Annotated in this window: 43 protein-coding genes and 1 riboswitch (2 of these 44 cut by a window edge); of the genes, 14 read left to right on the plus strand and 29 right to left on the minus strand. The window is 70.1% G+C overall.

Annotated features, from left to right (window positions below; genetic code table 11):
• From AC07Q9_RS14430 to AC07Q9_RS14445, 4 genes are all read right to left on the minus strand, one after another.
• On the minus strand, positions 1-580 hold the 5' portion of the coding sequence (locus AC07Q9_RS14430) for an energy-coupling factor ABC transporter permease (RefSeq protein ID WP_495310264.1). It extends 98 nt beyond the left edge of the window; the window shows 580 of its 678 coding nt (coding positions 1-580); the start codon lies at positions 578-580; the stop codon falls past the left edge of the window.
• A 73-nt stretch (positions 581-653) separates the two neighbouring features.
• The gene (locus AC07Q9_RS14435; protein WP_495310266.1) at positions 654-2192 is read right to left on the minus strand and encodes a PepSY domain-containing protein; all 1539 of its coding nucleotides are present in this window, start codon (positions 2190-2192) and stop codon (positions 654-656) included.
• 13 nt (positions 2193-2205) lie between these two features.
• Entirely contained in the window at positions 2206-4389 is a 2184-nt protein-coding gene (locus tag AC07Q9_RS14440) for a TonB-dependent receptor (protein ID WP_495310269.1), read from the minus strand.
• Between the two features lie 131 nt (positions 4390-4520).
• Positions 4521-4803: riboswitch (cobalamin riboswitch) on the minus strand.
• 81 nt (positions 4804-4884) lie between these two features.
• The gene (locus AC07Q9_RS14445; RefSeq protein ID WP_489058505.1) at positions 4885-5106 is read right to left on the minus strand and encodes a hypothetical protein; all 222 of its coding nucleotides are present in this window, start codon (positions 5104-5106) and stop codon (positions 4885-4887) included.
• Between the two features lie 149 nt (positions 5107-5255).
• On the opposite strand from AC07Q9_RS14445, the gene AC07Q9_RS14450 reads away from it, so the two are divergent.
• Positions 5256-5663, plus strand: coding sequence for a hypothetical protein (locus tag AC07Q9_RS14450; protein ID WP_489058506.1), 408 nt, complete (start codon positions 5256-5258; stop codon positions 5661-5663).
• On the opposite strand, the gene AC07Q9_RS14455 is transcribed toward AC07Q9_RS14450, so the two are convergent.
• A complete protein-coding gene (locus AC07Q9_RS14455) occupies positions 5633-5968 on the minus strand; it encodes an EI24 domain-containing protein (RefSeq protein ID WP_495310271.1) in 336 nt (111 codons plus the stop codon). The two genes, AC07Q9_RS14450 and AC07Q9_RS14455, sit on opposite strands and share 31 nt — an antisense overlap.
• A 637-nt stretch (positions 5969-6605) precedes the next feature.
• Positions 6606-8309: a cation:proton antiporter domain-containing protein gene (locus tag AC07Q9_RS14460; RefSeq protein ID WP_495310273.1), complete on the minus strand. Its 1704-nt coding sequence runs from the start codon at positions 8307-8309 to the stop codon at positions 6606-6608.
• Between the two features lie 183 nt (positions 8310-8492).
• Here AC07Q9_RS14460 and katG point away from each other — a divergent pair, with 183 nt between their 5' ends.
• A complete protein-coding gene (gene katG, locus AC07Q9_RS14465; protein ID WP_495310276.1) occupies positions 8493-10751 on the plus strand; it encodes a catalase/peroxidase HPI in 2259 nt (752 codons plus the stop codon).
• A 116-nt stretch (positions 10752-10867) separates the two neighbouring features.
• The gene (locus AC07Q9_RS14470) at positions 10868-11476 is read left to right on the plus strand and encodes a tetratricopeptide repeat protein (protein WP_495310278.1); all 609 of its coding nucleotides are present in this window, start codon (positions 10868-10870) and stop codon (positions 11474-11476) included.
• Positions 11477-11543: 67 nt separating this feature from the next.
• Here the strand turns inward: AC07Q9_RS14470 and AC07Q9_RS14475 are convergent, their stop codons facing one another.
• Both AC07Q9_RS14475 and phbB read right to left on the minus strand, forming a co-directional pair.
• A complete protein-coding gene (locus AC07Q9_RS14475; RefSeq protein ID WP_492740856.1) occupies positions 11544-12887 on the minus strand; it encodes a dicarboxylate/amino acid:cation symporter in 1344 nt (447 codons plus the stop codon).
• 157 nt (positions 12888-13044) lie between these two features.
• Positions 13045-13782, minus strand: coding sequence for an acetoacetyl-CoA reductase (gene phbB / locus AC07Q9_RS14480; protein ID WP_489058512.1), 738 nt, complete (start codon positions 13780-13782; stop codon positions 13045-13047).
• A 216-nt stretch (positions 13783-13998) separates the two neighbouring features.
• Between phbB and AC07Q9_RS14485 the strand changes: the two genes are divergently transcribed.
• The 3 genes from AC07Q9_RS14485 to AC07Q9_RS14495 all read left to right on the plus strand — a co-directional run bounded on the left by AC07Q9_RS14485 (position 13999) and on the right by AC07Q9_RS14495 (position 15674).
• Positions 13999-14646 carry a DJ-1/PfpI family protein gene (locus AC07Q9_RS14485; protein WP_495310282.1) on the plus strand — a complete coding sequence of 216 codons (648 nt, stop codon included), beginning with the start codon at positions 13999-14001 and terminating at the stop codon, positions 14644-14646.
• Between the two features lie 72 nt (positions 14647-14718).
• The gene (locus tag AC07Q9_RS14490) at positions 14719-15231 is read left to right on the plus strand and encodes a CinA family protein (RefSeq protein ID WP_495310285.1); all 513 of its coding nucleotides are present in this window, start codon (positions 14719-14721) and stop codon (positions 15229-15231) included.
• Positions 15228-15674 carry a GNAT family N-acetyltransferase gene (locus tag AC07Q9_RS14495; protein WP_495310287.1) on the plus strand — a complete coding sequence of 149 codons (447 nt, stop codon included), beginning with the start codon at positions 15228-15230 and terminating at the stop codon, positions 15672-15674. Before AC07Q9_RS14490 ends, AC07Q9_RS14495 begins: the two co-directional genes overlap by 4 nt.
• A gap of 27 nt (positions 15675-15701) precedes the next feature.
• Here the strand turns inward: AC07Q9_RS14495 and AC07Q9_RS14500 are convergent, their stop codons facing one another.
• From AC07Q9_RS14500 to AC07Q9_RS14520, 5 genes are read right to left on the minus strand one after another with little or no spacing between them, the layout of a single operon-like run.
• A complete protein-coding gene (locus tag AC07Q9_RS14500) occupies positions 15702-16706 on the minus strand; it encodes a tripartite tricarboxylate transporter substrate binding protein BugD (protein WP_139703091.1) in 1005 nt (334 codons plus the stop codon).
• 30 nt (positions 16707-16736) lie between these two features.
• Positions 16737-17627, minus strand: coding sequence for an HpcH/HpaI aldolase/citrate lyase family protein (locus AC07Q9_RS14505; protein WP_495310292.1), 891 nt, complete (start codon positions 17625-17627; stop codon positions 16737-16739).
• Positions 17624-18805 (minus strand): CaiB/BaiF CoA transferase family protein, encoded by a 1182-nt coding sequence (locus AC07Q9_RS14510; protein ID WP_495310294.1) that lies wholly within the window; start codon positions 18803-18805, stop codon positions 17624-17626. The genes AC07Q9_RS14505 and AC07Q9_RS14510 overlap by 4 nt, the downstream gene beginning before the upstream one ends.
• A 17-nt stretch (positions 18806-18822) precedes the next feature.
• Positions 18823-19713 carry an HTD2 family dehydratase gene (locus AC07Q9_RS14515; RefSeq protein ID WP_495310296.1) on the minus strand — a complete coding sequence of 297 codons (891 nt, stop codon included), beginning with the start codon at positions 19711-19713 and terminating at the stop codon, positions 18823-18825.
• A 35-nt stretch (positions 19714-19748) separates the two neighbouring features.
• The gene (locus tag AC07Q9_RS14520; protein WP_495310298.1) at positions 19749-20759 is read right to left on the minus strand and encodes a tripartite tricarboxylate transporter substrate binding protein; all 1011 of its coding nucleotides are present in this window, start codon (positions 20757-20759) and stop codon (positions 19749-19751) included.
• 92 nt (positions 20760-20851) lie between these two features.
• Between AC07Q9_RS14520 and AC07Q9_RS14525 the strand changes: the two genes are divergently transcribed.
• The 3 genes from AC07Q9_RS14525 to AC07Q9_RS14535 all read left to right on the plus strand — a co-directional run bounded on the left by AC07Q9_RS14525 (position 20852) and on the right by AC07Q9_RS14535 (position 23009).
• On the plus strand, positions 20852-21763 hold the full coding sequence (locus AC07Q9_RS14525) for a LysR family transcriptional regulator (protein ID WP_495310301.1): 912 nt from the start codon (positions 20852-20854) through the stop codon (positions 21761-21763).
• 595 nt (positions 21764-22358) lie between these two features.
• On the plus strand, positions 22359-22787 hold the full coding sequence (locus tag AC07Q9_RS14530; protein WP_495310302.1) for a hypothetical protein: 429 nt from the start codon (positions 22359-22361) through the stop codon (positions 22785-22787).
• A gap of 36 nt (positions 22788-22823) precedes the next feature.
• A complete protein-coding gene (locus AC07Q9_RS14535) occupies positions 22824-23009 on the plus strand; it encodes a hypothetical protein (RefSeq protein ID WP_095745804.1) in 186 nt (61 codons plus the stop codon).
• A gap of 112 nt (positions 23010-23121) precedes the next feature.
• Here AC07Q9_RS14535 and AC07Q9_RS14540 read toward each other — a convergent pair whose 3' ends face one another.
• Positions 23122-24300 carry an acetyl-CoA C-acetyltransferase gene (locus AC07Q9_RS14540; protein WP_062480264.1) on the minus strand — a complete coding sequence of 393 codons (1179 nt, stop codon included), beginning with the start codon at positions 24298-24300 and terminating at the stop codon, positions 23122-23124.
• A gap of 61 nt (positions 24301-24361) precedes the next feature.
• Positions 24362-26134, minus strand: a complete 1773-nt coding sequence (phaC, locus tag AC07Q9_RS14545; RefSeq protein ID WP_495310303.1) for a class I poly(R)-hydroxyalkanoic acid synthase — start codon at positions 26132-26134, stop codon at positions 24362-24364.
• A 126-nt stretch (positions 26135-26260) separates the two neighbouring features.
• Here phaC and AC07Q9_RS14550 point away from each other — a divergent pair, with 126 nt between their 5' ends.
• Positions 26261-26569: a hypothetical protein gene (locus tag AC07Q9_RS14550; RefSeq protein WP_495310305.1), complete on the plus strand. Its 309-nt coding sequence runs from the start codon at positions 26261-26263 to the stop codon at positions 26567-26569.
• Here AC07Q9_RS14550 and pgeF read toward each other — a convergent pair.
• The 3 genes from pgeF to AC07Q9_RS14565 are packed head-to-tail and all read right to left on the minus strand — an operon-like array spanning position 26501 to position 28855.
• Positions 26501-27253 carry a peptidoglycan editing factor PgeF gene (gene pgeF, locus AC07Q9_RS14555; RefSeq protein WP_495310308.1) on the minus strand — a complete coding sequence of 251 codons (753 nt, stop codon included), beginning with the start codon at positions 27251-27253 and terminating at the stop codon, positions 26501-26503. The two genes, AC07Q9_RS14550 and pgeF, sit on opposite strands and share 69 nt — an antisense overlap.
• 14 nt (positions 27254-27267) lie before the next feature.
• A complete protein-coding gene (gene maiA / locus AC07Q9_RS14560) occupies positions 27268-27906 on the minus strand; it encodes a maleylacetoacetate isomerase (protein ID WP_095745808.1) in 639 nt (212 codons plus the stop codon).
• A gap of 34 nt (positions 27907-27940) precedes the next feature.
• On the minus strand, positions 27941-28855 hold the full coding sequence (locus AC07Q9_RS14565; RefSeq protein WP_495310310.1) for a tetratricopeptide repeat protein: 915 nt from the start codon (positions 28853-28855) through the stop codon (positions 27941-27943).
• 154 nt (positions 28856-29009) lie between these two features.
• Here AC07Q9_RS14565 and AC07Q9_RS14570 point away from each other — a divergent pair, with 154 nt between their 5' ends.
• The 4 genes from AC07Q9_RS14570 to AC07Q9_RS14585 all read left to right on the plus strand — a co-directional run bounded on the left by AC07Q9_RS14570 (position 29010) and on the right by AC07Q9_RS14585 (position 31402).
• Positions 29010-29711 carry a fumarylacetoacetate hydrolase family protein gene (locus AC07Q9_RS14570; protein WP_489058527.1) on the plus strand — a complete coding sequence of 234 codons (702 nt, stop codon included), beginning with the start codon at positions 29010-29012 and terminating at the stop codon, positions 29709-29711.
• A gap of 19 nt (positions 29712-29730) precedes the next feature.
• A complete protein-coding gene (locus AC07Q9_RS14575; protein WP_489058528.1) occupies positions 29731-30282 on the plus strand; it encodes an NUDIX hydrolase in 552 nt (183 codons plus the stop codon).
• Positions 30283-30293: 11 nt separating this feature from the next.
• The gene (locus AC07Q9_RS14580; RefSeq protein ID WP_495310313.1) at positions 30294-30782 is read left to right on the plus strand and encodes a CreA family protein; all 489 of its coding nucleotides are present in this window, start codon (positions 30294-30296) and stop codon (positions 30780-30782) included.
• A gap of 113 nt (positions 30783-30895) precedes the next feature.
• Positions 30896-31402 (plus strand): murein hydrolase activator EnvC family protein, encoded by a 507-nt coding sequence (locus AC07Q9_RS14585; protein ID WP_495310315.1) that lies wholly within the window; start codon positions 30896-30898, stop codon positions 31400-31402.
• 12 nt (positions 31403-31414) lie between these two features.
• Here AC07Q9_RS14585 and AC07Q9_RS14590 read toward each other — a convergent pair whose 3' ends face one another.
• The 11 genes from AC07Q9_RS14590 to AC07Q9_RS14640 form a co-directional block, all read right to left on the minus strand.
• The gene (locus AC07Q9_RS14590) at positions 31415-33040 is read right to left on the minus strand and encodes a phospholipase D family protein (protein ID WP_489058531.1); all 1626 of its coding nucleotides are present in this window, start codon (positions 33038-33040) and stop codon (positions 31415-31417) included.
• A gap of 146 nt (positions 33041-33186) precedes the next feature.
• Positions 33187-33417 carry a hypothetical protein gene (locus tag AC07Q9_RS14595; protein WP_139703102.1) on the minus strand — a complete coding sequence of 77 codons (231 nt, stop codon included), beginning with the start codon at positions 33415-33417 and terminating at the stop codon, positions 33187-33189.
• Between the two features lie 60 nt (positions 33418-33477).
• On the minus strand, positions 33478-34035 hold the full coding sequence (locus AC07Q9_RS14600; protein WP_495310316.1) for a sigma-70 family RNA polymerase sigma factor: 558 nt from the start codon (positions 34033-34035) through the stop codon (positions 33478-33480).
• Between the two features lie 13 nt (positions 34036-34048).
• Positions 34049-46660, minus strand: coding sequence for a filamentous hemagglutinin family protein (locus AC07Q9_RS14605; protein ID WP_495310317.1), 12612 nt, complete (start codon positions 46658-46660; stop codon positions 34049-34051).
• 139 nt (positions 46661-46799) lie between these two features.
• Positions 46800-47765 (minus strand): FecR family protein, encoded by a 966-nt coding sequence (locus AC07Q9_RS14610; RefSeq protein WP_495310319.1) that lies wholly within the window; start codon positions 47763-47765, stop codon positions 46800-46802.
• A gap of 73 nt (positions 47766-47838) precedes the next feature.
• Complete coding sequence (locus AC07Q9_RS14615) at positions 47839-48384, minus strand: RNA polymerase sigma factor (RefSeq protein WP_307585164.1); 546 nt, start codon at positions 48382-48384, stop codon at positions 47839-47841.
• Positions 48385-48394: 10 nt separating this feature from the next.
• Positions 48395-49117: a TonB C-terminal domain-containing protein gene (locus AC07Q9_RS14620; RefSeq protein ID WP_495310321.1), complete on the minus strand. Its 723-nt coding sequence runs from the start codon at positions 49115-49117 to the stop codon at positions 48395-48397.
• Between the two features lie 108 nt (positions 49118-49225).
• A complete protein-coding gene (locus AC07Q9_RS14625; protein WP_495310322.1) occupies positions 49226-50512 on the minus strand; it encodes a trypsin-like peptidase domain-containing protein in 1287 nt (428 codons plus the stop codon).
• Between the two features lie 64 nt (positions 50513-50576).
• Positions 50577-51041 carry a YbaB/EbfC family DNA-binding protein gene (locus AC07Q9_RS14630; protein ID WP_495310324.1) on the minus strand — a complete coding sequence of 155 codons (465 nt, stop codon included), beginning with the start codon at positions 51039-51041 and terminating at the stop codon, positions 50577-50579.
• A 32-nt stretch (positions 51042-51073) separates the two neighbouring features.
• Entirely contained in the window at positions 51074-51817 is a 744-nt protein-coding gene (locus tag AC07Q9_RS14635) for a S1 family peptidase (RefSeq protein ID WP_495310326.1), read from the minus strand.
• 103 nt (positions 51818-51920) lie between these two features.
• Positions 51921-57506: the 3' end of a filamentous hemagglutinin family protein gene (locus AC07Q9_RS14640; protein ID WP_495310328.1), read on the minus strand. The gene runs 6924 nt beyond the window's last position; the window shows 5586 of its 12510 coding nt (coding positions 6925-12510); its start codon lies beyond the right edge, outside the window; the stop codon is at positions 51921-51923.

Consider the following 57506-nt stretch of genomic DNA (forward strand, 5'->3'; position numbering starts at 1 on the left):
CGACCAGCACGACCGTCATGTAGGCCGCGCCGAAGCTGGCGATCTGGCTGAGGTTCTCGAGGCCCGTACCACGGCCGTAGAGGGCCCAGAAGCCCACCCACACCACGATGCCGCCCTGGTAGGCCACCGACAGCTTGAAGGCCTGCTGGTAGCCGATGTCCACGTAGGCCATGTTCGCGGGAATGATGCGGCGTGCCAGCGCGGCGGTCGCGAACAGCGGCACGAGCAAGGTGGTGACGTTCATGCCGTACTGCGGCAGGTCGGGCGGTGCGAAGAACAGGCTCTGGATGAGCAAGCCACCCGCCAGCCCGATGGCCGCGGGCGCGAGCCCGAAGAGCAGCATCAGCGTGGTGCCCAAAATCAGGTGCACCTCGGACACGCCCACCGGATGGTGCGGGAACACCTCGAAGAAGCAGAACACGAGCATCACGGTGAAGACCGAGCGCAGCAACAGGCCCACGGGGCCGTCCTTCAGCAAGGTGTCGAAAGCGACTTTGCCTGTGTAGGCCAGCGCAGCCGCCCCTGTGGCATAGCTGAGGAAGATCTTGGATCCGTCGACGAGTCCGGGTTCGATGTGCATCGCGCACCTCCTGAAATGCACCGAAGTGCGAAAGTTGATTGTTGGGGGATGGACCGGCTTGCGCAAGTCCCCGTCATGAAACCCGGGAGCCTTGTAGCCCCCGTTGAACAGGCGAAGGCCCTGGCTTGCGCCGCAGCCGCCGCCAGCCGATCACCACGCCGCTCGCCGAAGCGACGACGCCGATGATCGACAGGAACCACACCACCAGGTCCCAGGCCGGCCGGTACTGGATGAGCCAGGGAAAGTCGAGGCTGTGCGCGGCGTTGAAGAGCCAGCGGCGCAGCCGCGCGTTGCGGTCGTTGCTGCCGGCCACCTGGCCGCTCGTTGGGTCGATGTAGAGCCAGCTGCGCGCGGCGTCGTCGAACTCGAGCCGCCACACGGGCAGCACGCGCGTGCGGTGGTGGCCGTACCAGTGGAAGTCTTCGTGTGTCTGCAAGGTGGCCTGCGTGATCGCGGCGCCGGGGCGCAGGCGGGCGGCGGCGCGCACGATGTCGTCGCGGGCGATGGCAGCCGGTGCACCGGTCGTGGCATCGACCACCTGCACGCGGGCCTGCGCGTCACGCAGTTGCAGCAGCGGCTTCCCGTCGAACCACATCAGCAGCGCCTCATGCGGTGCGCCAGCGCGCTCGCCTGCCGGCACCACGGCCGGCGGCCAGGGAAACGGCGACGCGCCGGCGCCTGTGTAGCGCGCCATCGCGGCCGCATCGCCGGGCCCGCGCTGGAACCAGCCATTGGGGTTCATCGACAGCCAGCCGCTCACGATCCAGGTCAGCACGAAGAAGCCACCGATGAGCCCGGCGATGTGGTGCCAGGCCATCCAGCCGGTGTACGGCGTGACCGCGCCGCTGCGAAAGCGCCGCCGCAGCCGAAGGCGCAGGATGCCGATGACGATGCCCGTCACGGCCGAGACGATGCAGGCGGCCGACAGCCACACGACCACGTCGTGCCACAGCGGCGGGTCGGCGCGCAGCGGCGTGAAGTAGATCCAGTGCGGCACGGCGCCCAGCCAGTTCCAGAAGCGCTCGGTGCGCGTGGTGTCGCGCACCACCTCGCCGGTGCGCGAGGACACGTACAGCTCGGTGCCCGCCGCGTCGCCGACTTCGACGCGGTGCAGCGGACGCAACGGATTCAGGCCCTGCGGCACCGTCCACTGGTCGCGCTCCAGCGTCTCGGCCCAGCGTGCGCCAGGCTGCGCGGAGAACTCACGGGCGATGGCTTCGGCCTGCGCCGCATCGACCGGGCCGAGCACACGGGCGTCGCGCGCGGACACGGCATGCCGCCCGCCGCGCGCATCGACGATGCGCCACACGGGCTGCGCGTCGGTGCCGGCCTGCATCTCCAGCGCCATGCGCCGGGGCGGCTGCGTGCGCACCGCTTGCGGCAAGGCATCGAGCGCGGCAGCCGGCGTGACCACCGCCTGTTCGAAACGCACCGGGCCGAGCCCCGCGAGCCGCTCTTCGTCCGTGAGGTTCGGGTACCCCACGTACATCATGACCACGCCCGAGACGAACCACATGACGAACAGCAGGCAGCCGCCGATGCCCAGCCATCGGTGCGTCCAGTACAGCGCCCGCCGCAGCGGGGGCCATGTGCGTTGCCAGGGGGTACTCATGGGCCGTGCGCGTTCAGAAGGTCACGAACGCCGACAGCTCGAACGAGCGCGGCCGGCCCAGCAGCCACTGGTTGCCGCCGTTCGAGAACGAGACCGGGTACTTGCGGTCGGCCAGGTTGAAGGCGCGCAGCGCGAGCTTGAGCGACGGGTTCGCCTGCCAGCTCACGCCCGCGTCGGCCACGGTGTAGGAGCCGATGCGGCGCGTGTTGGCCGCGTCGACCTGCCGCGCGCCGACGTGGCGCACGCCGAACTCGGCCTCCCATTGCGGCAGGAAGCGCCAGTGCAGCCACAGGTTGGCCGCCACCTGGGGCACGCCCGCCGGCGTGTTGCCCGCGCGCGAGACCAGCGACTTGCCGACCGCTTCATTGAAGTCGTCGTAGCGCGCGCGCAGCCGTGCGGCGTTGGCTTCGAGGCGCAGCGTGGAGGTCAGCGCCAGGTCGAGCGTGGCCTCGATGCCTTCGGACGACTGCTTGCCGATCTGCTGCACGACGGTCGGGTCGTTCGCGTCGCGCGACAGCAGCTTGGTCTTCTCGATGCGGTAGGCCGCCACGCTCCAGGCGCCGCGGCCTTCGGCCAGCTGGCGCTTGTAGCCCACCTCGACCTGCTTGCCGACGCTGAGCTCGAACGGCACCTGCGTGGCGGACGTGCTGATGAGCCCGGTGAGCGGATCGGCCGCGCGCGCCACCTGCGCATAGAACGACTGCGCGGCGTCGGGCGCGTAGACCACGCCCAGGCGGCCGGTGGCGTACTCGAAGGTCTTGTCCAGGCGCGGGGCGCGGTTCTGCGGATCGGTGCGCACGATCTTCGCGTGGTCCCAGCGCAGGCTGCCGACCACCGACCAGTGTTCGTTGAAGGCCAGCTTGTCTTCGGCGAAGAAGGCGTAGGTGCTGGTCTTGGTCTTGTAGCGCGGCAGGTAGGGCGTGGGCGAAGCGTAGTAGCCGGGGTTGAACACGAAGGCATCGACCACCGAGCGCCCGCCGTAGGGCGTGTCGCTCGAATTCAGGAAGTCGATGCGGTTGGCGTCGAAGCCCACCAGCACCTGGTTCTTCAGGCCGAACAGCGCGTGCTTGAAGGTGGCGTCGGTGCGGTTGCCGATCTGCTCCTGGTCGTGGCCGATCTCCAGGTAGTCGCCGCGCGTCACGCGGTTCGTGGTGGCGCTGTAGGTGTAGGTTTCGCTGTCGCGCCAGTGGCGCTTGCTGTCCAGGCGATAGAGCTGGTTGCGCACGGTGACGGCGTCGTTGGGCGTCCACTGCGCATCGAGGCGGGTCCAGCGGTCGCGGTACTTGACCTCGGCGTCGTCGAGGTTGTAGTTCTGTTCGCGGTTCAGGCTGCTCAGGCGGCCGTTGACGAGCGGCACGCCAAAGTAGCGCTGCGGCGTCTGGCGGCCCTCGTCGTGCGAGAGCGTGAACTGCAGCCGCGGCGATACGTCGAGCCGCACGGCGCCGCCCACGGCCAGGCTCTCGGCCTCGCCGCGCCGCATGAAGCCGTCGGTCTTGCGGTGGCTGATGTCGAAGCGGTACGAGAGCATGTCGTTGATCGCCCCGCCGCTGCCGAAGGCAACCTGGCGCGTGGCGTCGGAGCCGACGGTCACGAGTGCTTCGTTCTGGATCGGGCCGCGCGTGGGCTTCTTGGGCACCACGTTGATCGCGCCGCCGATGGCGCCTTCGCCGAACATCACCGAGGCGGCGCCGCGCAGCACCTCGATGCGGTCGGTCGACCAGGTGTCGAACGGGAAGGTGACGGTGCCCGCGCCCACGTACAGGCGCGTGCCGTCGTACAGCTGCATCACCGAGCCATGGCCGTTGAAGCCACGTGCCGACAGCGCCGAGCCGCCGTTGCCCGGCGCGGGCGAACCTGTGATGCCAGTGGCGCGGCTCGCGGCCTCGACCACCGACACGTCGCCGCGTGCGCGGATCGCGTCGCCGGTGAGCACCTCGATGCTGGCGGGCGTTTCGAGCGGCGTGAGGCCCAGGCGGCTGCCGGTCTGCGTGGGTTCGTCCAGGGCCAGCGGCGTGTGGCGGCTGGCTTCGATCTGCACGGGCGTGAGGCTGGGGCGGCCGGCCGGGTCGCCCGACTGGGCGAGCGCTGGCCCGCATACGAGGCCGAGCCCCAATGAAATGCCGGAAAGACCCGAAAGGCGCGCCCGTTGCAGGGGCGGGCCCGGGCGATCGCGCAAGGGCAGCGATGCCTGATTCATCCGATTTCTCCTCCGGCCCGCGTCCCCGCAGGCTCCTGACCGATCGAGGACGCCGAGGGAGAAGAGACTGGGGGCGGTGCCGTTTCGCGCGAGGGAAAAGCGGCAGGCCCGGACACGCACTCCCGCAGCATCCGAAGGCGGTTGCGAAGGCCGGTATCCGGGCTCGCGGAGTGCGTCGGGGTGCAATGCATGCACCTCGGCGCCGAAGCCCTCGCCTTCCCACGCCGAAGCGCAGTGGCTGCCCCAGCGAAAGATCGCCGGGGCCTGAGGGTGTCGATGTCCGCTGACCGTTGCGGGGGCAGCGCAGGAATGGAAGGGTCGTTCGAAAAAACGACGCCTCGCACCTGCTTCCCGTTTAACCCCGCCGCCAATCCTGTGACTGGTCGTGCAGGGCACCTTCGAACCGTGGGGTGTTGGACGACACCGGTGTGAACCAATGTTTCCAACCGCCGGGATTATAGGGAGCGCCCTGCGGCGACGCCCCTGCGGGCCCCGTCAGGCGGGCTTGCCGTCGGGCCCGAACAGCCGCCGCAGCACCGCCACGCCGGCCACCAGCGCGTTCGAATAGGTGGCGTAGGGCGTGTGGGCGGCTTCGAGCGGCGCGTACTCATGGGTGATGTCGCCGGGCGAGCCGTCCACAGCCTCCATCAGCACCCAGTAGAACTCCCCTTCTTCCAGTTCGTGGACGGTGAGTGCGATGTCTCTGGGCGAAGGCATGACGGTCAGAAATGAAACAGGGAATGAACCCGCCTTTGAACGGGCTGGGGGCTGGCGCGGTTGTCAGTACTAGGGCTTCTCCTACAGTGCATGGACGCCGCGCGGCCTAATGTTAGGGGTGGGGAGCTGTATCAGAACAAGGAGTCAGCATGAAACATTTCACGCTTGAACCCAACATGCGCGCCAGTTTCGGCGGCGCGTTCTACCCGACCGGCTTCTCCCTGGTGATGTTCCCGAGCATCGAAGACGCCAGCCGCATCGGCCACGGGCTGATCGAGAAAGGCATCGTGAGCGGCGACGAGGTCTACCTGATACCGGCCGAAACCGTCCTGGCGGAAATCGCGCCGACCGTGCATGCCTCGCACAGCCCCCTGCCCTCCGCCGGCACCGACGGCGCCACGGTGCGCGCCTTCATCGAGCTGGCCCAGGAAGGCCACACGGGCCTCTTGATCCGCACCAAGGACGGCGCCATCACGGAGCGCGTGATGGAACTGGTGCGTACCGTGCCCTACTCGATCGCCGAGCGCTACCGCACGCTGGTGATCGAGGACCTTTGAACGCCGGCTGAAGCGCCGGTGTCAGCCCGGCGCTCTGCCTCCATCCCTCGGTAGCCGAGGTGGCAGGCGCCTGCGCCCAGCAACGCCGGCAGCAGCAGATTCACCACCGGCACCAGCGCCAGCAGCAGGATCAGCACACCGAACACCACCATCGCACCGCGCTGGCGGCGCACGACCCGCATGCGCTCCTCGCCGTTCGCAACGCCGGCCAGCGCGGGCCCCAGCAGAAAGCGCACATTGAGGTAGGCGAGCAGCAGGAACAGCAACACGCCGTTGACCACCGGCACCAGCAGGCACAGCAGCATCCCCAGGGCTCGCGCCCAGCCACGGCCCCAGCCACCCGCGCACGCCGGCCAGCCAGCCCGAGGGCCCGGGCCGTGGCTGCGCCAGCAGCGCCGGGTAACGCGCATGCACGCGCGCGCGCACCGAGCCCAGCAGCACCCAGCGCAACGCCAGGCGGATGGTGGCGACGATGACACCGGCGTACATCACCACCAGCACCGCGGCCGTGAGCACCGCCGCATAGACCAGCAGCATCGCCAGCGCAGGCGCGATGCCCGCCATGCCCGCGACGCTCCCTCCGGTGCCTCCCGTGCCGGGCAGCAGGCCGAGCACCGCACCGCCCATCACGACGAAGACCGACACCACGCCGGCCGCCATTCCGATCGGCTGGAAGTGACGGTAGAACACCCAGCTCCACACGGCGAAGACCAGCAGGCACAGGCCCGCGGAACGCAGCACGATGCCCGGACGCAGGCTGGAGCGAAAGGCCAGCGCGAGGCAGACCAGGGACTCGCGCACCGCGCCGAGCAACGAATGCCATCGGGCTTTCAGTGACATGGGATGGGAAAAAAGAGATCAGTGAAAAGCGCGGATGCATGCCGTGGCCGGGGAGATGACCCCCGACCGGCGCGACCCGCGACGAGCGCAGGCAGCCGGCTTTCAGGCCGGCACCGCCATCGCGGCGGCGCGCTGCACCACATCGCGGGCCATGGCCTGGGCGAGTTCCTGTTCGCCCAGAAACACCTTCGCATCGGTTTCGGCGGCCAGCAGGCGGGCTTCCTGCTCGTTGTGGCTGCGCACCACGGTCTGGATGCTGGGATTCAGCGTACGCGCGGTTTCGATCATCTGGCGCACGTTCATGGCGTCGGGTGTGGCCACCACGAGCACGCGGGCGCGCGCCACGTGCGCCTGGATCAGCACCGCCGGGTCGGCCGCGTCGCCCCACACGGCGGGGATGCCGGCCTCGCGCAGCTTCTCGACCAGCTCGCGGTTCTGCTCGGCCACCACGTAAGGGATGTCGTTGGTCTCGAGTTCGGCGGCGATGCGCCGGCCCACCCGGCCGTAGCCGACCAGCACCACCTGGCGCGACAGGTACTTGGCCTCGGTGGTCATGGGCAGCTCGGCCAGCGGGTCGCTGCGCGCGTCCAGCTCGCGTGCGAACTTCGAATGCGCGTGCAGCCATTTCTGCAGCGGCGCGATCAGGCTGAACCACAGCGGGTTGGTGGCGATGGAGATCAGCGCGCCCGCCAGCACCAGGCTTTGCCCTTCCACCGGCAGCAGGCCGAGCGACACGCCCAGCCCGGCCAGGATGAACGAGAACTCGCCGATCTGCGCCAGGCTCGCGCTCACCGTGAGCGCGGTGGCCAGCGGGTAGCGGAACACCAGCACCAGCGCACAGGCCGCGAGCGACTTGCCCAGCACGATGACCAGCACCACGGCCAGCACCTGCAGCGGGCGCTCCAGCAGCACCGACGGGTCGAACAGCATGCCGACCGACACGAAGAACAGCACGGCGAACGCGTCGCGCAGCGGCAGCGATTCCTGCGCCGCGCGGTGGCTGAACTGCGACTCGCGCATCACCATGCCGGCGAAGAAGGCGCCCAGCGCGAACGACACGCCGAACAGCGCCGCCGAGGCGAACGCGATGCTCACGGCCGCCGCCACCACGCACAGCGTGAACAGCTCGCGCGAACCGGTGCGCGTGACCTGCCAGAGAATCCACGGGAACACGCGCCGCCCCACCACCAGCATCAGCAGCACGAAACCGCCAACCTGCAGCAGCGTGAGGCCCAGCGTCTGCCAGACCGGCGCGCCGTGGGTGTCGGCATTGGTGCCGCCCAGCGCGCCCGCCAGCGGCGGCAACAGCACGAGCACCAGCACCATCGCGAGGTCTTCGACCACCAGCCAGCCGATGGCGATGCGGCCGGTGAAGGAATCGAGGATGCCCAGGCTCTCGAGCGCGCGCAGCAGCACCACCGTGCTCGCCACCGACAGCGCGAGCCCGAACACCAGCGCCGCGCCCCAGCTCCAGCCCCACCACACGGCCAGGCCGCCGCCGAGCAGCGTGGCGACGACGATCTGCGCGATGGCGCCGGGCAGCGCGATCTTGCGCACCGCGAGCAGGTCAGCCAGCGAAAAATGCAGGCCCACGCCGAACATCAGCAGCATCACGCCGATCTCGGCCAGCTGCGCGGCAATGCCGGCGTCGGCCACGAAGCCGGGCGTGAACGGGCCGATGATCACGCCCGCCAGCAGGTACCCCACCAGCGCCGGCAATCGCAGCCGCGCCGCGAGAAAGCCGAACACCAGCGCCAACCCCAGGCCGGCGGCAATCGTATTGATGAGGGAGACGCTGTGGGGCATCGGTCCATTTTGCAGGAACGGCCCCCAACCTTTGAAGCCCGCAGGCTTCTACGGGCCTGCGTCTACACCCCTACGGAAGCGACGCGAACTATCGTAGGCATAAAGCACTTCTATTCGCATCGACACCTTTCTCATCCAGAATTTGAGCGGTCCCCCCGTCCCCCCAACAACAGGAGCCTCCCCATGAGCAACGAGAAAACCGAAGCGAAGTGCCCGTTCAGCCAGGCCACCGGCGCCGGCACCACGAACCGCGACTGGTGGCCCGAGCAGCTGCGCCTGGACCTGCTGCACCAGCACTCCTCCAAATCCGATCCCCTGGGCACCGGTTTCGACTACGCCAAGGCCTTCCAGAGCCTGGACCTCGCCGCGGTGAAGAAAGACCTCGCCGCGCTGATGACCGACTCGCAAGACTGGTGGCCGGCCGACTTCGGCCACTACGGCCCGCTCTTCATCCGCATGGCCTGGCACAGCGCCGGCACCTACCGCATCGGCGACGGCCGCGGCGGCGCCGGCCGCGGGCAGCAGCGCTTCGCGCCGCTCAACAGCTGGCCCGACAACGTGAGCCTGGACAAGGCGCGCCGCCTGCTGTGGCCGATCAAGCAGAAGTACGGCCAGAAGATTTCCTGGGCCGACCTGTTGATCCTCACCGGCAACGTCGCGCTCGAAACCATGGGCTTCAAGACCTTCGGCTTCGCCGGTGGCCGCCCCGACGTGTGGGAACCCGACCAGGACGTGTACTGGGGCCGCGAGAAGACCTGGCTCGGCGGCGACGTGCGCTACGCACAAGGCTCGCCGGGCGTCGAAAAAGACCGCGGCGTGCTCGTGAAGGACGACGACAGCAAGGTGCCGCACACGCGCAACCTCGAGAACCCGCTGGGCGCCGTGCAGATGGGCCTGATCTACGTGAACCCCGAGGGCCCGGACGGCAACCCCGACCCGATCGCCGCGGCCCACGACATCCGCGACACCTTCGCCCGCATGGCCATGGACGACGAGGAAACCGTGGCGCTCATCGCCGGCGGCCACACCTTCGGCAAGACCCACGGCGCAGGGCCGGCCTCGAACGTCGGCAAGGAACCCGAAGCCGCCGGCCTCGAAGACCAGGGCTTCGGCTGGAAGAACAGCTTCGGCACCGGCAAGGGCGGCGACACCATCACCAGCGGCCTCGAAGTGACGTGGACCACCACGCCCACGAAGTGGAGCAACAACTTCTTCGAGAACCTGTTCGGCTACGAATGGGAGCTGACCAAGAGCCCCGCCGGCGCGCACCAGTGGGTGGCCAAGGGCGGCGCCGGTGCCGGCACCATTCCCGACGCGCACGACGCCTCCAAGCGCCACGCGCCGACCATGCTCACGACCGACCTGTCGCTGCGCCTGGACCCGGCCTACGAAAAGATCTCGCGCCGCTTCCTGGCCAACCCCGACCAGCTCGCCGACGCCTTCGCGCGCGCCTGGTTCAAGCTCACGCACCGCGACATGGGTCCGCGCGCCCGCTACCTCGGGCCCGAGGTGCCGGCCGAAGAGCTGATCTGGCAAGACCCGATCCCGGCCGTCGACCATCCGCTGGTCGACGCCAGCGACGTCGCAGCGCTGACGAAGAAGGTGCTGGCCTCGGGCCTCACGCCTGCGCAGCTGGTGTCAACGGCGTGGGCCTCGGCCTCCACCTTCCGCGGCTCCGACATGCGCGGCGGTGCCAACGGCGCCCGTGTGCGGCTGGCGCCCCAGAAGGACTGGGCCGTCAACCAGCCCGCGCAGCTGGCCCAGGTGCTGAAGGTGCTCGAAGGCATCCAGAGCGAGTTCAACGCGGCGCAGACCGGCGGCAAGAAGATCTCGCTGGCCGACCTGATCGTGCTGGCCGGCGGTGCGGGCGTGGAACAGGCCGCGCGCAACGGCGGCCGTGAAGTGAAGGTGCCCTTCTCGCCCGGCCGCGCCGACGCCTCGCAGGAACAGACCGACGTGCCCTCGTTCGAGCCGCTGGAGCCCGCGGCCGACGGCTTCCGCAACTACCTGAAGGGCCGCTACAGCGTGCCCGGCGAAGCGCTGCTGATCGACAAGGCGCAGCTGCTCACGCTCACGGCGCCCGAGATGACGGTGCTGGTCGGCGGCCTGCGCGTGCTCGACACCAACGTCGGCCAGACGCGCCACGGCGTCTTCACGAAGACGCCCGGCACGCTGAGCAACGACTACTTCGTCAACCTGCTCGACATGGGCACGGAGTGGAAGGCGGTGTCGGACGCCAAGGAGGAATACGAAGGCCGCGACCGCAAGACCGGCGCCCTCAAGTGGACCGGCACGCGCGTCGACCTGGTGTTCGGCTCCAACGCGCAGCTGCGCGCCATCGCCGAGGTCTACGGCGCGTCCGACAGCCAGCAGAAGTTCATCGACGACTTCGTGGCCGCCTGGACCAAGGTGATGAACCTGGACCGCTTCGATCTCGCCTGAGGCGGGGTGCCTGCGGGCACCTGCGCCGTTCGCGCCCCGGGGTTCTGTCCCCCGCGGGCGCGGACTCCCATGAACGAGGTATTCGGGTTTCAGGCCGGAACACTAGATTCGGCCCCATGAAATTCGCGAAGGCATGGCTTGCCGCCGGCGTCGTCCTGGCGGCCTCGCAGTTCGGCGCGCTGTATGCGCAGGACGGCAACCCCGAATGGCGCGCGCTGCGCCAGGAACTCGTGCAACGCATCAACGCCAACTGCTACGACGTCGGCACGCTCGAGCTGGCGCAGCAGGTGCTGCGGACGGCGCAACGCACGGGCGGGCCCGAGTCCGCCGACACGGCCCTCAGCCTCGTGCTGCTGGCCCATGTCCACCAGCGGCAGGGGCAGCTGACGCGGGCCGCGCAGTCGTACACGGCCGCGCTCGCCATCCAGGAAAAGACCGCCGGGCCGGACAGCCCGCGGGTGGCGTTCACGCTGAGCGCGCTGGCCGGCCTGCACTACCGCCGCGAGGCCTTCGACCAGGCCATCGCGCTGTACGAACGTGCCCTGGCGATCCACGAGAAGCAGCGGCGCCCCGACGCACCCGCCGTGCTGGTCAGCCGGCAGAACCTGGCCGCGGCCCATCGCGCCCAGGGCGCCCAGGGCGCCTACGCCAAGGCCGCCCCGCTGTACGAACGCGGGCTCGACGCCAGGGCGCAGCCGCTGCTCGCGGTGGCCCTGGTGCATTGACGCGCACTGAAGCGCACCGAAACGCGCCTCACCGCACCCAAACGCGCGGGCCGGCGCCCTGCGCCGGCTACGGCGCCATCTTCGATTCGCGCGCGTTCACCAGTTCCTCGGGCTCCTGCGACTCGACCCAGCTCTCGTTGTTGAGTCCGGCCTGCAGCCGCTCCTCGTCGAGTTCATTCGTCCACTTGGCGACCACGATGGTGGCCACGCCGTTGCCGATGAGATTGGTCAACGCACGCGCCTCGGACATGAAACGGTCGATACCCAGGATGAGCGCCAGCCCCGCTACCGGCACATGCCCCACCGCCGACAGCGTGGCCGCCAGCACGATGAAGCCGCTGCCCGTGACGCCCGCCGCGCCCTTCGACGTGAGCAGCAGCACGGCCAGCAGCGTGATCTCCTGCGTGAGCGTCATGGGCGTGTTGGTGGCCTGCGCAATGAACACCGCCGCCATCGTCAGGTAGATCGAGGTGCCGTCCAGGTTGAACGAGTAGCCCGTGGGAATCACCAGCCCCACGCAGGTCTTGTGGGCGCCCAGGTTCTCCATCTTCTCCATCATGCGCGGCAGCACCGATTCGCTCGACGACGTGCCCAGCACGATCAGCAGCTCTTCCTTGATGTACTTGATGAACTTCCAGATGCTGAAGCCGTGAAAGCGCGCGATAAGCCCCAGCACCACGAAGATGAACAGCAGGCAGGTCAGGTAGAAGGTGCCCATGAGCTTGCCCAGCGACAGCAGGCTGCCCAGCCCGTACTTGCCGATGGTGAAGGCCATGGCGCCGAAGGCGCCGATGGGCGCGAGCTTCATGATGTAGTTGACGATCACGAACAGCACGTGCGAGCCCTTCTCGATCACGTCGAACACCAGCGTGCCGCGCCCGCCGAAGCGGTGCAGCGCAAAGCCGAACAGCACCGCGATCAGCAGCACCTGCAGGATCTCGCCCTTGGCGAAGGCATCAACGATCGTGCTGGGAATCACGTTGAGCAGGAAGTCGACCGTGCCGGTCATCTTGCCGGGGCCGGTGTAGGCCGCGATGGCCTTGGTGTCGAGCGTGGACGCGTCGATGTTCATGCCCGCGCCGGGCTTGAGCACGTTCACCAGCACCAGCCCGACCACCAGCGCGATGCTGCTCACGATCTCGAAGTACAGGAGCGCCAGCCCGCCGGTCTTGCCAACCTTCTTCATGTCTTCCATGCCGGCGATGCCGACCACCACCGTGCAGAAGATGATCGGCGCGATGATCATCTTGATGAGCTTGATGAAGCCGTCGCCCAAGGGCTTCATCGACTCCCCGAGCGAGGGGTAGAAGTAACCGAGGAGCACGCCGATGATCACCGCGGTGATCACCTGCACGTAGAGGGAACGGTAGAGGGGGAGCTTCCTGGGTACTGTGCTTGTTGTATGTGCCATGACTGCCTCCTGAAAGGATGAAGGGAAACGAAAGGAAAAGGGTTCGTGTCGCGGTTGCTTTCGATGGGTGATGTCGTTCGTTCTGTGTCCGTGGCGCCGGCCCAAATGAAAAAACCCGCCGAGGCGGGTTTTTGTTTTCAGGGTGTGGCGCGCATGCTCAGTGCATGTGGAGGCCGCCGTTGACCGAGAAGTCGGCCCCGGTGCTGTAGCCGCCTTCATCGGTGGCGAGCCACGAGATGATGGAAGCAATTTCGCTCGGCTCGCCCAGGCGCTTGACCGGAATGGTCGCCACGATCTTGTCGAGCACTTCCTGGCGGATGGCCTTGACCATGTCGGTGCCGATGTAGCCCGGGCTCACGGTATTCACCGTGACGCCCTTGTTGGCCAGCTCCTGCGCCAGCGCCATCGTGAAGCCGTGCATGCCGGCCTTGGCTGCCGAGTAGTTGGTCTGGCCGGCCTGGCCCTTGGCGCCGTTGACCGAGCTGATGTTGATGATGCGGCCCCAGCCCTTTTCCACCATGTCGCCCACCACCTGCTTGGTGACGTTGAACATGCTGTTGAGGTTGGTTTCGATCACCGCGCTCCAGTCTTCCGGCGTCATCTTGAGGAACATGCGGTCCCGCGTGATGCCTGCGTTGTTGACGAGCACGTCAATCGCGCCGTGGGCCGCCTTGGCGGCGGAAAAAGCCTCGACGGTGGATTGCCAGTCGCCGACATTGCCCACCGACGCATGGAACTCGAAGCCTTCGGCTTTCTGTTCGGCCAGCCATTTGGCATGGTCGCGCGTCGGGCCGCAACCTGCGACCACAGTGAACCCGTCCTTGTGCAGACGCTGGCAGATGGCTGTTCCGATGCCACCCATGCCCCCGGTGACATATGCAACTTTCTTGCTCATGAGATTTCCTTGATTTGAAGCTAGCAAAAAGCCTGAACGGCCGCCTTCACTCTAGCCATTTTCAGGCCACACAACCCTGAGGGAGAACACTGAGCCAAGCTTGCAACCAGCTGTCACGGACATCACCTCGGCGGCACTCTATATGCTTGCGGCTGCGCGACCGTGACAGGGTCCCAGCCGGCCCCCTCCCATCCAGCCACCCAGGAGTTCGCACGCATGAATTTCGGAATCATCGTCTTCCCCGAGGTCGAGGAGCTCGATTTCATCGGCCCCTGGGAAATGCTCACCATGTGGAGCAAGCTGGCCGGCGGCCCCGCCAACTGTCTGGTCGTGGCGCAAACGCATGGCCCGGTCGTCTGCGCCAAGGGGCTGTCGATCAACCCGCACGTGTCGTTTGCCGACTGCCCGCCGCTGGACTTTCTGCTCGTGCCCGGCGGCATGGGCACGCGGCGCGAGGTCGACAACCCCGCCATGGTGCAGTTTCTGGCCGCCCAGGCGCCGGGCTGCAAAGCGCTGATGTCGGTGTGCACCGGCGCCTTCGTGCTGCATGCGGCCGGCCTGCTCTCGGGTCGCACGGCCACCACGCACTGGGGGTCGCTCGACCGCCTGCGCGCGCTCGGCGATGTGAAGGTGGTGGAGCAGCGCTTCGTGCAGGACGGCCATGTCTGGACCTCGGCCGGCGTGTCGGCCGGCACCGACCTGATGCTGGCCTTCATCGCGCATGCCGCGGGCGAGGAAGCCGCGGCCAAGGTGCAGCTGCAGGCCGAGTACTACCCGGCCGACACGGTGTACGGCCACACCTCGAGCCATGAGCGCGCGCCGTCGTATGTGCGGCGGCCGGGCTCGCGCGCGGGCACGGCCTGATCGTTCTTTCGCTTGTTTGCTTGATCGATCGAACGGTCGGTCATTTCTTCTTTTTTACTTCTTTAGACCTCCATGTCCACGCCCGACCTCACCGACCTCGAACCGCTTGCCGTGCTCGCCGCCCGCGTGGGGGCGACGCTGCGCGAGCGGCGCCAGACGGTGGCGGTCGCGGAATCGTCGGCCGGCGGCCTGGTCTCGGCCGCCTTGCTCGCCCTGCCGGGTGCCTCGGCCTACTTCCTGGGCGGCGCGGTCATCTACTCGCGCCGCGCCGGCAAGGCCCTGCTCGGCCTCACGCCCGAGGACATGGGCGACATGCGCGGCGAGACCGAGCCCTATGCACGCTTCATGTCGGGCCGCATCCGCGATGCCCACCGCTCGAAGTGGGGCCTCTGCGAGAGCGGTGCGGCGGGGCCGTCGGGCAGCCCGTACGGCGATGCGCCCGGGCATGTCTGCATCGCCGTGACCGGCGCGGACGGCCTCGTGGTCAGCCGCACGATCGAAACCGGCGCGACCGACCGGCCATGGAACATGGATGTGTTCGCGCGGCTGTTGCTGAAGTTGTTCGACGAGACCTTGCAGGCATGAGCAAAGCCACGCCGGTCTTTCGGCGTGTGGGCGCCGAAGATGCGGACTTCCTCTTCGAGCTCTGTGAGGCCACGATGCGCGGCTACGTTGAACAGGTATGGGGCAGCTGGAACGCGGCGGGCGTCCGGGCCCATCTTGCCGAACAGGCGCGCGCCGGCGCCTTCTTCGCACTGGACCTCGACGGCATGCGCGTGGGCGCTGTCGCGTTCGAGCAGCACGACACGCACGTCCAGATCGAAGAGATGTACATCGTCCCCTTGCGCCAGAACCAGGGCATCGGAAGCGCGGTCGTGGCGCACATCGTCAGCCTGGCTTCGCGTGAGCAGCTTCCGGTCCGGCTGCGGGTGCTGGCGTCGAACCCCGCACGCCTTTTCTATGAGCGGCTCGGCTTTCAGGTGACCGTTTCAACACCGGAACGGTATTTCATGGAGCGCCCCCACTGAGCGAGAGCCCGAGGGGCCGCGCCGCTCTCAATCCGCCTGCACCCCCGCAGCCCGGATCACCTTCCCCCACTTCTCGATCTCCGCCGCCAGGTGGCTGCGCAGCGCCTCGGGCGTGACCTTGTCCATCGGCACGGCCTCGGTGCTCAGCTCGGCGAAGCGCTTCTTCACGTTGTCGTCCTGCAGCGCGGCGCGCAGGGCCACGTTGAGCTTCTCGATCACGGCCGGCGGCGTGCCCTTGGGCGCGTACACGCCGTGCCACACCTTCACGTCGAAGCCCTTGAGGCCCTGCTCGTCGAGCGTGGGGATGTCCGGCATGCTCGACAGGCGCTTGGGCGTGGTCACGCCGAACACCTTCACGCGCTGGCCGTCCTTGATGACGGGCGCGGTCTGCGTGGTCTGGTCGCACAGCAGGTCGACCTGCCCGCCCATGAGGTCGTTGAGCGCCGGGCCTGCGCCCTTGTAGGGCACGGTCGTCAGCTGCACGCCGATCTGGTGCGCGAAGAGCATGCCGCACAGCTGCGAGACCGCGCCGATGCCCGCGTTGGCGAGCGAGACCTTCTCCTTGTTGGCCTTCACGTAGGCCAGCAGTTCCTTGAAGTTGTTGGCCGGGAAGTCCTTGCGCGACAGCAGGGTCATCGGCACGTCCATGACCTGGCCGACGTACTCGAAGTCTTTCAGCGGGTCGTAGTTGAGCTTCTTGTACAGCGCGGGCGCGGTGGCCATGCCCATGTGGTGGATGAGGATGGTGTAGCCGTTGGGCGCGGCCTTGGCCACGCGGGTCGGCGCGATGGTGCCGCCCGCGCCCACGGTGTTCTCGACCACCACGGTCTGCCCCAGCGACTTGCCCATGGGCACGGCGAGCATGCGCGCCACCACGTCGGTGGGGCCGCCGGCCGAGTACGGCACGACCATCACGATGGGCTTGTCGGGCCACGCGGCCTGCGCGGCGGCGGGCGATGCGGCGGCGAGCAGGCAGGCGCCCGCCGATGCGGCGATGAGGGCTTTCAGTTTCCAGGTCTTCGTTGCGTTCACTTCTTTGTCTCCTTTTGGTTTGTCTGTGGATCAGTGCGTCACGGATGAATCGCCCGGGCCGTGAACTGCGGCCAGCGCCAGCCAGCGCTCGGCCAGCCGCACCACGGGCCCGTCGACCATGCGGCCGTCGAGGCTCACGACGCCGCCGCCGGCCGCGCGCACGGCCTCGGTGACGCGGTGCGCCCAGGCCACCTCGTCGGCCGTGGGCCCGAGCGCGGCCTGCACGGGCGCGACCTGCTCGGGATGGATGCACAGCTTGGCGCCGAAGCCGCCGCGCCGGGCGCGCGCGGTGTCGGCGGCGAGGCGCTGCGCATCGCGCCAGTCGGGCGACACGCCGTCGATGGGCGTGGCCAGCCCGGCGCGGCGCGAGGCCAACACGAGCGCGAGGCGCACGGGCACCAGCTCGGCCTCGTCGGCGTCGCAGGCCATGCCGAGGTCGGCCTGGAAATCGAGGTGGCCGAAGGCCAGCCGCAGCACCTGCGGCGCACCCGCGATGGCATCGAGCGCTGCGAGTCCCGCGGCCGATTCGATGAGCGGCACCAGCACGGCCTTCGGTCCGACGGTCGTGGCGAGCCAATGCAACTCGTCGGCGTGCTCGGCCTTGGGCAGGACGATGCCGGCGATCAGGCCGTCGGCGATCCAGCCCGCCGCGCGCGCGCAGTCGTCGCCATGCCACGGCGTGCCGCTGGCGTTCACGCGCACGAGCAAGCGCCCTCGCCCTTCGGCGGGCAACGCCGCCAGCGAGGCGCCGAGCGCGTCACGCGACTCGGCCTTGCGCGCGGGCGCCACGGCATCTTCGAGGTCGATGATCACGCCGCCCGCGCCGGTCGCCAATGCCCGCGCATGGCGCTCGGGCCGGTCAGCGGGCACGAAGAGAAAGGCGCGCGCAAGAGCGAGCGCTTGATTGGCGGGCCCACTCATACCGCGCCGGCCGCGCGCAGCGCTGCAATCGCGTCGTCGCCGCGGCCCAGGCTGCGCAGGATCGCGTCGGTGTGCTGGCCGACCGCGGGCACCGGGTCCATGCGGTAGTCGAACGCACTCTGACGACCGGCGGGCAGCAGCGCCGGGATGTCGCCGGCCGGCGAACCCACCTGGCGCCAGCGCTCACGCGCCTGCAGCTGCGGGTGCGCCCACAGCCCGGCCATGTCGTTCATGCGCGCATTGGCGATCTGCGCCGCGTCGAGCCGTTCGAGCACCTGCGCCGCGCTGAGCGCGCCGAAGGTGTCGACGATGAGCGTGCGCAACGCCTCGCGGTGTTCGTTGCGCCGCGCGTTGCTGTCGAAGCGCGGGTCGGCCGCGAGCTCGGGGCGCAGCAGCACCTTGTCGCAGAAGGCACGCCACTCGCGCTCGTTCTGCAGGCCCAGCATCACGGTGCCGCCGTCGCCCGCGGGGAACGGGCCGTAGGGATAGATGGTGGCGTGCGAAGCGGCGCTGCGCGGCGGCGGCGGTGCGCCGTCGTAGGCGTAGTACATCGGGTAGCTCATCCACTCGGCGAGCGATTCGAGCATCGACACGTCGATGTGCGAGCCCTTGCCCGTCTTGCCGCGCTGGAGCAGCGCCGCGAGGATGCCGGTGTAGGCGTACATGCCCGCCGCGATGTCGGCGATGGAGTTGCCCGACTTGCACGGATCGTCGGGCGTGCCCGTCACCGAGAGGAAACCGGCCTCGCTCTGAATGAGCAGGTCGTAGGCCTTCTTGTCGCGGTACGGGCCGTCTTCGCCGTAGCCCGAGATGTCGCAGACGATGAGCGCGGGGTGCTTCTCCTGCAGCACCTGCGCGCCCAGGCCCATGCGCGCGGCGGCGCCGGGCGCGAGGTTCTGCACCAGCACGTCGGCACCGGCCACCAGCTCCTGCAGCACGGCGAGCGCGGCGGGTTGCTTCAGGTCGAGCGTGAGGCTTTCCTTCGAGCGGTTGACCCACACGAAGTGCGAGGCCTCGCCGTTCACGCGCTCGTCGTAGGCGCGCGCAAAGTCGCCGCCGCCGGGGCGCTCGACCTTGATGACGCGCGCGCCGAGGTCGGCGAGCTGGCGGGTGCAGAACGGCGCCGCGATGGCGTGCTCGAGCGAGATGACGGTGATACCGTCCAAGGGTCTTGTCATGGGCGTCTTTCTTTGCGTCAGGCGAGCACGGCCGTGGCCTGCATCGTGAGCCAGCCGTCGGCGTCTTCGCCCCACAGGCTGAAGGTCTTGCCGTCGGCGCTGCCTTCGGCGGGCTTGCCGTGCACGCGGAACGGCGCGATGTCGAAGGTCGGGCGCACGGCGCGGAACTCGAAGCGCGCGAGCTGCGCATCGGCCGGCGCGTTGCGGCGCAGCAGGTCGACCAGCAGCGTCGCGATCAGCGGCCCGTGCACGATGAGGCCCGGGTAGCCCTCGACCTGCGTCACGTAGCGGCGGTCGTAGTGGATGCGGTGGCCGTTGAAGGTCAGCGCCGAGTAGCGGAACAGCAGCACGTCGTCGGGCACGAGGTCGCGGCTGAAGGTGGCGTCCTTCGGTGCGGGCGTGGGCGGCGGCGTGGCCTCGCCGGGTGCGGCGGCGGCGCGGTAAACGATGTCGTGCTCTTCGGTGAGCGCCAGCCCGCGCGCGTTGCGCACCTCATGGCGCACCAGCACGAACACCAGCTCGCCCGTGCGGCCGGCCTTGTGCGTGACCGAGGCGATGGTCGAGGTGCGCTCGACCGCATCGCCCACCAGCAGGGGATTGCCCGGCTCCCACGTCAGCCGGCCACCGGCCCACATGCGGCGCGGCAGCGGCACGGGCGGCAGGAAGCCGCCGCGCTTGGCGTGGCCGTCTTCGCCGATCTCCGACTGGCGGTGGTGCGGCAGGAAGTAGAGCCAGTGCCACAGCGCGGGCAGGCGCGTGCCCGCCTCGGGCAGCGGGTCGTCGCGGTCGAGCGTGGCGGACAGCCCGCGCACAGGCGTGGCCGTGAGGTCGTCGCGCAGCGTTTCGGTGCGGCCCTGCCAGGCCTGCAGGCGCGCGAGGGCTTCGGCGTCGATCAGGGGAGAAGTCATGTCGTGTGTGTCGGGAAGAAGGATGAGTGGCGCGGTCAGTCGACCGCGGCGCCCGAGGCCTTGACGATGCGCGCCCACTTGGCGAGGTCGGCATGCAGCAGCGCCGAGAACTGCTCGGGCGAGGTGGGCGCGGCGATCTCCACGCCCTGCTGGTCGAGCTTGTCGCGCAGGTCCTTGGCCGCGAGCGCCTTGCGCGTGGCGTCTTGCAGGGTGGCGAGCACGTCGGCCGGCACGCCCGCGGGCGCGAACAGGCCGATCCACAGCGTGCCGTTGTAGCCCGGCACCTGCTCGGCGATGGCGGGCACGTCGGGCAGCACGGGCGAGCGCTTCTCGCCGCTCACGGCCAGCGCGCGCAGCTTGCCGGCCTTGATGTGCGCCAGCGCCGAAGGCAGGCTCGCGAACACGATGGGCAGCTGCCCGCCGAGCACGTCGTTGAGCGCGGGCGCCACGCCCTTGTACGGCACGTGCTGCATCGAGATGCCGCCCATGCTGTTGAGCATTTCGCCCAGCAGGTGGTTGAGCGTGCCGTTGCCGGCCGAGGCGTACTGGTAGTTGGCGCCCTTCTCGCGCGCCAGCTTCAAAAATTCGGCGAAGTTCTTCGCGGGGAACGACGGGTTCACCAGCAGCACGTTGGGCACGGCGCCGACCAAGCCGACGGGCTTGAAGTCTTTCTCGGGGTCGAAGCCCGGGTTCTTGTACAGCGCGGGGTTGATGGCCTGGCTGCTGCTGATCGTCATGAGCAGCGTGTAGCCGTCCTTCGGGCCCTTGGCGACCAGCTGCGTGCCGATGTTGCCGCCCGCGCCGGGGCGGTTGTCGACCACCACGCTGGCGTTGTTCAACACCTCGCCGAGCTTCTGGCCGACGAGGCGGCCGACGATGTCGTTGGTGCCGCCCGCGGCCTGGGGCACGACGAGCGTGATGGGGCGCGAGGGATAGGTCTGGGCGGTGGCCGGGTTGGCGGCCAGCAAGGCGGTGGCGGCGAGGCCGAAGGCGATCAGCGCCTTGGTGCGAAGCCGCAAGGCGGGGGTGGTGTCGTGTGTCTCCATGGCCGCATGGTCTTCTGCCCGCCCCGCCGGCGCAATCTGCGATTTCGGAAGCCAGGCTTCTGAAATTCCGAAGGCTTGACTACCATCGCCCCATGCTCTTCGACCTCACCGACCTGCGCCTGTTCGTGGCCACGGCCGAGCTCGGCAACCTCACGCGGGCGGCCGAGCGCCAGCACCTGTCGCTGGCCGCGGCCAGCGCGCGCATCAAGGCGCTCGAGACCCAGGCCGGCCTGCAGCTGCTGCAGCGCGAGGCCCGCGGCGTGCGCCTGCTGCCGCCGGGCGAAGCCTTCCTGCACCACGCCCGGCTGGTGCTGCACCAGGCCGACCAGCTGCGCGCCGACCTGCTCGAGTACGGCGGCGGCCTGCGCGGCCACCTGCGCGTGTTCGCCAACACCACGGCGGTGACCGACTTCCTGCCCGAAATCCTGCCCGGCTTCCTGGCCGCCAACCCGCGCATCAACGTCGACCTTCAGGAAAAACCGAATGCTCAGATCCCGCGCGGCGTGCGCGACGGGCGCGCCGACATCGGCATCGTCGCGGGCCAGATGGACACGCTGGGCCTGGACACCATCCACTTCAGCACCGACCGGCTGGTGCTCGTCACCTCGCGCCAGCACCGCTTTGCGCGGCGCCGCCGCATCTCCTTCGCCGAGACGCTCGACGAAGACGCCATCGGCATGCAGCAGGGCAGCACGCTGCAGGCCTTCCTGGGGCAGATCACCGACCACCTGGGCAAGCGCCAGAAGCTGCGCATCCAGCTGGGCAGCTTCGACGCCATGTGCCGGATGATCGGCAGCGGCGTGGGCATCGGCGTCGTGCCCGAGTCCGCGGCACGGCGCAACCAGGAGAGCATGCAGCTCGCGCTGGTCGAGCTCAGCGACCCCTGGTGCGTGCGCGAGCGCTACCTGCTCGTGCGCGACCGCGCCGCCCTGCCCGTGTACGCCCAGGCGCTGGTCGAGACCTTGTGCAAGCACTACGCCGAGGCGCAGGCCGAAACCGGCTGACGGCCGGATTTCCGGCTAAAAACAGGCACTTGCAGGCGGCTTGTGAGAAACCCGATGTCTTCCCCATTTTCTGTGCACAACTTTGGGGGTAAGTCAGGGGCAGCGTTGTAAAGCGATTGCAAGTCGTTGTTTTATAAAGGGAATAGTTAGTCTGCTTAAAATTTTTGCAGTGCACAAGTCTGGCGGTCGATGGGTCCCAAAATGGCTCTAAAACAGGAAAGTCAAGCGAAAAAACAGGGGGTTGCCTGTGCTAGGCCGCCCTTTGAAACCAACGACTTGCCGCCGGTTGTGAAGAAGTCCGCTTCAATCCCCACTTTCTGTGGGCAACTTTGGGGGTAACTGGGGTGGAGCTTTGTAAAACGAATGCAAGTTGTTGTTTTACAAAGGGATTCCACACATTGCTCAATTTTTGAGCGGTGAACAAGAGCGGCGGCCCGTGGCGGATGGCGAGGGCCGCAGGCGTTCGAATGAATCCAAAGGTTCTCATCGCCCGCAAATTTGATCGGCAAGGTGCGAACTGCCGGCTTCAAGGCATGGCTTGGGCGACGGCCGCTACAGTCGGGCACGAGCAACCGTTCGGATGCGGAGAGCACAAATGCAAGGTGTTGGCGAACTCATCGACCGCTGGAAAGCAGAAAAACTGACGCTCGTGCCGCCGGCACCGAAAGCACAGATTCTCGAAACTTTCGAAAGCTTGGGATCGACTGCAACAGCAGACGTCATCGCTCTCTACACCTCGCTGGGCGGCATGCGCGAGATGGACAAGGCGTTGTGGCGCCTTTGGCCACTCGAGGAAATCAAGGCCGAAAACTCCGAACTCTCCTCTCACGGCGTGCTCTTCTCGGACTACCTCATCTGCTGCTGGTGCTACAGGCTGAAGGCGAACCCGGACGGCACCAGCTCGGTGCTGGAAGATCGCTTCGATGGATCAGAGCCGCGCCTGGTGGCAAGCACGCTCGAAACGTTCTTCCATTCCTATCTGGCCGACGCCACGCGTTTGCTCGATGGCGCTGCACTCGATTGACGCCTGCGAGGCAAAGACATTCGCAGCAGAGAAACCATGCTCGAAGCCCTCAGCTCCCCCTGGTCCTGCCTCGGCGCCGTCGCCGGGCTGCTGATCGCCCTGCTGGTTCACTGGCTGGCACCCGCCGACATCGACACGGTGCACGCCGGCGCATGGCTGGTGGGCATCGGCTGGCTCGCGGGCCTGGCCTGGGACCTCGTGGATTCGGACCGGTCGAAGTAAGCCGCACGCGAAACCCGCAAACAGCGCGCACAAAAAAGGGAGGGGAGGCATTGGCCCTTGCGAGCCCCTGCCTCCCCTCCCCTCCCCGTACCGGTTCACCCGGTGATCAGGCTCAGCGCTCGATCGTCAGCGCCACGCCCATGCCGCCGCCGATGCACAGCGAAGCGATGCCCTTCTTGGCGTTCTGGCGCTGCATTTCGTGCAGCAGCGTCACCAGGATGCGGCAACCCGACGCGCCGATGGGGTGGCCGATGGCGATGGCGCCGCCGTTCACGTTCACCTTGTTCACGTCCCAGCCCATTTCGCGGTTCACGGCGCAGGCCTGTGCGGCGAAGGCTTCGTTGATCTCGAGCAGGTCGAGGTCGGCGGCCTTCCAGCCGGCGCGCTGCAGCGCCTTCTGCGATGCCGGCACGGGGCCCATGCCCATGATGGTCGGGTCGAGGCCGGCGGTGGCGTAGCTGGCGATGCGGCCCAGAGGCTTCAGGCCCAGGGCGGCGGCCTTCTTGGCCGTCATGACCATCACGGCGGCGGCACCGTCGTTCAGGCCCGAGGCATTGCCCGCGGTCACGCCGCCGGCCTTGTCGAAGGCGGGACGCAGGCCGGCCAGCACTTCGGCGTTGGTCTTGCGGTTGATGAACTCGTCCTGGTTGAAGACGATGGGGTCGCCCTTCTTCTGCGGAATGCTCACGCCGACGATTTCGTCCTTGAACTTGCCGGCGTCCTGCGCGGCGGCGGCCTTGGTCTGGCTGGCCAGGGCCAGTTCGTCCTGCGAGGCGCGGTCGATGTTGTACTTCTTGGCCACGTTCTCGGCCGTGATGCCCATGTGGTACTGGTTGTACACATCCCACAGGCCGTCGACGATCATGGTGTCGACCAGCTTCCAGTCGCCCATGCGCTGGCCGTTGCGCGAGTTGGGCAGCACGTGCGGCGCCATGCTCATGTTTTCCTGGCCGCCGGCAATGACGATCTCGGAGTCACCCGTGGCCACGGCCTGCGCCGCCAGCATCACCGCCTTCAGGCCCGAGCCGCACACGGCGTTGATGGTGAGCGCCGGCGTTTCCTTGGTGCCGCCGCCCTTGAGCCAGGCCTGGCGCGCGGGGTTCTGGCCGGCACCGGCCGCGAGCACCTGGCCCATGATGGCCTCGCCCACCTGGTCGGCCGTGAGGTTGGCGCGCGCGATCACTTCCTTGATCACGAGGGCGCCCAGCTCGGTGGCGGGAATGCCGGCGAGCGAGCCGCCGAATTTGCCGACCGCCGTACGCGCAGCCGAAACGATGACGATGTCTTCCATGAGGTTCTCTCCGTTGAGGTGATTTGAAATCGGTTGCGATCTTGCGGGCGCTGGCGCCCGTTCAGGCCTTGGCCTTCACGTAGCGTCCCGGCGCCGGTTCGATGGCCTTGTAGGCCTTGCCGTTGCCGTAGCCCTTGGGCGCGGGGATCTGCTTGCCCGCGTGGCCCTTGAGCCATTGTGCCCAGTCGGTCCACCAGCTGCCCGGCTGCTCCTGCGCGCCGGCCAGCCATTCGGGCTGGGTCTTGGGAAACTTGCCGTCCTCGCGCAGCCAGTGGCTGCGCTTGTTCTTGGCGGGCGGGTTGATCACGCCGGCGATGTGGCCCGAAGCGCCCATCACGAAACGCTTCTTGCCCGTGAGCAGTTGCGTGGAGGTGTAGGCGCCGCCGATGGGCACGATGTGGTCTTCGCGCGAGCCGTAGATGTAGGCCGGGATGTCGATCTTGCCCAGGTCGATCTTCTCGCCGCAGACGGTGAGCGCATTCGGCTTGGCCAGCTTGTTCTCGTGGTACGTGTTGCGCAGGTACCAGGCGTAGAACGGGCCCGGCAGGTTGGTCGCGTCGCTGTTCCAGTACAGCAGGTCGAAGGCCGGCGGCGTCTCGCCCTTGAGGTAGTTGCCGACCACGTAGTTCCACACCAGGTCGTTCGGGCGCAGGAAGCTGAAGGTCGAGGCCAGGTCACCGCCCGGCAGCAGGCCGCCCTTGCCCAGCTGCATCTCGCGGTACGCCACCATGGGCTCGTCCACGAAGATGTCCAGGATGCCGGTGTCGCTGAAATCGAGAAACGTGGTCAGCAGCGTGACCGACGCGGCCGGCTTCTCGCCGCGCGCCGCGAGCACGGCCAGCGCGGTGCTCAGGATGGTGCCGCCCACGCAGAAGCCCAGCGTGTTGATCTGCTTGCTTCCGCTGATCTCCTGCACCGTGTGAATCGCCTTGATGGCAGCGTTCTCGATGTAGTCGTCCCAGGTGGCCTGGGCCAGCGACTCGTCGGGGTTGCGCCAGCTCACCACGAACACGCGGTGGCCCTGCTCGTTCGCATAGCGGATGAGCGAGTTGTCGGGCTGCAGGTCGAGGATGTAGAACTTGTTGATGCACGGCGGCACCAGCAGGAACGGCCGTTCGTACACCTTGGCGGTGAGCGGCTTGTATTCGAGCAGCTGGAAATAGTCGTTCTCGAACACCACGGCACCTTCGGTGGTGGCCACGTTGCGCCCCACTTCGAAGGCGCTCTCGTCGGTCATGCTGACGTGGCCCTGCTTCATGTCGTGCAGCAGGTTCTGGATGCCCTTGGCGATGCTCTCGCCCTGGGTGTCGATGGCTTTCTTCTGCGCCTCGGCGTTGAAGGCGAGCGAGTTGCTGGGCGACGCCGCCGCCATCCACTGCTCGACCGCGAAGCGCAGGCGCGCCTTGGTCTTGTCGTCGGCGTCGATGGCCTCGGCCATGCGCATCATGGTGCGGCCGTTGAGCAGGTACACCGCGGCCGAGAAGGCGGCCATCGGGTTGCTGCCCCAGGCCTCGGCGGCAAAGCGCTTGTCACCCTCGGGGCGGGCACCGAAGCCGCGGCGCCACAGGTCGGTGGCATCGCTCAGGTACTGCTGCTGGATGGACTGCAGCTGCTCGGGATCGATGGAGAACTTGGGCAGCTCGGGCATGGCGGCTGCGCCCGGGAATTGCGCCATTTGTGGCAATTGCCATAGCGGCGTGCCGCCGACGTCGAAAGCGGCGGAACCACCTGGGCCCCCAGCTTTCTGGAAAGCCTCCATGGCCTGGGTCCAGCCCTGCGTGAGGGCTTTTTGAAAGGGCGCGAACGCATCGGCCCCCGTGTCTTGTTGCTTCATCATGTCTCCTGGCCGTGGCCTGGGTCGATACGAACGGATGGCTTGCGTGTTTTGAGTATGCTGCATTCGCAAGGCACTCACAACGCCGCGCTTTCACTAATCCCTTGAAACAAAACGTCTGCGCCTGTGTTCATCCATTTGATCGTGATCGGCTGGCTCTATGTGGCCGTGATGATGGCGGTGGCCGAGGCCACCCACACCACGGGCACGGTGCTGGGCGCCATCTTCACATTTCTTCTTTACGGCCTCGCGCCGGTGGCGCTGGTGATCTACCTGATGGCCACGCCGGCGCGCCGGCGGGCGATCAAGGAACGCGAGGCACAGGCCCAGGAAGCCGCCCGTCGCGCCGCCGCGGAGGCTGCGGCTTCAGACCTTCCAGACCAGCGCGGCGAAGCGCCCGCTGACGCCGTCGCGCCGGTGCGAAAAGAACCGTGACGGCTGCGCGACGGTGCACCACGCATCGCCGCTGTCGTTGCCGTGAAGCGACGCGACCCCCACTGCACGCAGCCGCTGCCGCGCCAGCGCAGGCAGGTCGGCCAGCCACTTGCCTTCGGCCGCCGCAGGCGTGAAGCACGACGCCGCCTCGGGCGACTGCGCCTCGAAGGCGGCCTTGACCTCCGCCCCCACCTCGAAGGCCTTCGGGCCGATGCAGGGCCCGAGCCAGGCCATGAGACGCGGCGCGTCTTCATCCTGCGCGAAGGCGCGCACGGTCTGCTCGAGCACGCCGCCGGCCAGCCCGCGCCAGCCCGCATGCGCGGCGGCCACGCGGTGGCCGCGTTCGTCGGTGAAGAGCACGGGCAGGCAGTCGGCCACCATGACCGTGCAGGCGCGTTCGGAGGTCGTGGTGGTGCAGGCATCGGCGACGGTGCCGTCGTGCACGGCATCGTCGAGCGACACGAGCCCCGTGCCATGCACCTGCTGCAGGAACACCGGCTGCGTGCCGATCGCCTGCTGCAACCGACGGCGGTTCTCGGCGACGAGCGCGGCATCGTCGGCCACGTGGTCGCCGAGGTTCAGGCTCTCATAGCGCCCGGTCGACACCCCGCCGTCGCGCGTGGTGCACAGCGCGCGCACGTTCGGCGGCACGGGCCACTCGGGCACCAGCCATTGCGGATTCATCGCGACGTGCCGGCTCAGGGTTCCGCGTCGGGCGACTGCGAGGGCTGCGCGCGCTGGAAGGCGTCGAGCTTCATGCAGGCGTCGAAGGCGGCCATGGTGCGCGGCAGGCCGCTGAAGTCGCAGTCGAAGCGGCGGCCATTGAAGATCTGCGGCACGAGGCAGCAGTCGGCGATGGTGGGCGTGTCGCCCCAGCAGTAGGTGCCGCCCGGGTGCTGCGCGAGCTGGCGCTCGAACGACAGCAGACCGTCGCGCACCCAGTGGCGGTACCAGGTGTTCTTGGCTTCGTCGTCGACCTTCAGTTCCTTCACGAGGTACTTGAGCACGCGCAGGTTGTTCAGCGGATGGATCTCGCAGGCGATCGACTGCGCCAGCGCACGCACATGGGCGCGGCCCACGGGATCGGTCGGCAGCAGCGCCGGCTCGGGGTGCGTTTCGTCCAGGTACTCGATGATGGCCATCGACTGCGAGAAGCGCTCGCCTTCGTCTTCGAGCAGCGGCACGAGCATGTCGGCCGAGATCGCCGAGTACGGGCCGGTGCGGTGTTCGCCGCGCGCGATGTGCACGGGCACGTAGTCGTAGTCCAGGCCCTTGAGGTTCAGGGCGATGCGGACACGGAACGAGGCGGAGGAGCGGAAATAGTTATGCAGCTTCATGATTTCTCGAGGATAGCGCCCTTGGATTTCACCTTCAGGAGCGGGGTGTGGCCGGGAGCACGCAGCGGAAGTCGTGCAACCGGGCTTCGGGGTGTTCTTGCTGCCACGCATCGAGCAGCTCGCGCGCGGCGGCCTCCTCGCGCGAGGCGATGCCCAGGCGCCACGGCCCGAGCGTGCCGGGCGCCTCGTCGGCGCCGTGGTTGTGCCGACCCTCGCCGAAAGGGCGGCCTTCGGAGCAGGCGCGGCAGAGCATCTCCATGCTGTCGGTCCAGTTCTCGGCGAAGCCATCGGCGGCCTTGAAGCGCTGCACCAGCGCCTCGATGTCTTCCGAGCTCACACCTTCCACCGAGACCTCGTAGGTCGCGTGCGCCGACGGCGCAATCAGTTCCAGCGCATCGAACACCGGCACCTCGCGCTCGCCGCGCAACCGGTAGCCGTTGGGCGCGCCGTCGTGCAGCACCAGGTCGCCGTAGCGGTGGCCGCAGGCGGGCGTGGGCACGTTGCGCAGGATGGCGCGCGCCGGGTCGATGCGGTCGGCCCACACCACCTCGGTGCCTTCGTCGCCATGCACGCGGATGGGCGTGAGACCGACGAAATAGTCGACCGGCCCTTCACCCTCGGGGATGCCGATGCCGTACTGGCGCCACGCGCGCCGCGCCGTGGGCCAGTCGCCCAGCGCGGTGGCCGCGATGCCCAGGTTCCACAGCGCGCCTTCGTTGCGCGGCTCGCACTGCACGGCGCGGGCGTTGGCCTGCAACGAGGCGGCCCAGTCGCCGCGGTACTTGTGGATGAGCCCGGCGTTGTACCAGGGCGCCGCCCAGTAGGGATGGATGGCGCTGGCCTGCGCGTAGGCGGCCAGCGCGCCTTCCTGGTCGCCGGCATCGTCGCGTTCGCGGCCGAGTTCGTTGAAGGCGGTGGCCTTGCCGGCTTTGCCGAGTCGGATGGGCATGGTGAAGCGAGAGAGAAAAGAGGTCGGGGAAACGCGCAGAAGCGCCTATTGTGGGCCGCCGCAAAATCCCGAGTCCGGCGTGCCGGCAAGCCCGTGCGGCCTCTGGCACACTGCCGGTCTCCCCTCCCGTTTCGCTGAAAAAGGACACCTTCCCATGGCTTCCGAGTTTGTTTTTGCCCCGCCGGCCACCGTTTCCGTGCCGGTCGTCGGTCAGCCCGCCCGCTTTCCGGTGCATCGCATCTACTGCGTGGGCCGCAACTACGAAGATCACGCCAAGGAAATGGGGTTCACCGGCCGCGAGCCGCCCTTCTTCTTCATGAAGCCGGCCGACGCGCTGGTGACGGTCGATGCCGGCCAGACCGGCACCATGGCCTACCCCACGCTCACGAAGAACCTGCACCACGAGATCGAACTCGTGGTGGCCATCGGCACCGGCGGCAAGAACATCAAGGCCGCCGACGCCCACAAGCACATCTACGGCTACGCCGTCGGCCTGGACATGACGCGCCGCGACCTGCAGAACGACATGAAGAAGCAAGGCCGCCCCTGGGACATCGGCAAGAGCTTCGAGCAGAGCGCGCCCATCGGCCCGATCGTGCCGGTGGCACAGGCCGGCAACGCCGAACAGGCCGAGATCTCGCTGCAGGTGAACGGCGAAGACCGCCAGCGCAGCACCGTGAGCAAGCTGATCTGGAACGTGGCCGAGACCATCGAGCACCTGTCGGCGGCCTGGGAGCTGCAGCCCGGCGACCTGATCTTCACGGGCACGCCCGAGGGCGTCGCGGCCGTGGTGGCCGGCGACACGCTGGTGGGCCAGGTGGCCGGCCTGCCCGCGCTGACCGTGAAGATCGTCTGACGCCAGGCGGTCCCGCTTCATGTTTCTTCGCGTACCCATCAAGCATTGCAAGAACTGCGGCACGACGGTGGTCTACCGCGTGCCGGACGACGGCGACACCAAAGAGCGCGCCGTCTGTCCGGCCTGCCACACGATCCACTACGAGAACCCGCTGAACGTGGTGGGCACCATCCCCGTGCTGGGCGACAAGGTGTTGCTGTGCAAGCGCAACATCGAGCCGCGCTGGGGCAAGTGGACGCTGCCCGCGGGCTTCATGGAGCTCGAGGAAACCACCGCCGAGGGCGCGGCCCGCGAGACCAATGAAGAGGCCGGCGCGAACTTCGAGATCGAGGGCCTGTTCGCCGTGATCAGCGTGGTGCGCGTGGGCCAGGTCCACATGTTCTATCGCGCGCGCCTGCTCGACGACCGCTTCGACCCGGGCCACGAGACGATCGAGGCGCGCCTGTTCACCGAGGAAGAAATTCCCTGGGACGAGATCGCCTTTCGCACCGTGCGCCAGGCGCTCGAACACTTCTTCGAAGACCGCAAGCGCGGCAGCTTCGACCGCGTCCACGAACTCAGCATCGTTTGAAAAATTCCCCCATGCTCAAGACCCTGCGCGCCACCCTCCTCTGTGGCGCCAGCCTCGGCTTCGCACTCGCGGCTTCGGCGGCCAAGGCGGACACGGTGGGCGAGGTCGACACGGCCTTCAAGCTCATCGGCCCCGACCACAAGATCGTGGTCGAGGCCTACGACGACCCCAAGGTCAATGGCGTCACCTGCTATGTCTCGCGCGCCAAGACCGGCGGCATCGCCGGTGCGTTCGGCGTGGCGGAAGACAAGGCCGAGGCCTCCATTGCCTGTCGCCAGGTCGGCCCCGTCAGCATCACGCAGCCGCTGCCCAAGCGCGAAGAGGTCTACAGCGAACGCCTGTCGGTGCTCTTCAAGCGCCTGCGCGTGGTGCGCATGGTCGACCCCAAGCGCAACACGCTGGTCTACCTGACCTACTCCGATCTGCTGATCGACGGGTCGCCCAAGAACAGCATCACGGCCGTGCCGGTCGATCGCGGCACGCCGATCCCGCTCAAGTGAAGGGGCTGCTGAAGGGCTCGGCGATGCGAGTTTGCTAGCATCGTCCGAGCGGCCGACACTGCGGTGTCGGCCTTCGACGGAACCCTCCGCAACGAATCCGTTCCAACAGCGTCATGCACCTTCAGACTTTCGTTTTACGTACCGCCGCCACGCTGCTCGTGGCCGGGGGCATTGCCGCCTGCACCACGCCCGGACCCACGCCGCCACAACAGCCTGGGCCAGGCGCAACGCCGCAGCCGCCACGCCAGGCGCTCTTCATCCGCCCTGCCGCCGGCACCACCGTGGGCCGCTTCGACGGCGTGCGCAACAAGGGCCTGGACATCGCGGGCAACCTGGGCGACCCCATCGTGGCCTCGGCCGACGGCCGTGTGGTGTACGTGGGGGGCGAGCTGCGCTCCTACGGCAACATGGTCATCGTGAAGCACAACGAGACCTTTCTTACTGCTTACGCGCACGCCAAGACCATCCTCGTGAAGGAAGGCGCCGTGGTGCGCCAGGGCCAGAAGATCGCCGAGATGGGCAACAGCGACGCCGACCGCGTGAAGCTGCATTTCGAGATCCGCAAGAACGGCACCGCCGTCGATCCCGAGCCGTACCTCAACGGCCGTTTGCAGCAGTAAACGTAAGAGCCGTTACAGCAGGCTTTCGGGCACCAGGGGCGCCAGCAGCTCCAGCCGCCAGCGGGCCCAGAAATGGGTTTCGGGCTCGGTGTGCAGGATGGTGTCCGCCCCGTCGCCCGACGCCGGGCTCACCCACTCGATGCCGCCGCGCGGCCCCAGTTGCAACTGGTAGGCGCCGTCCAGCCGCATGAAACCGATCAGGCTCGTGAGCTGCTGCGCAATCTGCGGGCTGAAGATGAAGATGCCGATCTCGGTGTTGTGCAACGCCGAGCGCGGATCGAAGTTCATCGAGCCGACGAACACCACCTGCTGGTCGATCACGGCCGACTTGCCGTGCAGCCGCCCGCTGGCCGAACCGTAGATGCCGAAGCGCTTGGTCTGCTCCACGCGCTTGGGACTCAGCTCGTACAGCTCCACGCCCAGCCGCAGCATCTGCGCGCGGTAGCGCCGGTAGCCGATGTGCACCAGCGACTCGTCGGTGGCCGCCAGCGAGTTGGTGACGATGGTGTAGCCCACGCCGTTGCCGCGCACGATCTGCATCGTCTCCATGCCGCCCCGCCCTGGGATCAGGTACGGCGTGGTCAGCAGCACCCCGTGCTGCGCGCCGCGCAGGTAGCGCTGCACGTTGTAGAGCACGCTGTCGGTCGCCTGGTCGGCCGGCAGCCCGCGCCCTTCGTCGGTGGGCGCCAGCGCCTTGGCGGGCGCGTCGGCATACGCCTCGGCGCGCGCCCAGCTCAGCGAGAGCTTGCCGGCATTGAGGTCCTTGGCCAGCGGGTTGTGGCCCAGCAGATCGGTCGATTCAGGCTCTTCGGGGTGCAGCGTCTCGGGCCCCGTGGTGAGCCGGTCGAAGCGCTCGCGCAGCGCCTGCGCCGACTCGTTGCCGCGCGGCACCAGCGACTCGATGGGGTACACGTACGGGCTGTTCCAGTACATGTCGAACAGCGACGACAGCCGCGGCACCACGGCGCCGGCCACCAGCGTGTCGATGTCGATGAAGTTGGAGCCGCCGTCGCGCAAAAAGTACTCGTTGGCGATGTTGCGCCCGCCCATGACCGCCATCGTGTTGTCGACCACGAACAGCTTGTTGTGCATGCGCCGGTGCACGCGGTCGAAGTCCAGGATCGACCACGCCCAGCGCGTGCCGAAGCGCGAGCGCCCGGCCGGGAACGGGTTGAACAAACGCACCTCGACGTTCGGGTGCGAGGCAAAGCTGGTGAACAGCGGGTCGGCGCCCGCGGTGTACAGGTCGTCCACCAGGAGGCGCACGCGCACGCCGCGGTCGGCCGCGTCGCGCAGCGTGCGCAGCAGGTAGCGGCCGGTCTCGTCGTTCTGCACGAGGTAGTACTGCACGTCGATGGAGCGCTGCGCGCGGCGCGCCAGCTCGATGCGCGCATGCAGCGAGAACTGCGGCATCGGCAGCAGGCGAAAGCCGCTGAGCGGCTCGCCCGGCGGTGCGGCAGCGCGCACGAGCCGGCCCAGCGCGGTGTCCGCGCCATCGGTGATGGCGCTCGAGGGCTTGCGCACCACCTCGGTCGGCAGGCCGGCGCAACCGGCGAGCACGAGCATCGCCAGGCTGCACAGCAGCCAGGCGAACCACCGGGCGCGCGGCACGTCAGCCCGGGCAAACAGGTTCTGCATGAACGACAGGAAATGGGGAGGGCAAGGGCACGGAGCGAAGGGAGAAAAACACCGCTGCCGCGCGGCGCAGTGCACGACCGCGCCCACGGGTGGCGGTTTCTACCATGCGCGGCGCCGGCGCGCTTTCAATGCCCCGCCGGCGCGTGTCAGTGCCCGCGCTCGGGCGACCACTGGCGCACGAAATGCTCCGCGCGCACGTTCGCGCGTGCCACGGCCGAGTCCCACGACAGCTGCTGCGTGATGACCAGGGCGCAGCGCGTGATGCCGTCCAGGCTCAGCGCCGCGATGCCGGCGTAAGTGCCCTTCGGCGTGCGCGTGAGTTCGAACCATCCCGTCCAGCCGTCTGGAACGTGGAGATCGAGTCGGGCCGATTCCATGATGAATTCATCATAGGCCTTTAGTTTTCATTTGCAAACATTGCATACAAAAGAGACCGCCTAGACATGCATGCCTGACCGGCGACCCGACGGCAGGCGTTGCATCGCCTGGCGCAGCGTGGAATCCACCCGCCGGAGCGACAGCCCGTGCCGCACCGCCACCTCGTGCCGCGTCAGCTCGTGCACGCGCAAGGCCACAAAGATGTCCTGGTGGCGGTGCGGCAGCCCCTGCATCGCGCGTTCGACCGCCTTCAGGTCGGAGCGCGCCTCGGCGATCAGCTCGGGCCCCGGCGCGTGGTCGGCCACCTGCGCGAGCGTGTCTTCCGCCTCGCCGGCGTACTGCCAGGGGCGCTCGGCGCGCAGGCGGTCCATCGCGGCATTGCAGGCCACGCGGAAGATGTAGGCCACGGGGTTCTGCAAGGTGTCCGTGAAGGCGGCCTCGCCCAGGCGCAGCCAGGCATCGTGCAGGCTTTCGCTGGCGGCGTCGCCACACCCCAGGTGCAGCGACAGCCGCCGGTGCAGCTGCGCGTAGTGCGCCACCAGCAGTTGCTGGACATCCGGTGGCGCAGGGGCGGCTCCCGCGGCATCGCCGCGGGGCAACAGGCAGACGTGCGACATGGTGCGTCGCCGGCTAGCGGCCGCGCGGCAGGCCGCGCCGTTCGGGCTCGTTCAGGCGCGTCAGCTGCGCGTCGGTGAGCGCACCGTGCCCGACCATCTGGACGAAGCCCGACGGGTCGTAGCTCGCCTGCTCCGCCGGCCTGCGCCGCATCTCGGGGGCCTCTGGCGCGCCGGACGCGGGCTCGTTGCCGAAGCCCAGCACGCGCACCGAGAACACCGACGGCAGGCTCTGGCGCGCCGCCGCGCGTTCGCGCTGCATCACGTCCTGCGCCGCCGCCGTGGCCTGCGACGCCGCGGCGCTGGCGTTGGTGAGGGCACCGACATTCACCGACGCCACCACCGGCAGCCCCGTGCTCTTGCCCTGCACCGCCACGTTGGCGGCATTCACGATCTGCAGCGCCGCCAGGTTCACGTTGCCCGACACGCGGATGCCCGCCTCGCCCGCGTCGATGGTGCCCAGCGGCGCGATCAGGTCGATGTCGCCGGCCGGCACCTCGGGAATCGGGTTCAGCGTGGCAATGCCCGCGCCCGTGCTCGGCACGTCCGATGACAGCACCACGTTGCCCCAGCGGTCGTACACGCGCTTGGGCGGCGTGTAGACCACCGTCGTCTTCGAGCCGCGACCGGCGTTGATGTCGCCCTCGGCCGACCAGCCCAGCACGCTGCCGCCGAAGGTGGTCATGATGCGGCTCTGGCCCAGCAGGATGCTGCCCAGCGCATAGAGCGAGATGTCGCCCGCCCCCTGCGTGATGACGCCCGGAATCAGCGTGCCCACCGCCTCGGGCGCCGCGCCCTCGATGCCGAACACCTGGCGCCCGCCCGGCGTGAGCATCGCGATGTCGCCACCGAACAGCGTGTTGACGCCGGCCGCGCCGAACATCGTGATGTCGCCCCTGTAGCTGGTGCCCGGAAACAGCGACGCGATCGCGTTGCGCCCGCGCAGGTAGCTGCCGTAGCGCACGCCGCGCTCGTCGTTGTATTCGCGCCCGCCCTTTTTCAGCTCCGCGAAGTACACGCCGCGCAGGTAGCTGCGCTGCTGTTCCGGCGGCAGTGCGTTGAAGAAGGCGAGCGCCTCCTGTGCGCCGCCCTTGCCGCCGTAGCCCTGCGAGGCTTCGAGCCAGTTCACGAGGTACAGCTGGCTCGCCTGCCGGTAGTCGTTGGCGAGCACGCGGCGCGGCGTGCCGGTGTCCGCGTCGAGGCGGGCTTGCCGCTGCGCCATCCAGGCCGCCGCGCCGTTGTCGTCGCCGCTGTAGCCAAGCTCGGCGCGCAGCCAGTCGCCCAGCGTGAGCTGGCGGTTGTAGTTCTTCACCACCTTGCCGGGCTGGTCGGCCAGCGGCTGGCCGCTCTGCATCAGGTGGGCCGGATCGAGGTAGCGCTGCGCAAAGCCCGCGTAGTCGGGCCCGTGGGCGCCCACGCCGGCCAACATCGCAATGCCCGCACCGGGCCGGCTGTCGCCCGGCACCACCGCGCCGAGGCTGCTGACCGAGGCCCTGTTCTCCATGCGGATGTCGCGCCCGGCCGTGATCTCCAGCGTGCCGGGGCCGGCCACGTTGAAGGTGCTGAACAGGATGTCGCGGCCCGCCGAAACCACCGAGATGTCGCCCGGCCTTGCGTGCGCGAACAGGTTGCCGCTGCTCTCGAAGTAGGCCTGTGCCAGGCCGTTCGAGGGCTCGGTCTGGCCGACGGGCGTGCCGCTCGCGACGATGTCGCGCCCGGCCCGCATCCACACCGGTTGCGCGCCCTCGTACCAGGTCTGGCCGGCACGCGTTGCGTCGTCCGGCCCGAAGCGCAGGATGCGCCCGCTGCTCACGCCGACCAGGTCGCCATGCACGGCGTAGAAGCGCGCCGGCTGCTCGCCCACCGCTTCGCCCGACACCGTGTTGGGGCCGAAGGCGAACAGCGGACGCACACCGCCGCCATCCAGGCGGTTGCCGCCCGACAGGTTGTCCAGCACCGTGCCATCGCCGGTCGTGCCCTGGAAGGCCGGACGCAACGGCGTCGCCAGCGCAGAGGCCGCCGCGCCCGACTGGCTGACGGTGTTGCCTCCCGCATAGATCGAGTCGCTGGCCAGGAACTCCAGCGTGCCGTGGGCCGAGGGCGCCAGCACCAGCGGCGTGCCCGTGCCGGTGTTGTCGAAGGTCGCCGCATCGCCATAGAACAGGCTGCCACTGGCGGCAACCGCACTCAGGATCGAGGGGTACACGAAGGCCGAGTCGGTCACGGGCACGCCCGCGCCACCCGTCACCGGCACCAGGTTGCCGCCTGCGCCGAAGAGGCGGATGGCCGTGTGCGGCGTCCACAGGGTGAACCAGCTCTGGCCCCGTCCTTCCAGGCCGTTGGCGCTGAACGGCGTGGCATTGGGGAGGTCGACGCGCGTCGGATCGATCACCCCCTTGACCACCAGGTCGCCACGCGTGGCGAGCGTGTAGTTCGCATCGCCCGGGGCCAACACGATGCCGCCTTGCGCCATGCCGCGGGTTGCCGTGTAGAGGTCGTAGGCGCGGGTCTCGCGGGGCGACTGCGCCCGCTCGGAGAGCCCATAGACCCGGGGCAGGCTGCCGAGGGTGCCGGCCTGCAGCTGCACGTCGCCCCGGAGGTTGACGATCGCCCCGTTGAGCCCGGCGTCGGAGTCGCCACCGGCACCCTCGACGTAGGGCGTGTGGAGCGGATTGAAGGCGCCTCCCACGCGCACGAGCACGTCGCCACCGCCCGTCAGGCTCAGGCTGCCGTCGGCCAGCACACGGCCGGTGCCGCCCACCGCCAGCACCAGGCCCTGGCTGCGCCGGCTGTCGGTGGACGAATCTGTCTTGGCGCCGCGCCGTCCCTGCAGGCCCGCGTTGCCGCCCACGTCCACGCGCAGGTCGCCGCCGCCCAGCGTGCCGAAGCCGGTGAAGCCGAGCAACTTGTCGGCCGCCCCGTTCGTGCCGACATAGGAGCCGAAGTTGATCCACCACGCCGTGGGCTGGTCCTGCGCGCCACCGAAGCTCTCGCCCGTGCCCTGGCGCCACAGCCAGTTGCCGATGGCGCCGCTGTTGAAGCCCTTGTCGGCCGGATTCGGCCGCCCCAAGCCGCTTCCCCCGGAGATCAGCGTCATGTCGCCGGTCAGGTCGCCGCCGGCCTTGAGCGTCAGGTTGCCGCCGGAGGCCGGGTACCAGGCGCGGGCCAGGCTCTGCGCGCCGCCGTCGACGAACTTCTCGTAGCCACCGCTCGCGTCGTTGAGCACCGTGCCCTTGGCGCCCACCGCGCGCGGCAGGTTGTAGGGGTCGCCGGCCCGCGTGGCCTGCGACGAGGCGCCGGCGGTGTACACGCCGAACAGCGAATCCATGCGCAGGTTGCCAGCGGCCAGCAGGTCGAGATCGGCCGCGCCGGTGCGCACCACGCTGAAGCGCGTGCTGCCCGGCAGGTAGCTGTACTCCGGGGCGGCGATGACGCAATAGCTGGGAAGGTCCACGCAAAGCTCCGGGTACTGGATGTCCGCGAAATCGATGGGCTTGCCAGCCATGCTCTCGTCGCCCACGAAGTTGATGGACCCTTCCACGCTCCACAACGCGCCGCCGGGCTTCAGCTTGCCGAACATGCCGTAGTGGCTGTCCGCCAGCCGCAGGTCGCCCCGGCCCGCCGCCGGATGCACCTGCACGATGCGGTTGTCCGCTGCGTTCAGGTCCGCACCCGCGGCCAGCCGCACCGACCACGACTGCGAACCTTCGGGCAGCATCGCCGCCGCGGCCCACAGCCTGCCGGCGCCGTCCGGGCGCAGGTTCACCGAAGTCACCCCGCCGGGCAGCTTGATGTTGGTCGCGGCCGGGAGCAGCGCGCCCAGCGGCAGCGTGAGGGCGCCGTTCAGCACGAACTTCTTGCCGTTGCCGGGCAGCGGCACGCCCTTGGGCCACACCACGCCCGACAGCGTGGCCGCCGACGGCAGGCGCATGCCGGCCCCCAGGCGGGTGCCCACCGGCAGCGTCACGTTGGCGCCGCCCACGATGCTGCCCGCTGCGAACAGCAGCGTGCCCGAGGCGTTGCGCACGTCGGCGCTCAGCACCGTGCCCACCTTCAGTTCGAGCGCCTTGGCCAGCACGCTGGCCACCGGCATCACCTGCCCGGCCCCGAAGGCCGTCGACTTGATCGGCAGGTCGTAGTTGAGCGTGCCGGCGCCTCCCTCGAAGGTCGTGCCGTCGGCCAGCACCACGCCGCCGCGCGGCACCACGGTGTCGCCGCGCAGCAGGTTGACGCCCGGCAGCAGCAGCCAGCCGCCGTCGTCCTGCGTGGCGGGCGGCGGCGCGAAGCCGTCGTTGACGCTGCCGAAGATGTCGAGGTTGCCGCCCGCGCGCAGGGCCAGCGCGCCCACCTCGCCCGAGCCGTACACGCCGGTCTTTTGCGTGTGCGGATTGGCGCTGGCGTAGCGGTAGCCCGACAGGTCGATGTCGCCCTGCACCACCAGGTCGCCGCCGGGGGTCTTGCTCACGATCTCCACGCCGGGGCGCAGATGAAAGGCGTCGGCGTAGCGCGCGTTGTTCAGGCCCGCGAGCTTGCCGTTCATCAGCGCGCCGTTGGCCAGCGCGTTGTCGATGAAGACGGTGCTCTGCAGGTGCTTGGCGTCGAGGTACGCCTGGTCGATGACCTGGTAGGGCCGGCCGGTGGCCGCCGCGTCGGTGCCGAAGCGGGCATCGTCGTAGCGCCACATGCCGTTCACGGCGATGGAGCGCGCGCCCTCGATGGCGAGGGTGCCGCTGGCGTCGATGCGGATGTCGCCTGCCGTCTCGCCGGTGCGGCCCGCGTTGAGCTCCAGCGTGCCGCGCGCCCGGCCGTCGTTCTGGCCCGGTTCGCCGCCCACCTGGGCATCGGTGCCGTGGCGCAGGTCGATGCGCGAACCCGAGGCCAGCGTGAGCTGCCCGTCGTTCGACGTGAGTTCGACCATCGCGCGGTTCGGCGAATCGATGATCTGGCCGTGGCTGTCCACGCGCAGCGTGCGGCCGTGCGCGTCGAGCACGGCGCTGCCGGCCAGCGTGAGGTTGTTCTTTGCGGCCAGGCTGATGCGGCCCACGCGCTCGCCGCTCGCGTCGATGGTGCCGGTCACGGTAAGGCTGCCGTTGTCGAGCGACACGTTCACCTCGCCGGCCTTCAAACCGTCGCCGATGGCGAGGTCGCCCTGGCGCAGCTGGAAGCTGCGCGCGCCGAACACGCCGCCGTCGTTCAGCCGCTGGTTGAGCGCCGCGAACTCGGCATCGCCGAGCTGCCGCGCGCGCACGTCCACGCTGCCCGCCGCGAACGGCACCCGCGTGCCGCCCGCGTCGTAGTGGCCGCTGCTCGCGCCGAGGATGCGGCCCTGCAGGTCGACCTGGCCAGCCGCATCGTCGAGCGCCATCGCTTTCAGCGTGCCGGCGCGGTTGTTCTGCGCCGAGATATCGATCACCGAGCCGGCCGCCTGCCGCAGGTTGCCGTGCAGGCTTTCGAGCACCACGTCGCCGCCGGCGCTGTATTTGCTCACGTCGTTGAACACCATCTTGCGGCCCGACAGGTCGAGCACCGCGCGGTCGGTCAGCGTGAGGTCGCGTTCGGCGCTCAGCGTGAGCTTGCCGCTGGGCAGCGCCACGGCGGTGTCGAGCGTCAGGTCGCGCCCGCGCAGGCTCAGCTCGGCGCCCAGCGCCGCATCGCCGGTGGCCGCCGCCGGCGCACCGGCCGGTGCGGCCACGCGCAGCGTGCCGCCCGCCGTGATGCGGTTCACCGAGCCTGCCTCGCCCGTCAGCAGCGGCGCCACGATGCGCAGGTTGCCGCCGCTGTACGCATAGCCCTTGCCCGCTCCGTACGCGCCCTGCGACTGGTAGACCGAGAGGCTGCCCTTGCCGTTCGCGCTCACGCGCTCGCTGGCCTTGAGGTTCACGTCGGCAAAGCCCAGCACCAGGCGACCCGCGTCTTCCAGGCCGCTCGGCTGGCTGTTGGGGCCGTAGCCGAACTCGATGTGCTCGGCCTCGATGTTCAGCGTGCCGCGGCCGGTGCCCGCGCCGTCGCGCACCACGGCAGCAGCCGCCGTGGTCGCGCCCTGCCACACCAGGCGACCGGTGCGGATGGTGGCCACGTCGTCCGCGCCGCCCTGGCCGTAGATGGCGGGCGTGGCCAGCACCAGCTGCGCCATCGTCGCCTTGCCGGTGGCGGGGTCGATGGTGTCCAGCGCCGCGGTGCCGAAGAAGTTGACGCCGCCGCTGGCGCTCAGTTCCAGCGTTTCGAGCGCGGGCGCGCCGTACTGCCGGTCACCGCGCAGCAGGCGGTCGAGCAGGGCCTGGCTCATGGCCAGTCCCGGCGGCAGCGTGTGGTTCTGTGCGGCGGCGGCCAGCGCGGCGCTGTCGCCCACGTTGATGCCGCGCACCGCCAGCGTGAGGTGGCGCGTGCCGTAGCGCACCGCCTCGTTCATCTCGAAGCGGTCGGGCGTCACCATGGCGATGGTGCCTTCGGAATACAACTCGGTCTGCCCGCTGCACGACGCGCTGGCACACACGCCGATCTGCAGGCTGCGGTTGTCCGACGCGGCCTGGGTCTGGGGCACCGGCAGCGTGCTCACCCGGCCGTTGGAAACCATCACCATCTGGCCGGTCGCGGCGTAGACGAAGCCGTCGCCGGCATCGTAGGCGGCCTTGCCACGGCCGAGCGTGTGGATGCGCGCGCCCTGCTCGACCACCACGCTGAGCGGCGTGCCCTCGGTCACCGCGACTGCGGCCAGGAACACCTCGGGCGCGGACAGCACCGCCCCCTGGCGCAGCACCACGCTGTTCCCGCCGTCGCCGGTCTGGATGACGTTGCCGCTCTGCCCATAGTCGGCGCCCTGCAACCCGCCGATGACCAGGCGCGACGCGCCCATGCCGCTGAGCGCGCCCGCATCCAGCGTGACCCCCTGGAAGCCCGCCGTCGCCGACGCGCCGGCCGCGACGATCTCGAGGCCCCATTGCTCCTCGCTGCTCGTGGCCACCACGGAACCGCCCCGCCCGCCCGCGCCCACCTGGAAGCGTGCCGTGCCGTCGAAGCGGAAGGCATCGGCGCCCGCGCCGGGCGCGAGCTTCAGGTGCAGGTTGCGCGCGTCCGCCGGCAGCATGGCGCGCGGCACGCCCACGCGCAGCGCATCGGCGCGCACGAAGTCGGCGTAGCCCATCTCGTTGTATTGCGAGTAGCTGCGCAGCACCTCGCCCGACGTCACGATCGCCTGACGGAACAGCGTGTCGCCGATGCCGGTGCGGCCCACGCCCAGCTGCGCGGCCGTGAGCCACGAGCCGTTGCGCATCGCCAGCGTGCCGGTGGGCGCGCCCAGGCCGGCCGCGCCGTTCAGCTCCACGCGGAAGGCGCCCTGCTGCAACGCATAGGTCGAGGGCATCAGCGTGTAGGTGCCCGCGGGCAGGCCCGGCACGCCAGCGCCGATGGTGATGTGCTGACCCACGAGCGGATCGACCGCGCCCTTCTCTGCACCCGTGGGCGCCACCGCCGGCTGCACGCCGGGCACGATGGCATACACCGGGTTGGTCGCGAGCCCCGGCAACGTGAAGCCGCCGCGGGCGCCGACCTGCATCAGCGGGCTGAAGCGCGCGTCGGTCGAGCCGCCGCGTCCGCTCACGAAGCCCGCGCCGGTGAGGTTGCCGCCGCCCGACAGGTCGAGCGTGGCGCCTTCCTGGCCCTGCACGCTGGCCCCCATGAACGTGAGGCCGATCGTCTGGTTGCGCTTGTAGCCGTCGCCCGCGCCCACGCCAGTGAGCTTGACCTGCTTGCCGTCGTACAGGTAGTTGATGCCGTCGACCGTGCCGCCATAGGGCATGTTCAGCCCCTCGCCGCTCACCGAGGTGAGACTGCCGGGCAGCAGTTTGACCTTCGTGGTGAGCGCGTCGCCGAGCGTCAGCTGCCCGAGCGGCACCCGCACCGTGCCGCCCTGCTCGATGACACCGGCGCGCAGCGACAGGTCGCCGAAGGCCGAGTACGGCACCTGCGGGGTCGCGCCCGTGCCCTCGATGCGCAGCGCCGTGTCGGGCAGGTAGGTGCCGTCCGGCGTCAGGCCCGCGGACACGAGCGCCACCACGCCCGTGGCCGGGTAGATCTGCGCGGCGCGCAGGGTCAGGCTGCCGGGAACGACGAGGCTCGTGGAAACGCCGACGTCTTGCCTGCCCTGCAGGAAGCGCAGGTCGCCGGTGCTGGCCAGCGTGACATGGCCGAAGGCGGCCAGGTCGACCGTGGGCGCTTCGCTCGCGCCGTCGAGCACCGGGACCTTGCCGTTGACGCCGAAACCCATGCCGTCGCGGATGTCGATCAGCTCACCGGCCACATCGAGGCGGGTGCCGGACGGCACGCGCACCACGCCGCCTTCGGCGACGGGCGCCCTCAGGACTTCACGCGAGAACGAAGGCATCGCGCCGGCCAGCCGCACGTGCGCGGCCGACAGCGCCACGTGCGCGTCGTCGGGCGCGTCCTTGCCGAGCGCGAGGCCGCCGGCATAGATCTGCAGGCCCTGCCGCAGGCGCAGGTCGACGCCGTCTTCAAAGGCGAGCGTGGAGCCGGCGAACAGCGAGAGGCTGTCGAAGCCGCCGCGCCGGACCGTGTCGGTACCCAGCCGGCCCTGGCCGTAGACGAGTGCCCCGTCGTCGACGCCGGCTTGCAGGGTGTCGGGCGCAAGCGGTGCGCCCTGCTCTACGCCCAGCACCAGCACGCGGTGCAGGCGCACACGGTCTTCCGCCTGCTGCAGCGGGTCCAGGTGCAGGCGCAGGCCCGGCGTGCCGAGCACCACCGCCAGCGTGCCGCCGGCCGCGCGCGCGCCGCCCGCGACGGCGCGCAGTGTGCCGTCCAACTGCAGCCCGTTGTACGACGCGAGCGAGATGCTGCCGCCATTGCTGCTCACATCGGTCGCGCCCATGCCGGGCACGTCGAGCACCGCATGCGTGCCGGAGGCATCGAGCAACGCGCCCGGGCGCACGACGACGAAGTTCTGCGACGCGGTGGCCTTGCTCCCCACCGGATCGATCTCGCCGCCGACCACGATGCTGCCGCCGTCGCGCACCAGGCCGTAGCGCTTGCCGGTGGTGTCGGTGGCGGTGGCCGCATGTGCCGACGCATCGAGCACCGCCTGCCCACCGATCCAGATCGAGCGGGCATGGGCCGTTGCATTGGCAATGTCCGATTCGAGGTCGGTGATGTCCACCGTCTTCAGCACGATGCGCCCGCCGTTCGCGCGCAGCGTGCCGTCCACCGTGAGCTGACCGGCGCTGCGCACCTCGATGGCCTGGCCCGGGTCGACGTGGATCGCCGCGCCCTTGCCCACCACGGCCTGCACCGTCGGCAGCTCCTTGGCTAGCGTGGTCGTCGTGCCGGCCTGCAGCGACAGGCTCGCGCCCTTGCGCTGCGTGAGCACGGCCTGGGTCGCGTCTTCCTGGTAGAGCGGCGGCGTCCACACCTCGAGCGCGTCGGCCGGACGGCTGCCGGTGGCGATGTCCTGCGCGTGGGCGCCGAAGCGGTACACCGGCATCGTCACGTCGATCTGCGCACCGTCGGCCACCGTGAGGCCGTGGTTGCCGATGAGCGCATAGCGGCTGAAGCCCTTGTCGAAAAAGCCGGCGTCGAGCATCAGCGTGTCGGCCCGCGCCGCGCCCGAGGTGTCGCCGATGGCGACGCGCATCGTCTGCACGGTCAGCGTGCCGCCGCCGTCCACGCCGTGGCCGCGCAGCACCGCGCCGTCGAGCGCGACATGGCCGCTGCCCGTGTTGAAGCCGTCCGCCTCGAGCGTGACGCTGCCGCCCTTGCCGCCTTGCTGTTTGGCCTTCGACAACAGCACCGCGCCGGACGACACGTCGATGACGCTGCCGGTGCCCAGCACCACGTCGCCGGTGCTGCGCAGGGACACGCTGCCGCCGTTGCGGTACGCCACGCCGCCCGCGTCGGCCGGGTTCGTCAGCAGGTGGGTCCACAGGCCGCGGGTGTCGAGCGTCGCACCGCCCGCGAGCACCACCGAGCTCGTGCCGCCGTCGGGCGCGGTGAGGGTGCTGGTGTCCTTCAGGTAGTTGAGGCTGATCTGCTCGAGCACGTTGCCCAGCTGGATGCCGCCGCCGCGCGCGACGAGGTCGGCGTTGACCTTCACGTTCGGGCTGTACAGCACGAGGTGGCCGCCATCGCCGACCTGCAGCGCCTTGTCGACCGCGATGCTGTCGCTGGCCGCGATGCGCACCGCGCCCAGTCGGAAGCCGCTGAGCTGCGCCGCATCGAGCACCAGCGTGTCGCGGCGTTCGGCTGGCAACGCAGTCGCGAGGTCGAGACCGGCCGCAATGCTGTCGGCCGTATCGCCCAGCACCACGTTTTTGATGCCGGCGCTGTCGAGCCGCCGGTGGATCGCACCGGCCGTCTTGTCGTAGTAGGCGTCGTAGCGGCCCACGACGAGCTGCCCGCGCTGCGCCACCGCGCCGGTCGACTGCTGGTAGCCATCAAGCCCGGCCTGCCGCGCCTGTGTCTGCCGGTCGCCCTGGAAGGTCTCGCCGACGATCTCGCCTTCGAGCACCGCGGCCTGCGTGCCGACGATGAGCAGGCCGGCGTCGCGGCCCACGGTGTAGCCGCTTTCCAGCCGCGTCTGCGGGCCGATCAGCGGGTTGTAGAAGAAGCCCGTCGTCTTCTTGCCCCAGCGCGCGTGTTCGTCTTCGAAGCCCTTGTAGACGCCCGTGTAGCGCAGGTCGCCCGGCGCCTTCGACACTTCGTAGAGCCGACCGTCCGCGCCCTTGAGCCAGCTCTGGTTGAGCTTGCCCGTGAGCACGTCGAGCGTGCCGCCCGAGATGTTGATGCTCGCGCCGCGCTGCGTGACCAGCTCGCCGCCGCTGAAGCCCACCACGCCGCCCTGCGCCATCCACTCGCCCACGCCGTGCGCCTGCGTGCCCAGGTAGCCGCCCACCTCGAGCAGGCCGCCGCCGGTGTACCAGCGCTCGCCCTGGTAGCCGCCGGTGCCGCCGGGCACGAAGACCAGCGAGCGCCGGTCGATCCACAGGTCGTTGTTGTTGAGGTTCTTGCTGTCGCGGTTGAGCGGCGCATCGCGCTGCTCGTTGCCCTGCACGTTGATCTTGATGTTGTTGGACTCCATCGCGAGCTTCACGCCCACCGCGCCCGACACGTCGATGCGCGCGCCCTCGCGCACGAGGCTGCGCTGCTTCGCGTCGACCACCACCTGGCCGCCGGTGGCCAGCGTGAGCGAGCCGGTCTGGAACTCGACCGTGCCGCCGCTGGCGACCTCGACGCGCGACAGGTCGCGGCGGTCGTTGCCCGCCAGCACGATGGTGCCGGTGCCCAGCTGGACCGCCGGCGCCATGAGCCCGGCGCGCTGGCTGTCGAGCGCGGTCGCGCCGCTGGTGTCGAGCACGATGGCCGTGGTGCTGCCTTCGCCGAGCGTGACCTTGCCCGTGGCGCCGGTCGCGTTCAGATGCACCGTGCCCCGTGCGTTGACCGACGTGCTGGACAGGACGACGCCGCCTTGCACCACCTCGCGGCCCGCCAGCGTGACGTCGCCGGTGGGCGCCTGGATCAGGCCCGAGTTGCGGACGAGGCCGGCCTTGCTGTCCGCGGCCAGCGTGACCGCGACTTCATTGCCGCGCGTGGTCGAGGTCTGGTTGCCGTCGGTGCCCACGCCCTTGCGGATGGTGAAGTGGTCGCCCGCCGCGAGCAGCGTCTGCCCGCCGGGCGTGGCGATCTCGCCGGCATTGTGCACTTCGGCGCCCAGCAGCAGCACGTAGCCGCCGCCCTGCGTGGCCGAAGCGGGTGCGGGCGTGGAAAGCCTGGCACCGGCCTGCACCTCGACGCGGCCTTGCGCGTTCCTGACGTTGGGCGCGCTGCCGTTGGCGTACACGCCGTGGGCCTGGAACTGCGCGTCGTCGATCTGCGCCGCCGCGGCCACGAGGTTGCGCGTGTCGACCTGGCTGCTGCCGCTGAACACGATGCCGTTGCGGTTGGCGACCATCACCGTGCCGTCGGCCTTGATCTGCCCCTGGATCTGCGAAGGCCGCGCCAGCGGGTCGTTCACCTTGTTGAGCACCGCCCAGTCCTTGCGCTGCGCGAAGGCCACGGTGGTGTTGCGCCCGACGTTGAAGGTCTCCCAGTTCAGGATGGCCTTGTCGGCCGTCTGCTCGACCGTGACGACCGTGCGGCCGTCGACCTGCTTCTGCGAATCACCGGTCAGTGCGCGGGCATTCGACCAGCCGGCGGTCAACGCATTCGTATCGACCTTCAGGCCGCCTTCGGCCAGGCCGTCGGGCACCGAGGGTTCGTTCTGCGCGGCGCGCCGCGCAGCCGCCTGTGCCGCCTGCTGCGCCGCGATGCCGCGCGCCGCCAGGTTCAGGTTGCCGATGGACTGCTGCAGCTGCTCGCTGGCGCGCTGCTGCTGCGCGAGCGGACTCGTGAGCTGCGCCGCCGGCGACCCGTTGGGCATCAGGCCGGTGGCCGTGGCGGTGGCCTGCGCCGCGCCCTTGGCGTTGAACCAGGTCGGGCTGAAGGCGCGCTGCGCATGCGCCGGCGCGGCGGCCGCACCGGCGGCCAGCGCCAGCGCCATGGCATGTGCCAGCGGCGAAATCCGGAAGCTCCTCGCCTGCACGGCAGCGCCCTGGCGGCGGCTGCGGTGTCCCTCGTGTGTGTTCATCTGACGCCCAGTAAAGAATGACATGCACCGGCACGGAATCCGTGCCCCTTACTGGACAGACCGACAGACGCAAACAAAACCGCTAAGTTTCTGGAGCAATCCTGAGCGCACGCAAGGGCCAATCAGGCTGTCACATTCATCAGCTAAGCAGCAGCACGCCACCCGGCAGTGCACGCACTTCAAGGTCGTACGAGCGCTGGATCTGCACCAGAACCGTGTCGAGCGAAGCGATGGCAAAACGCCCGCTGACTTCGCGCCCGGCCAGGCGCTGCGCCAGCAGCACCACGCGGCCCGGCCGGTAGCGGTTGATCTCCTCGATCACGTGCGCCAGCGGCGTCTGCCTGAACACCAGCACGCCGCTGCGCCAGGCCGAGGCCTCGCGGCTTGCCACAGCCGCCACCGGCCCGAGCGAACCCGCGTCGTACAGCACCTGCTCGCCGGCCTGCAGATCGCGCGTGCCTCTCGCGTGCGTGACGCGCACGCGCCCTTCGAGGCAGGTCACGCAGCCCCGGCCCGCGAGGTAGCGCACCTCGAAGCGGCCGGCCTGCGCCTCGCTGCGGGCCGCGCCCGCCACGACGCCGAAGGGCTGCGGCCCGGCCACCAGGTCGACCGCCGCCTCGCCCGCGATCAGGTCGATGCCGACGACGCGGCCCTCGACGCTGCGGCGCTGCACGCTGGTCTGCGTGTTGAGCATCAGGTCGACGCCCTCGGCCACCTGCACCGCGCGCTGCTCGCCGGTGGCCGTGCGGTAGTCGGCGCTCCATTCGCCGAGCGAGGGCCACAGGCCCAGCGGCGGAGAGACCACCGCCACGCCCGCGGCGCCGGCGGCGCCCACCGCCGCGCCGAGGAACGCGCGGCGCGCGGCCACCGGCCGCGGCGACACCACGGGGGTTCGTTGGACCTCGGCCGGCATGCCGCCGATGGCCGGGTCGAGCGCCTGCCACAGGCGCCGGGCCTGCGTGAGCGCAGGCTGGTGCAGCGGGTTGCCATCGCGCCAGCGGCGAAAGCCCTCGACGTCGTGCCGCGTGGCCGCGCCGGACGACAGCCGGCGCAGCCAGGCCTGCGCTTCGCGCAAGGCCTGTGCGTGGGCGTCGGACGGGGTCATCGGGGCTTCAACCCGTGCACGCTGAAAGATGTCGCATATCCATGAGACGGCTCTCGACGCGGTGAACCGCACTTTATTTTTCATGCGGCTCCTTCGCGTCGGGTGCGCGGTCCGCGCGGCCCATGCGGGCGGCGATGTGGTCATGCGCTTCCTTGAGTTCCTTCTCCACGGTGCGCAGCGAGATGCCCAGCCGCGCCGCCACCTCGCGCTGCGGCAGGTGCTGCCAGCGCACCATCACCAGCACCTGCCGGCGCCGTGGCGGCAGCCGCTCGATGAGTGCGCGCAGCGCGGCCAGTTCCGCGCGGTCCTGCGCGATCTGCGCGGGCCCCGGCGCGGGATCGGGGGTTTCGTCGAGCAGCGCCTCGATCTCGTCGGACGTGGCCAGGCGCCCCTGCTTCGCGACCTGGTCGTAGGCCAGGTTGACGGCCACGCGCAACAGGTAGGCGGCGGGGTCGTTCACGCCGTCGATGTCGTCGCGGCTTTCCAGGCGCAGCCAGGTGTCCTGCAGCGCGTCGCCGGCGCGCTCGGCATTGCCCAGTCGCCGCGCAAGCCGCTGCTTGAGCTCGTCGTAGCGCGCGACCAGGAAGTCGCGCAACGCGGGCAGCGCGTTCTCGGGCATGGCGGTGGCGTCAGTGGCGCACCGGGCACTCGAGCCCGGGCGTCTGCGAGCGCGGCAGGATCAGCATCGTGAGCGGCTGCGCCATGTCCGGCGGCGGCGCGCGGTCGATGCGCAACTGCCGCAGGGTGTCGAGGATGGCGTCGTCGCGCGCGCGCTCGCCGCTGGTGTGCAGCAGGAAGGCATGGGCGATGCGGCCGGTGCCGTCGATCACGAAGCGCATCGCCGCGCGGTAGCCGCCCGGTGCCGCGCGCGGGTGGGCGCACAGGGCTTCCCAGACGCGGGTCTGGACCAGCCCGTCGTAGCCGCGGTGCGCGGTGGCGGGCACGGCCTGCGCCGCATCAGCCGGCCGTGCCGGCACCGGCACTGCTGGCGCGAGCCGGAGCACGAAGGCGGTCGTGGCCCCCGCGCCGGCGTCGTCGGCGACCAGGTCCGTTCCCGCGAGCAGCGCATCGAGGGCAGCCTGCGCATCGAACAGGCCGTGCACGGGCGCGGCATGGCGTCCGGCCACGCGTTCAGCATCGAAGAACACGGGCAGTCCGGTCGCGCGGCCGTACTGCTCCAGCGCCCCGGCCAGCGGCTGGGCTGCGATGTCGAAGGCGATGCGCGCGGCCTGCGGCCGAAGCGGCGCCGCGTCGGACTGCGCGCGGGCGCTCATCCACGGCCCGGTCATGCAGGCGACCAGCGCGATGCCGGCCAGGGAGACGAGAGGAAAGGAAAGAGGTGCATGCCGCATGAGTTCGATACGCCCGGCGAAAGCCGCCGCCCGGGGGGCATGTCGAAGCGGATGCTAGGTTCGCTCCATGACGCTCGAATGACGCGGCCGGTCAGCGCGACGCCTTGCTCAGCACTTCGGCGACCCGGCCTGCGCGCAGATCGGCACGAAGATCCGCGCCCCCGCGCGCTGCACCAGCAGCGCCGCCGTGCCGTCGGCCCCCTCCAGCGCCTGGGCCAGGGCTTCGGCACTGTCGATCGGCTGGCCGTTGAGCGCCAGGATGACGTCGCCCGGCTGCACGCCCGCGCGCGACGCCGCCACGTTCACGCGCTGCACCAGCAGCCCGCCCTCCACGCGCAGGAACTGCCGCTCGGCCGGTGCCAGCGGGCGCACCGCGAAGCCCAGGCGCGAAGGCACCGAGGCCGCTGCCGCCGCGTCGCCCTGCAGGCGCGGCGTGTCGTAGCCCTCCACCTTCACCTCGACCACGTGCTCGGCGCGGTCGCGCCACACCATGAGGCGCGCGCGCTGCCCCGGCACCTGCTCGGCGATGAAGCCCAGCGCGTCGGCCGCCTGCACCACCTCGCGGCCCTGCACCGACAGGATCACGTCGCCGGTCTTCAGCCCGCCGCGCGCCGCCGCGCCGCGCGACTCCACGTCGGTCACCAGCGCGCCGGCCGGGCGCGGCAGGCGGAAGGTGTCGGCCAGCGCCTGCCCCACCTCCTGCACGGACACCCCGATGCGCCCGCGCGTGACGGTGCCGGTGGCCAGCAACTGGTCCTTGATGCGCATGGCGGCGTCGATGGGAATGGCGAACGACAACCCCTGGTAGCCGCCGCTGCGGCTGTAGATGCGCGAGTTGATGCCGATCACCTCGCCGCGCAGGTTGAACAGCGGCCCGCCCGAGTTGCCGGGGTTGATCGGCACGTCGGTCTGCAGGAACTGCATCGACTCGGCGCCCGGCAGCAACCGCCCCTTGGCGCTGACGATGCCGGCCGTCACCGAGTTGCCGAAGCCGTAGGGCGAGCCGATGGCCGCCACGCCGTCGCCGGGTTCCACGTCCGCCGGGTCGCCGATGCGCACGGTGGGCAAGCCGGTCGCGTCGATCTTCAGCAAGGCCACGTCGGCCAGTGCGTCGAGGCCGATGAGCCGCGCCCGGAACTCACGCCGGTCGGGCAGCTTCACGCGGATCTGCGTGCCGTGCGCGACCACGTGCGCGTTGGTGAGGATCAGCCCGTCGGCGCTCACGAGGAAGCCGCTGCCCAGGCTGCTCTCGTCGGCCTCGGCCGGTGGCGCGCGCAGCAGCCAGCGGTCGCTGAAGCGGCGCGCCGGCACCGACGGCCGCTCCACGCCGATGTGGACCACGGCCGGCCCGAAGGCCTTCACCAGCGCCGCGAGCCCCGGCACGGGCCAGGGCATGGCGGCGTGCAACGGGACTGCAGCCGCAAGGCCCAGCAGCGCCACGCAAAGGCGGCGCGATCGGTCAGGTGCGCGCGACAAAGCTCAGCGTGAGTTGCAGCACCATCGGCTGGCGCATGTCGCGCGGCGGCGGCTCGGCCAGCGGCTGCGCGGTGAGCAGCGCGCGCAGGTCGGTGTCGGCCTGCGCATCGCCCAGCGAATCGAAGGCCACGCGCTCGACCTTGCCGCTGCCCGCGACCCACACGCGCACCACCACCGGCGCAGGCGGCACGGGCTGGCCTTCTTTCAGCATGCGCTCCTGCATCCACGTGTGCAGGCGCACCACGGTGTCGCTGGCCGGATCGCTGAGCGAGGACTGCAGCTGGTTGCTGGCGAGGTTGGCGTAGCTGATCCAGTGCTGCGGCACCTGCGGCTGGGCCTGCGCCGATGCGGCCAGGGGCGCGGCGACGGCGGACAGCCCGAGGCCGAGCCCGCCGAGCGCCAGGCGCAGGCGGCGCCAGCCGCGGATCTTGCCGAAAGAAAAGGTCATGGGAGTTCCAATGAAAAGTCGACGAAGGACGTTCAGCCGCACAGCACGCCGACCGCCAGGGTCGAGGCCCGTGCGGCGGGCGACTGCTGGGGGCCGAGCTGCGGTTCGCGGCTGTGCGTGTAGGCGATGCCGTGGGCGTCCAGGAAGTCGCGCAGGCGCGCCGCCGGCACCGCGCGCACCCGCGTCACGCCGCCCGCCACGCCCGCGGCCGAGGCCGCACGGCTGAGCACCATGCCCGACGCATGCGGCGCGGCGGCGACACGTTCGACCACCACGCCGAGCAGCAGCCCGTCGGCGCCCAGCACCGCGCTGCCGCTGGCGCCGGGTTGCACACCCGACAGCAGCTGCAGGCCTTCCACGCCGGGCACGGTCATGGCGTTGCTGAGCAACGCCGCGCGGTCGGGCATGCGCTGCAGCACCGCGTAGGCCTCGGTGAACACGCCCACGCTGCCCGGGGCCGGCGCGCGCGCGTCTGCCGCGAGCGTGGCGTGCAGGTACGGCGTGAGGGTGGTGCGCAGCACCGCGACGTCGAGCTCGGCGCTCTCGGCGATCACCCGGGCCTGCGCCACCTGCGCGTCCTTGACGGCGAACAGCGAACGGCAGTCCGCCACCGCATGGCGCGCGGTCAGCACGTCGCCGGCGGCGTTGAGGAACACGCCGCTGGCATTGGCCTCGGGCGGCGCGCCATGCGCCGCGCCGGCCAGGGCGGCGAACGCCGTGGCCAGCAGGAACGACGCCCACGGGCGCGGGCGGGCGGAAGACGACAGGAGGGGCATCGGGCGGGCAGTCACAGGGCTCTCAGTCCAAGACGAAATGGCGCGTCCTCGACTGTCGTTTGTCACAAAAATTTCATGAACTGCCGCGCGCCGCCCTGCCCCGTCACTGCCCCAGCAAACGCCGCTCCTGCGCCGTGAGCTTGGTCTTCTGCGCATCGCCCAGCGGCCCGCGCCCCAGCACCTGCACCGGGCTGTGCTCGTCGTAGCCCACCGGGCGCGCCGCGGCGCGGCCCGCATCGGACGGCGCCGCGGCACCGTCGGCAGGCTCGTTGCCGAAGCCCAGCACGCGCACCGAGAACACCGACGGCAGCGCCTGGCGCGCCGCCGCGCGTTCGCGCTGCATCGCCTCCTGCGCCGCGCCCACGGCCTGCGAGGCCGCCGCGCTGGCGTTGGTCAGCGCGCCCACGTTCACCGACGCCACCACCGGCAGCCCGGCCGACTCGCCCTTGACCTGGATGTTGGCCGCGTTCACCACCTGCAGGGCCGCGAGGTTCACGTTGCCCGACACGCGGATGCCCGCCTCGCCCGCGTCGATGGTGCCCAGCGGCGCGATCAGGTCCATGTCGCCCGCCGGCACTTCGGCGATGGGCGCCAAGGTGGCCAGGCCGGCGCCCGAGCTGGGCACCTGCGACGACAGCTTCACGTTGCCGATGTTGTCGTACACGCGCTTGGGCGGCGTGTAGACCAGCGTGGTCTTGGAGCCCCGGCCGGCGTTGATGTCGCCCTGCTCCGACCAGGCCAGCACGTCGCCGCCGAAGGTGGTCATCACGCGCGACAGGCCCAGCAGCAGGCTGCCTTCGCTGAACAGCTGGATGTGGCCCATGCCCTGCGTGATCACGCCCGCGCTGCCCGGAGGCACCGCACCCTGCACGCCCACCACGATCTGCCCGCCCGGCGCGAGCATCTGGATGTCGCCGCCGAAGTCGGTGTGCACGCCCGAGGGGCCGTACAGGATGATGTCGCCGGTGCGCACGATCTCCTGGCCCGCCGCGTCGAGGTCGGGGAACAGCGTGGCGATCATGCCGCGCCCGCGCAGGTAGCTGCCGTAGCGCGGGCCGTCCACGTCGTTGTACTCGCGGCCCCCGGCGCGCAGCTCGGCGAAGTACACACCGCGCAGGAACACGCGCTGCTGCTCGGGTGCCAGCGCCTTGAAGTACGCGAGCGCGCTGCCCGGGTCCTTCGCGTCGGCGCTGGTGGCCACGAAGCCGTAGCGTTCCTTGAGCCATGCGGCCAGCTCGGCGTCGTAGGTCTTCACCACGCGGCCCGGCTGGCTCGCCAGCGACTGGCCGGGGCCCGACTCGGCGCGCTTCGCGGGGTCGAGGTAGCGATCGGCGATGGCCGAGAAGTCCGGCCCGCCCACCCCCATCGCGCCCATGCCGGCCATCATCGCAATGCTCGCACCGGGGCGGGTGTCGCCCTCGGCCAGTGCGCCGCGGCTGACCACGCTGGCGCGGTCGTCCTGCGTGATGTGGCGGCCGGCCGAGACCTCCAGCGTGCCGGGGCCCGCCACCTGCAGGTTCGCGTACAGGATGTCGCGCCCGGCCTGCACCAGCGACACGTCGCGCGGGTCGTTGTTCACGATCAGCGCCTCGGTGCCGACGATGTCGCGCCCGGCGCGGATGCGCGCCGGCGCGGCCGAGCGGTACCAGGTCTCGCGCGCGAGTTCGCCGCTGGCATCCACCTTGCGCGCCGTGCCGCTGGCCAGGCCCAGGATGTCGCCGCGCACAGCGTAGAACAGCGAGGGCGGCGCATCGGCCGGGTGCAGCGCGCGGGGGCCCAGCGTGTCCGGCCCGAAGGCGAACAGCGGATGGCGGTCGACCTCCCCGTAGTTCGGCACGCTGGGCGATCCGACCATCGAGCCCTCCGGGCTGGTGTTGTAGACCACCGGCCGCTGGAAGCGGTCATAGCCCACGAAGGCGGGCGCCCAGGGCGTGGGCAGCGGCGTGACCGCGCCCGACATCCCCACCGGATAGCCGCCGCCGAACAGCGAGTTGCCCGCCAGGAACTCGAGCGCGCCCGACGGCGACGGCGCGAGCACCAGTGCGCGGCCGGGCGCCTGCGTGGCGGGCGTGGCCGAGAAGCCGTAGTACAGGCTGCCCGAGGCCGCCGTCGCGCGCAGGATCGACGGGTAGACCGTGACGTTGTCGCTCATGTTGATGTTGCCCAGGTACCGGCCGCTGGGCTGCCGGTTCGCCAGGTCGGTGCCGGGCGTGAGGTTGCCGCCCGCGCTGAACAGGTTGATCGCGGTGCGCTCGGTCCACAGCGTGAACCAGCCCTGGCCGATGCCGTACTCGGTGCCGCCGAACTTGAACGCCGAGCTGTTCGGCACCCGCGCGCGGCCCGCGTCGGCCACGCTCGTGAGCACCAGGTCGCCCGGCGTGTCCAGGTACATCGCCGAGTCGCCCGGCACGAGCACGATGCCGGCATTGCCGATGCCGATGGTCGGGGCGAAGGGGTCGATGGGGCGCGTGTCCTTCGCATCGCCCTCCTGGCCCGGCTGCGAGAACGGGGACTTGCGGTAGCGCACCTCGACGCCGCCGATGGCGGAGGCCGACACGGTGGCCGCGCCGCGCAGGTTGACCAGAGCGCCGTTGAGGTCCTGGTACTGCGCATTGGTGCCATAGCTGGCGTACTGCGCCGCGGCCAGGTTCGGATTGACCACGCCGCCGATGCGCAGCTGCAGGTCGCCGCCGCCGGTGAGCGTCAGTTGCCCGTTCGCATCGACACGGCCCGTGCTGCCGACCGCCGCCACGATGGCCTCGCTGCGCTGCCAGACCTGGCCGTTGCCCAGCCGCGTGGTGAGGCCTGCGTCGCCGCCCGCGCGCAGCGTGAGGTTGCCGCCGCCCAGCGTGCCCATGCCGGTGAAGCCCACCAGGAAGGGCTCGGGGCTGCTGTCGGTGCTGAACTGCGCACCGGCCGGCAGCGCGTAGGTGCCGAAGTTGATCCACCACGACGTCGCGATGCGGTCGCTGCCGGCCAGGGCCGTGCCCGAGCCCTGGCGCCACAGCCAGCTGCCCACCGCGGCGCTCGGCGCCTGTCCGCGCTCGCCCCCGAAATGACCCCAGACGTCGCCGACGACGTTGCCGCCCACCGTGATGTCGAGGTTGCCGCCCTGCTCGGGGTACCAGGCCTGGTAGGCCGCGAGCGCAGCGCTGTAGTCCGCCGTCTGCGGTCCGATCACCGAGCCGCCGACGGCCTTGCCGCGTGCGAGGTTGAAAGGGTCGAGCCCGTTGGCGTCGAGCAGCGGCGCCGAGCGCGTGCCGGCCGTGTAGACGCCGAACGGCGACTCCATGATGAAGTTGCCGGCCGCCGCCAGGCCCAGGTCGCCGGTGCCGGTGCGCAGCACGCTGAACATCGGCGACAGCGGCGTGTACTTGGTGACGTCCTTGACGGGGTTGATGACCGTCGTGCAGACGCCCGGCCCCCACTCGCAGATCGTGACGTATTCCGGGGACACCGGCGTGCCCTCGACGAAGCTCGGGTCCCAGTCGCGGCCGTTGGGCCCCCAGAAGTAGGAAAGGCGCGCCGGGTCGACCACGCAGGTGCCCGCACCGCCCCAGTCGCAGTAGCCCGCCTCGAAATCCAGCAGGTCCATCGGCGTTCCCTCGTCGTGGCCCCACATGGGCCCGTTCGGACCCCACAGGAAGCCGCTGCCGCCCGGCGTGAGCCTGACGTTGTACATCGCGTGGCTGTCGGCCAGGATGAGCGCGCCGTGCTTGGCCGGATCGACCGCGCGGCGGTCGGCCGAGTCCAGGTCGGCGCCGGCCGTGAGCTGCAGGCTCCAGCTCGTCGCGCCCTGCCCCAGCATCGGCGCCACGGCCCAGTTGCGGCCCTGCACGCCGTCGACTTCGGGCCGCAGGTTCACGGCCGCGTCGTTCGGCAGCTGCACATCGGTCAGCGACGGAATCACCGCACCGCGCGCCAGCGCGATGGTGCCGTCGGCCTTCATCGCGACCGGCAGGCGCACGCCCTTGGGCCACACCATCGCCTGCACGCTGGCCTCGGCGCGCAGCGCGGTGCCCGCGCCCAGCTTCATGCCGCTGTCCAGCACCATGGCCTCGCCCAGCACCGTGCCGGCCTTCAGACGCACGCTGCCGTCGGCGTTGTAGACGTTGGCGCGCAGCACCGTGCCGGCGGGCAGCGTGTAGGCCGCGCCCAGCGTCACGGTCACGGGCAGCACCGTGCCGGCCGGCAGCACCATGGCTTCGGCAGGCACGTCGTAGTTCAGCAGCGCGTCCTTCGGGAACACGGTGCCCTTGTCGAGCACCACGCCGTCGATCGGCACGACGATGTCGCCGCCGTCGGGCGTGAACGGCGTGCCGAACTTCGTGCGCTGCTCGGTCAGGTACCAGCCCTTGTCGTCGGGCGTGGCCGGCGGCGGTGCGAAGCCGTCGTTGATGCTGCCGTACACGTTGAGGTTGCCGCCCGCGCGGATCACCAGCACGCCGGGCTCGCCGAAGCCGCGCCGCGCCGGGTCGGTGCGGTTCGCACCCGGGCCGTAGCGGTAGCCCGAGAGGTCGATGTCGCCGACCACGCTGAGGTCGCCTTCGCCGGTGCTGCTGACGATCTCCACGCCCGGGCGCAGGTGGTAGCTGCCCAGGCCTGCGAGGCGCGCCGACAGCGAGGTGTTGGCCAGCGCCTTGTCGATGAAGGCGACGCTGTGGCCGTCGATCTCGTCGAGGTACTTCTGCGTGATGAGCTGCGGCACGTGGCCCGTGACGTCGGGCGCGTCCGCCAGCGGTGCGTCGCTGTAGGTGCGGAAGGCGTTGACGGCGATGGTCTTCGCGCCCTGGATGGTGGGCGTGCCGCCGACGTTCACCGCCACGTCGTTGTCGCCGCGCCGCGGCGCGTTCAGTGCGAGCGTGCCGCGCGCGATGCCGTCGTTGCCTTGCGCCGCGCCCACGGCCGTGCCCGCACGCAGGTCGACGGCCGCGCCGCCGCCCAGCGTCAGCGTGCCGTGCGTGCTCGTGAGGTCGACGATGGCGCGGTTCGGGCTGTCGATGATCTTGCCGTAGCTGTCCACGCGCAGGCCGGTGGCGTGCGCGTCGAGCGTGCCGTTGACCGTGAGGTCGCCCTTGGCGGCGAGGCGGATCGCGCCCACCTGGAAGCCGCTGGCGTCGATGCGGCCGTTCACCGTGAGGCTGCCGCCGTCGAGCGTGACCTCGACCACGCGCGCCTTCACTTCGTCGCCGATGGCGAGGTCGCCCTGCTTGATCTGGAAGCGGCGCGCGCCCGTCACGCCGCCTTCGTTCAGGCGCGTGTTCAGGCCCGCGAAGTCGGCCACGGTCTGGCCGCGCACGCTGATCTCGGCCGCGTCGTAGGGCACCACCGTGCCGCCCGCGTCGTACGTGCCGCTCGCGGTGCCGAGGAGGCGTCCGCCCAGGTCGATGCGGCCCGCACCGACGCCCAGCGCCGTCGCCTGCAGCGTGCCGCCGCGGTTGTGCGTGGCCGACAGGTCGATCACCGAACCGGCCGCCTGCGCGATGTTGCCGGCCGTGCTCGTCACCTCCAGGTCGCCGCCGCGGCTGTAGCGCGTCTGCTCGAAGAACGTCACGGCGCGGCCCGCCAGGTCGATGCGCGAATCGGCGCCCAGCGTCACGTCGCCGCTGGCCGTGAGCTGCAGCTTGCCCGAGGGCAGACCGACCGTGCCGTCGATGGTGATGTTGCGGCCGGTGAGCGCCAGTTGCGC

The sequence above is a fragment of the Variovorax sp. GW821-FHT09A10 genome, from assembly GCF_059418385.1.

Excerpts from the sequence above, each read along its gene's own strand:
- AC07Q9_RS14435 (WP_495310266.1), bottom strand. The coding sequence starts at position 2,192 with ATGAGTACCCCCTGGCAACGCACATGGCCCCCGCTGCGGCGGGCGCTG.
- AC07Q9_RS14440 (WP_495310269.1), bottom strand. The coding sequence starts at position 4,389 with ATGAATCAGGCATCGCTGCCCTTGCGCGATCGCCCGGGCCCGCCCCTG.
- AC07Q9_RS14445 (WP_489058505.1), bottom strand. The coding sequence starts at position 5,106 with ATGCCTTCGCCCAGAGACATCGCACTCACCGTCCACGAACTGGAAGAA.
- AC07Q9_RS14450 (WP_489058506.1), top strand. The coding sequence starts at position 5,256 with ATGAAACATTTCACGCTTGAACCCAACATGCGCGCCAGTTTCGGCGGC.
- AC07Q9_RS14455 (WP_495310271.1), bottom strand. The coding sequence starts at position 5,968 with ATGCTGCTGTGCCTGCTGGTGCCGGTGGTCAACGGCGTGTTGCTGTTC.
- AC07Q9_RS14460 (WP_495310273.1), bottom strand. The coding sequence starts at position 8,309 with ATGCCCCACAGCGTCTCCCTCATCAATACGATTGCCGCCGGCCTGGGG.
- katG (WP_495310276.1), top strand. The coding sequence starts at position 8,493 with ATGAGCAACGAGAAAACCGAAGCGAAGTGCCCGTTCAGCCAGGCCACC.
- AC07Q9_RS14470 (WP_495310278.1), top strand. The coding sequence starts at position 10,868 with ATGAAATTCGCGAAGGCATGGCTTGCCGCCGGCGTCGTCCTGGCGGCC.
- AC07Q9_RS14475 (WP_492740856.1), bottom strand. The coding sequence starts at position 12,887 with ATGGCACATACAACAAGCACAGTACCCAGGAAGCTCCCCCTCTACCGT.
- phbB (WP_489058512.1), bottom strand. The coding sequence starts at position 13,782 with ATGAGCAAGAAAGTTGCATATGTCACCGGGGGCATGGGTGGCATCGGA.
- AC07Q9_RS14485 (WP_495310282.1), top strand. The coding sequence starts at position 13,999 with ATGAATTTCGGAATCATCGTCTTCCCCGAGGTCGAGGAGCTCGATTTC.
- AC07Q9_RS14490 (WP_495310285.1), top strand. The coding sequence starts at position 14,719 with ATGTCCACGCCCGACCTCACCGACCTCGAACCGCTTGCCGTGCTCGCC.
- AC07Q9_RS14495 (WP_495310287.1), top strand. The coding sequence starts at position 15,228 with ATGAGCAAAGCCACGCCGGTCTTTCGGCGTGTGGGCGCCGAAGATGCG.
- AC07Q9_RS14505 (WP_495310292.1), bottom strand. The coding sequence starts at position 17,627 with ATGAGTGGGCCCGCCAATCAAGCGCTCGCTCTTGCGCGCGCCTTTCTC.
- AC07Q9_RS14510 (WP_495310294.1), bottom strand. The coding sequence starts at position 18,805 with ATGACAAGACCCTTGGACGGTATCACCGTCATCTCGCTCGAGCACGCC.
- AC07Q9_RS14515 (WP_495310296.1), bottom strand. The coding sequence starts at position 19,713 with ATGACTTCTCCCCTGATCGACGCCGAAGCCCTCGCGCGCCTGCAGGCC.
- AC07Q9_RS14520 (WP_495310298.1), bottom strand. The coding sequence starts at position 20,759 with ATGGAGACACACGACACCACCCCCGCCTTGCGGCTTCGCACCAAGGCG.
- AC07Q9_RS14525 (WP_495310301.1), top strand. The coding sequence starts at position 20,852 with ATGCTCTTCGACCTCACCGACCTGCGCCTGTTCGTGGCCACGGCCGAG.
- AC07Q9_RS14530 (WP_495310302.1), top strand. The coding sequence starts at position 22,359 with ATGCAAGGTGTTGGCGAACTCATCGACCGCTGGAAAGCAGAAAAACTG.
- AC07Q9_RS14535 (WP_095745804.1), top strand. The coding sequence starts at position 22,824 with ATGCTCGAAGCCCTCAGCTCCCCCTGGTCCTGCCTCGGCGCCGTCGCC.
- AC07Q9_RS14540 (WP_062480264.1), bottom strand. The coding sequence starts at position 24,300 with ATGGAAGACATCGTCATCGTTTCGGCTGCGCGTACGGCGGTCGGCAAA.
- phaC (WP_495310303.1), bottom strand. The coding sequence starts at position 26,134 with ATGAAGCAACAAGACACGGGGGCCGATGCGTTCGCGCCCTTTCAAAAA.
- pgeF (WP_495310308.1), bottom strand. The coding sequence starts at position 27,253 with ATGAATCCGCAATGGCTGGTGCCCGAGTGGCCCGTGCCGCCGAACGTG.
- maiA (WP_095745808.1), bottom strand. The coding sequence starts at position 27,906 with ATGAAGCTGCATAACTATTTCCGCTCCTCCGCCTCGTTCCGTGTCCGC.
- AC07Q9_RS14565 (WP_495310310.1), bottom strand. The coding sequence starts at position 28,855 with ATGCCCATCCGACTCGGCAAAGCCGGCAAGGCCACCGCCTTCAACGAA.
- AC07Q9_RS14570 (WP_489058527.1), top strand. The coding sequence starts at position 29,010 with ATGGCTTCCGAGTTTGTTTTTGCCCCGCCGGCCACCGTTTCCGTGCCG.
- AC07Q9_RS14575 (WP_489058528.1), top strand. The coding sequence starts at position 29,731 with ATGTTTCTTCGCGTACCCATCAAGCATTGCAAGAACTGCGGCACGACG.
- AC07Q9_RS14580 (WP_495310313.1), top strand. The coding sequence starts at position 30,294 with ATGCTCAAGACCCTGCGCGCCACCCTCCTCTGTGGCGCCAGCCTCGGC.
- AC07Q9_RS14585 (WP_495310315.1), top strand. The coding sequence starts at position 30,896 with ATGCACCTTCAGACTTTCGTTTTACGTACCGCCGCCACGCTGCTCGTG.
- AC07Q9_RS14590 (WP_489058531.1), bottom strand. The coding sequence starts at position 33,040 with ATGCAGAACCTGTTTGCCCGGGCTGACGTGCCGCGCGCCCGGTGGTTC.
- AC07Q9_RS14595 (WP_139703102.1), bottom strand. The coding sequence starts at position 33,417 with ATGGAATCGGCCCGACTCGATCTCCACGTTCCAGACGGCTGGACGGGA.
- AC07Q9_RS14600 (WP_495310316.1), bottom strand. The coding sequence starts at position 34,035 with ATGTCGCACGTCTGCCTGTTGCCCCGCGGCGATGCCGCGGGAGCCGCC.
- AC07Q9_RS14605 (WP_495310317.1), bottom strand. The coding sequence starts at position 46,660 with ATGAACACACACGAGGGACACCGCAGCCGCCGCCAGGGCGCTGCCGTG.
- AC07Q9_RS14610 (WP_495310319.1), bottom strand. The coding sequence starts at position 47,765 with ATGACCCCGTCCGACGCCCACGCACAGGCCTTGCGCGAAGCGCAGGCC.
- AC07Q9_RS14615 (WP_307585164.1), bottom strand. The coding sequence starts at position 48,384 with ATGCCCGAGAACGCGCTGCCCGCGTTGCGCGACTTCCTGGTCGCGCGC.
- AC07Q9_RS14620 (WP_495310321.1), bottom strand. The coding sequence starts at position 49,117 with ATGCGGCATGCACCTCTTTCCTTTCCTCTCGTCTCCCTGGCCGGCATC.
- AC07Q9_RS14625 (WP_495310322.1), bottom strand. The coding sequence starts at position 50,512 with ATGCCCTGGCCCGTGCCGGGGCTCGCGGCGCTGGTGAAGGCCTTCGGG.
- AC07Q9_RS14630 (WP_495310324.1), bottom strand. The coding sequence starts at position 51,041 with ATGACCTTTTCTTTCGGCAAGATCCGCGGCTGGCGCCGCCTGCGCCTG.
- AC07Q9_RS14635 (WP_495310326.1), bottom strand. The coding sequence starts at position 51,817 with ATGCCCCTCCTGTCGTCTTCCGCCCGCCCGCGCCCGTGGGCGTCGTTC.